At 32.7% G+C, this 57671-nt stretch carries 48 protein-coding genes, 1 pseudogene, 1 riboswitch and 1 other annotated feature (1 of these 51 only partly in view); of the genes and pseudogenes, 19 read left to right on the forward strand and 30 right to left on the reverse strand.

Annotated features, from left to right (window positions below):
• On the forward strand, positions 1–138 hold the end of the coding sequence (locus COI44_RS12265) for a class I SAM-dependent methyltransferase (RefSeq protein ID WP_098428205.1). 639 nt of this gene lie to the left of the window's left edge; only the last 138 of its 777 coding nucleotides appear in the window; the start codon falls outside the window, past its left edge; it ends in the stop codon at positions 136–138.
• A 111-nt stretch (positions 139–249) separates the two neighbouring features.
• Here the strand turns inward: COI44_RS12265 and COI44_RS12270 are convergent, their stop codons facing one another.
• Positions 250–1524 (reverse strand): ATP-binding protein, encoded by a 1275-nt coding sequence (locus tag COI44_RS12270; RefSeq protein WP_098428206.1) that lies wholly within the window; start codon positions 1522–1524, stop codon positions 250–252.
• 232 nt (positions 1525–1756) lie between these two features.
• On the opposite strand from COI44_RS12270, the gene COI44_RS12275 reads away from it, so the two are divergent.
• Positions 1757–2902: a metallophosphoesterase gene (locus tag COI44_RS12275; protein ID WP_179887102.1), complete on the forward strand. Its 1146-nt coding sequence runs from the start codon at positions 1757–1759 to the stop codon at positions 2900–2902.
• Positions 2903–3188: 286 nt separating this feature from the next.
• Complete coding sequence (locus COI44_RS12280) at positions 3189–4415, forward strand: sensor histidine kinase (RefSeq protein WP_098428208.1); 1227 nt, start codon at positions 3189–3191, stop codon at positions 4413–4415.
• Between the two features lie 67 nt (positions 4416–4482).
• On the opposite strand, the gene COI44_RS12285 is transcribed toward COI44_RS12280, so the two are convergent.
• The 3 genes from COI44_RS12285 to COI44_RS12295 all read right to left on the reverse strand — a co-directional run bounded on the left by COI44_RS12285 (position 4483) and on the right by COI44_RS12295 (position 6910).
• Positions 4483–5118 (reverse strand): FMN-dependent NADH-azoreductase, encoded by a 636-nt coding sequence (locus tag COI44_RS12285; RefSeq protein WP_098428209.1) that lies wholly within the window; start codon positions 5116–5118, stop codon positions 4483–4485.
• Positions 5119–5280: 162 nt separating this feature from the next.
• The gene (locus tag COI44_RS12290) at positions 5281–5895 is read right to left on the reverse strand and encodes an acetate uptake transporter (RefSeq protein ID WP_056476328.1); all 615 of its coding nucleotides are present in this window, start codon (positions 5893–5895) and stop codon (positions 5281–5283) included.
• Positions 5896–6028: 133 nt separating this feature from the next.
• The gene (locus COI44_RS12295; RefSeq protein ID WP_098428210.1) at positions 6029–6910 is read right to left on the reverse strand and encodes a radical SAM/SPASM domain-containing protein; all 882 of its coding nucleotides are present in this window, start codon (positions 6908–6910) and stop codon (positions 6029–6031) included.
• 293 nt (positions 6911–7203) lie between these two features.
• Between COI44_RS12295 and COI44_RS24955 the strand changes: the two genes are divergently transcribed.
• From COI44_RS24955 to COI44_RS12315, 5 genes are all read left to right on the forward strand, one after another.
• The gene (locus COI44_RS24955) at positions 7204–7308 is read left to right on the forward strand and encodes a putative holin-like toxin (RefSeq protein WP_483295410.1); all 105 of its coding nucleotides are present in this window, start codon (positions 7204–7206) and stop codon (positions 7306–7308) included.
• Positions 7309–7949: 641 nt separating this feature from the next.
• Positions 7950–8209: a binding site (T-box leader), on the forward strand.
• 66 nt (positions 8210–8275) lie between these two features.
• A complete protein-coding gene (locus COI44_RS12300) occupies positions 8276–9052 on the forward strand; it encodes an amino acid ABC transporter substrate-binding protein (protein WP_098428211.1) in 777 nt (258 codons plus the stop codon).
• Between the two features lie 16 nt (positions 9053–9068).
• Positions 9069–9710, forward strand: coding sequence for an amino acid ABC transporter permease (locus tag COI44_RS12305; RefSeq protein ID WP_098428212.1), 642 nt, complete (start codon positions 9069–9071; stop codon positions 9708–9710).
• A 13-nt stretch (positions 9711–9723) separates the two neighbouring features.
• Positions 9724–10377 (forward strand): amino acid ABC transporter ATP-binding protein, encoded by a 654-nt coding sequence (locus tag COI44_RS12310; RefSeq protein ID WP_098428213.1) that lies wholly within the window; start codon positions 9724–9726, stop codon positions 10375–10377.
• A gap of 100 nt (positions 10378–10477) precedes the next feature.
• Positions 10478–10663, forward strand: coding sequence for a hypothetical protein (locus COI44_RS12315; RefSeq protein WP_098428214.1), 186 nt, complete (start codon positions 10478–10480; stop codon positions 10661–10663).
• 137 nt (positions 10664–10800) lie between these two features.
• On the opposite strand, the gene COI44_RS12320 is transcribed toward COI44_RS12315, so the two are convergent.
• From COI44_RS12320 to COI44_RS12340, 5 genes are all read right to left on the reverse strand, one after another.
• A complete protein-coding gene (locus COI44_RS12320) occupies positions 10801–11817 on the reverse strand; it encodes a cytochrome d ubiquinol oxidase subunit II (RefSeq protein ID WP_098428215.1) in 1017 nt (338 codons plus the stop codon).
• A gap of 115 nt (positions 11818–11932) precedes the next feature.
• Complete coding sequence (locus COI44_RS12325) at positions 11933–13264, reverse strand: cytochrome ubiquinol oxidase subunit I (RefSeq protein WP_098428216.1); 1332 nt, start codon at positions 13262–13264, stop codon at positions 11933–11935.
• A 227-nt stretch (positions 13265–13491) separates the two neighbouring features.
• Positions 13492–14820, reverse strand: a complete 1329-nt coding sequence (locus tag COI44_RS12330) for an MATE family efflux transporter (RefSeq protein WP_142329255.1) — start codon at positions 14818–14820, stop codon at positions 13492–13494.
• Between the two features lie 59 nt (positions 14821–14879).
• Positions 14880–15248 (reverse strand): GIY-YIG nuclease family protein, encoded by a 369-nt coding sequence (locus COI44_RS12335; RefSeq protein WP_098428217.1) that lies wholly within the window; start codon positions 15246–15248, stop codon positions 14880–14882.
• A gap of 19 nt (positions 15249–15267) precedes the next feature.
• A complete protein-coding gene (locus tag COI44_RS12340; protein ID WP_098428218.1) occupies positions 15268–16023 on the reverse strand; it encodes a DUF2087 domain-containing protein in 756 nt (251 codons plus the stop codon).
• Between the two features lie 572 nt (positions 16024–16595).
• Here COI44_RS12340 and COI44_RS12345 point away from each other — a divergent pair.
• Entirely contained in the window at positions 16596–17894 is a 1299-nt protein-coding gene (locus COI44_RS12345; RefSeq protein WP_098428219.1) for a polysaccharide deacetylase family protein, read from the forward strand.
• Between the two features lie 120 nt (positions 17895–18014).
• Here COI44_RS12345 and COI44_RS12350 read toward each other — a convergent pair whose 3' ends face one another.
• Positions 18015–18578, reverse strand: a complete 564-nt coding sequence (locus COI44_RS12350) for a GNAT family N-acetyltransferase (RefSeq protein ID WP_098428220.1) — start codon at positions 18576–18578, stop codon at positions 18015–18017.
• A gap of 492 nt (positions 18579–19070) precedes the next feature.
• Between COI44_RS12350 and COI44_RS12355 the strand changes: the two genes are divergently transcribed.
• The 3 genes from COI44_RS12355 to COI44_RS12365 all read left to right on the forward strand — a co-directional run bounded on the left by COI44_RS12355 (position 19071) and on the right by COI44_RS12365 (position 22709).
• The gene (locus COI44_RS12355; protein ID WP_029715399.1) at positions 19071–19556 is read left to right on the forward strand and encodes an RNA polymerase sigma factor SigV; all 486 of its coding nucleotides are present in this window, start codon (positions 19071–19073) and stop codon (positions 19554–19556) included.
• Between the two features lie 24 nt (positions 19557–19580).
• Complete coding sequence (gene rsiV / locus COI44_RS12360) at positions 19581–20453, forward strand: anti-sigma-V factor RsiV (protein WP_218926922.1); 873 nt, start codon at positions 19581–19583, stop codon at positions 20451–20453.
• Between the two features lie 240 nt (positions 20454–20693).
• Positions 20694–22709 carry an acyltransferase family protein gene (locus COI44_RS12365; protein ID WP_098428221.1) on the forward strand — a complete coding sequence of 672 codons (2016 nt, stop codon included), beginning with the start codon at positions 20694–20696 and terminating at the stop codon, positions 22707–22709.
• 34 nt (positions 22710–22743) lie between these two features.
• On the opposite strand, the gene COI44_RS12370 is transcribed toward COI44_RS12365, so the two are convergent.
• On the reverse strand, positions 22744–26913 hold the full coding sequence (locus COI44_RS12370; protein ID WP_179887103.1) for a S8 family serine peptidase: 4170 nt from the start codon (positions 26911–26913) through the stop codon (positions 22744–22746).
• Positions 26914–27371: 458 nt separating this feature from the next.
• On the opposite strand from COI44_RS12370, the gene COI44_RS12375 reads away from it, so the two are divergent.
• The gene (locus COI44_RS12375) at positions 27372–28592 is read left to right on the forward strand and encodes a helix-turn-helix domain-containing protein (protein WP_098428223.1); all 1221 of its coding nucleotides are present in this window, start codon (positions 27372–27374) and stop codon (positions 28590–28592) included.
• Positions 28593–28700: 108 nt separating this feature from the next.
• On the opposite strand, the gene COI44_RS12380 is transcribed toward COI44_RS12375, so the two are convergent.
• The 6 genes from COI44_RS12380 to COI44_RS12405 form a co-directional block, all read right to left on the reverse strand.
• Entirely contained in the window at positions 28701–29507 is an 807-nt protein-coding gene (locus COI44_RS12380) for a M15 family metallopeptidase (protein WP_286163898.1), read from the reverse strand.
• 668 nt (positions 29508–30175) lie between these two features.
• Positions 30176–31750, reverse strand: a complete 1575-nt coding sequence (locus COI44_RS12385; RefSeq protein ID WP_098428224.1) for a SagB family peptide dehydrogenase — start codon at positions 31748–31750, stop codon at positions 30176–30178.
• Between the two features lie 23 nt (positions 31751–31773).
• Positions 31774–33717: a TOMM precursor leader peptide-binding protein gene (locus COI44_RS12390; protein WP_098428225.1), complete on the reverse strand. Its 1944-nt coding sequence runs from the start codon at positions 33715–33717 to the stop codon at positions 31774–31776.
• Complete coding sequence (locus COI44_RS12395; RefSeq protein ID WP_098428226.1) at positions 33714–35657, reverse strand: putative thiazole-containing bacteriocin maturation protein; 1944 nt, start codon at positions 35655–35657, stop codon at positions 33714–33716. Before COI44_RS12395 ends, COI44_RS12390 begins: the two co-directional genes overlap by 4 nt.
• A gap of 175 nt (positions 35658–35832) precedes the next feature.
• A complete protein-coding gene (locus COI44_RS12400; RefSeq protein ID WP_098428227.1) occupies positions 35833–36066 on the reverse strand; it encodes a heterocycloanthracin/sonorensin family bacteriocin in 234 nt (77 codons plus the stop codon).
• Between the two features lie 279 nt (positions 36067–36345).
• Entirely contained in the window at positions 36346–36828 is a 483-nt protein-coding gene (locus COI44_RS12405; RefSeq protein ID WP_098428228.1) for a hypothetical protein, read from the reverse strand.
• Positions 36829–37219: 391 nt separating this feature from the next.
• Between COI44_RS12405 and COI44_RS12410 the strand changes: the two genes are divergently transcribed.
• The 3 genes from COI44_RS12410 (at position 37220) to COI44_RS12420 (ending at position 40108) form a co-directional block, all read left to right on the forward strand.
• Positions 37220–38653, forward strand: a complete 1434-nt coding sequence (locus COI44_RS12410) for a BglG family transcription antiterminator (RefSeq protein ID WP_098428229.1) — start codon at positions 37220–37222, stop codon at positions 38651–38653.
• Between the two features lie 22 nt (positions 38654–38675).
• Positions 38676–39242 carry an HD-GYP domain-containing protein gene (locus COI44_RS12415; protein ID WP_098428230.1) on the forward strand — a complete coding sequence of 189 codons (567 nt, stop codon included), beginning with the start codon at positions 38676–38678 and terminating at the stop codon, positions 39240–39242.
• Positions 39243–39315: 73 nt separating this feature from the next.
• Positions 39316–39417, forward strand: a riboswitch (purine riboswitch).
• Positions 39418–39520: 103 nt separating this feature from the next.
• Positions 39521–40108, forward strand: a complete 588-nt coding sequence (locus COI44_RS12420; RefSeq protein WP_098428231.1) for a xanthine phosphoribosyltransferase — start codon at positions 39521–39523, stop codon at positions 40106–40108.
• A 60-nt stretch (positions 40109–40168) separates the two neighbouring features.
• On the opposite strand, the gene COI44_RS12425 is transcribed toward COI44_RS12420, so the two are convergent.
• The gene (locus COI44_RS12425; RefSeq protein ID WP_098428232.1) at positions 40169–41179 is read right to left on the reverse strand and encodes a FecCD family ABC transporter permease; all 1011 of its coding nucleotides are present in this window, start codon (positions 41177–41179) and stop codon (positions 40169–40171) included.
• Positions 41176–41943 (reverse strand): annotated as a pseudogene (locus COI44_RS12430) (FecCD family ABC transporter permease); the annotation flags it as partial. The gene COI44_RS12425 and the pseudogene COI44_RS12430, both read right to left, overlap by 4 nt.
• A 108-nt stretch (positions 41944–42051) precedes the next feature.
• Between COI44_RS12430 and COI44_RS12435 the strand changes: the two are divergent.
• Positions 42052–43101 (forward strand): NAD(P)/FAD-dependent oxidoreductase, encoded by a 1050-nt coding sequence (locus tag COI44_RS12435; protein ID WP_098428233.1) that lies wholly within the window; start codon positions 42052–42054, stop codon positions 43099–43101.
• A gap of 151 nt (positions 43102–43252) precedes the next feature.
• Here the strand turns inward: COI44_RS12435 and COI44_RS12440 are convergent, their stop codons facing one another.
• Positions 43253–43798, reverse strand: a complete 546-nt coding sequence (locus COI44_RS12440; RefSeq protein ID WP_098428234.1) for a hypothetical protein — start codon at positions 43796–43798, stop codon at positions 43253–43255.
• A gap of 299 nt (positions 43799–44097) precedes the next feature.
• Between COI44_RS12440 and COI44_RS12445 the strand changes: the two genes are divergently transcribed.
• Positions 44098–44448 (forward strand): PH domain-containing protein, encoded by a 351-nt coding sequence (locus COI44_RS12445; protein WP_098428235.1) that lies wholly within the window; start codon positions 44098–44100, stop codon positions 44446–44448.
• A gap of 62 nt (positions 44449–44510) precedes the next feature.
• Here COI44_RS12445 and COI44_RS12450 read toward each other — a convergent pair whose 3' ends face one another.
• From COI44_RS12450 to COI44_RS12475, 6 genes are all read right to left on the reverse strand, one after another.
• Entirely contained in the window at positions 44511–45728 is a 1218-nt protein-coding gene (locus COI44_RS12450) for an acyl-CoA dehydrogenase family protein (protein WP_098428236.1), read from the reverse strand.
• A gap of 13 nt (positions 45729–45741) precedes the next feature.
• Entirely contained in the window at positions 45742–46926 is a 1185-nt protein-coding gene (locus COI44_RS12455) for a CaiB/BaiF CoA transferase family protein (protein ID WP_098428237.1), read from the reverse strand.
• Between the two features lie 111 nt (positions 46927–47037).
• Positions 47038–48495, reverse strand: coding sequence for an NAD-dependent succinate-semialdehyde dehydrogenase (locus COI44_RS12460; RefSeq protein WP_098428238.1), 1458 nt, complete (start codon positions 48493–48495; stop codon positions 47038–47040).
• Positions 48492–49862 carry a 4-aminobutyrate--2-oxoglutarate transaminase gene (gene gabT / locus COI44_RS12465; RefSeq protein ID WP_098428239.1) on the reverse strand — a complete coding sequence of 457 codons (1371 nt, stop codon included), beginning with the start codon at positions 49860–49862 and terminating at the stop codon, positions 48492–48494. Before gabT ends, COI44_RS12460 begins: the two co-directional genes overlap by 4 nt.
• A 101-nt stretch (positions 49863–49963) precedes the next feature.
• Positions 49964–51334, reverse strand: coding sequence for a putrescine aminotransferase (locus COI44_RS12470; RefSeq protein ID WP_098428240.1), 1371 nt, complete (start codon positions 51332–51334; stop codon positions 49964–49966).
• Positions 51335–51405: 71 nt separating this feature from the next.
• A complete protein-coding gene (locus COI44_RS12475) occupies positions 51406–52899 on the reverse strand; it encodes an aldehyde dehydrogenase family protein (protein WP_098428241.1) in 1494 nt (497 codons plus the stop codon).
• Positions 52900–53162: 263 nt separating this feature from the next.
• Here COI44_RS12475 and COI44_RS24620 point away from each other — a divergent pair, with 263 nt between their 5' ends.
• Positions 53163–53297 (forward strand): hypothetical protein, encoded by a 135-nt coding sequence (locus tag COI44_RS24620; protein ID WP_286131749.1) that lies wholly within the window; start codon positions 53163–53165, stop codon positions 53295–53297.
• Between the two features lie 24 nt (positions 53298–53321).
• Here COI44_RS24620 and COI44_RS12480 read toward each other — a convergent pair whose 3' ends face one another.
• The 4 genes from COI44_RS12480 to COI44_RS12495 all read right to left on the reverse strand — a co-directional run bounded on the left by COI44_RS12480 (position 53322) and on the right by COI44_RS12495 (position 57645).
• Positions 53322–55454 carry a sigma 54-interacting transcriptional regulator gene (locus tag COI44_RS12480; RefSeq protein ID WP_098428242.1) on the reverse strand — a complete coding sequence of 711 codons (2133 nt, stop codon included), beginning with the start codon at positions 55452–55454 and terminating at the stop codon, positions 53322–53324.
• A 232-nt stretch (positions 55455–55686) separates the two neighbouring features.
• Complete coding sequence (locus COI44_RS12485; RefSeq protein ID WP_098428243.1) at positions 55687–55935, reverse strand: biotin/lipoyl attachment domain-containing protein; 249 nt, start codon at positions 55933–55935, stop codon at positions 55687–55689.
• Positions 55936–56041: 106 nt separating this feature from the next.
• Complete coding sequence (locus COI44_RS12490; protein WP_098428244.1) at positions 56042–56326, reverse strand: SAV0927 family protein; 285 nt, start codon at positions 56324–56326, stop codon at positions 56042–56044.
• A gap of 20 nt (positions 56327–56346) precedes the next feature.
• Positions 56347–57645, reverse strand: coding sequence for a Glu/Leu/Phe/Val family dehydrogenase (locus COI44_RS12495; protein ID WP_098428245.1), 1299 nt, complete (start codon positions 57643–57645; stop codon positions 56347–56349).
• Positions 57646–57671 lie beyond the last annotated feature (26 nt).

The following is a 57671-nucleotide window of genomic DNA, read 5'->3' on the forward strand; positions in this document are numbered from 1 at the left end:
ACAGGTCGATCAATTCTTCATGAACTCACTGATGAAGAGCTAAATCAATTAGTAAAATTCATCGATAATAAGCTTCAGCATCAATCTACTATTATTGAAAAAGACTGTTGGACAGTTTGGTTTGCTAGAAAGAAATAATATTATGGAGACTAATTATATTAATAGAAACGCTTAGTCTAAATTCTAAGCGTTTTTACATTTCTCATTAAAGTGCAACCTATCGTGTAACCATTTATAAAATATAATCAATTATCCACTCACTTCATGATCTTTAGGCTCAACTTTTGGTAGTTTAATTGTTACTTTTGTTCCTTCATAAACGCTACTCTCGAAGGTGATTGTTCCACTCATTGCTTCTATGATTCGAACAGAAACTGTTGTTCCTACGCCAGTGCCCTTTTCTTTAGTTGAATAGAATAGAGTACCAATACGTGAAAGCTGATCTTTAGTCATCCCTTTTCCATTATCTCTAATCGTAATGACCGTTTTATCTTTTTCTTCGTGTAGCTTCGTATGTACAAATCCACCCGAGCTAGTTGCCTCAATTGCGTTTTTAATTAGGTTTATTAATGCTTGTTTAAATTGATTTTTATCTGTATTTATAAATGTTTCGACTTCTGTATCGCCTTTTAATTTTACATTTTGCTTTAATGCTAATGGAACTAATAAGGTGACTACATCTGAAACGCATTGCTTTAAATTAAACGTTTCTACTTTTTCAAATTGTGGTTTGGCAAAATTTAAATAATCATTAATGATTCCTTCTGCTCTACCTAATTCACTCAATACTAGCGGTAAATATTCCATAGACTGATTGTCTTTGCTTTCTTGCATTAATTGTAAGAAACCTTTAACAACTGTAAGTGGATTCCTAACTTCATGAGCAATAGAAGCTGCCATTTCACTTAACGTATTAAGTTTCTCAGCTCTTTGGATTTCTTTATGCAGTATTTTATTTTCAATTAGTGTTTCAATCAGTTTTGCTCCTAAAGTAATTGCGACTAACTCTATTACAATGAAGATAAGAATTAACCCAAATAGTCTGTAATCGCTTTTAAAACTAATCTTATTTACGAATAAAAAAGTAAATAAGATTCCTAGTTGAACTAAAGCAGGCCATAAACTAATAAGAGCTGTTGCAAGTATTCTCTGTTTAGGTTTAAATGTCCAAAACCATTTAAATAAAATTAAAGACCCTAGTGAGGATAAGGTAATACTGATCATACCAAATATGATAGCGTCTCCACCTAAAATTATTCTAGCTAATAAGATCGCTAAAAAAGTCACGATTCCCCAGCGATAGCCGCAATAAAGAAACGCAATCGTTAGTGGTATATATCTTAAATCCCAAAATAACCCATATGCTGGATATGGAAAGGCCATGCAAAAAAAACCTGCTACAGCCTGAAACATGCCAAAAAGATAAATTTTATCTTTATAGCCATGCCTTTCATAAATAATACTGTATATTAATATTGGACTTAATATGATTAAAACATGTAGCAAAAGTTTTTCGATTAACACGTTTTTATCCTCACTAGATTCGAAATTTTCGAAATAAATTCAACATACATATAATACGACAAAACTTCCAAAAATCCTTTATTTTTCCCTATTAACTCACACTATTTTTCATATTCTGTCGATTAATATTTTTATGCTTTTTTTCAATTTATAGAAAGTGAAATAGGTGCGTTTATAAGTTTAAACATTTATACTAGAAGTACCTTACCACTATCGTATGAAAGGGATAAATATGAATAAAAGAATCGTATTAAATATTATTTTGGTTATGATATTCTTTTTCCTAATTAATTTTTATATAGGTCTTAATGGATGGATTTATATTAATGCTTTGCTAAGTAAATGGGTGAATCCAACAATAAAAATAATCTATTGGATCGTATTTCTGTTAATAACTTTTGCGTACATACTTTCAAGAGTTTTAAAGAGTAAGCTTCCTACTTCATTCTTTAAACCAATCCATAAAATTGGAGCATACTGGTTAGCCATCTTTTATTATTTAATTTTCTTTGTCATCGTTGCTGATTTAATTGGACTGATTTTAAGAGGATTTACATCTTTCAAAACAAGTAGTATAACTGTGATACTTGGAACAATTGTCATAATATGTGTCGCAAACCTCATCATAAAAGGTAGAAAAAGTGCACTAGAAACACAGATTGTTCATTATGACATCAATGTTGATAAACCAAATGAAAAGTATAAAGAACTATCAATTGTACTAGTTTCGGATTTACATTTAAGCACATTAGTCACGAATAAAAGATTAGAGTTTCTTGTTGACAAGATTAATAAGCTTGCTCCTGATTTGGTCTTAATTGCTGGAGATATTATTGATGAAGATATCACTCCATTTGTTGAGGAAAATATGATTCAAACGTTGAAAAAGTTAAAGCCAAAGATTGGTATATATGCAGTCCCTGGTAATCATGATTATTACGGTGGACATTTAGATTTACTTGCCCGGCATTTAAAGGATGCTGGTATCCATATTTTATTAGATGAGAAAGAACTAGTTGATCACAATTTCTATATCGTTGGTCGTAAAGATCTTGCAAGTAAAAAGCGCTTAGATTTACATGAACTACTTGAAGGAATCGATCATACAAAACCAATTATCTTACTTGATCATCAGCCCTATCATTTAGAAATTCCAACTCAATTAGGCGTAGATTTACAAGTGTCCGGACATACACATCGCGGCCAGTTTATGCCAAATCACTTAATTACCCGTCGACTTTATGAAGTTGATTGGGGCTATTTACAAAAAGAACGTTCACACTTTGTCGTTTCATCAGGATTTGGAACTTGGGGACCTCCAATTAGAACAGGTAACCCTTCTGAGATTGTAACGATCACTGTTTCATTTTCTAATTAATTCAGGCTGCCCGCCAAACGCTCGCTTTCTTCGTTGCTTCGACTGCCCGCGCGGGTGCTCATTACCCGTCTAGGGTAACTCCATTCCTCACCAGGCTTCGCGCCTTGAAAGACAAGCGCTTGCAATCCAGTCTGAAACTCAAGGACTTTGTCTACATATTGAAGAGACCAAAAAAATATACTTTTTGGTCTCTTTTATATTAATTTTGTCATAATTTATCTATAAATAGTTTTCTGAAAAGTGTAAAATATTATTGAAAGTTTCTTTTCAGAACGGAGATTGAAGCATGAAAAATACAGAGTACTACAACAAAAGGAGCCGTCGAATTTATATTTTTTTTATGGCTTCACTCACTTCCTTATTGCTAGTAGGAATTACACTCTCTCCTTTAACTTTTAAGGATCATCCAATTGAACTTATTACTCAAGTAATCTTAATGTTCATTGTTATTTTTGCTTTATTCAATTTTGTAAAAAAAGATAACACATTTTCAAAAGTATTATTTACGACCATTTCTTCACTATATGTGTATATTAAATTTTGGACATACCCTGACACATCAACAATGTATAGTTTTGTAGCAATCATCCCAATTTTTACGATCTTTTTATATAATCGCATAGCATTTTATATCGGTTGGGCATTAAATATACTAATTGGGCCTACTTTTGTATTACTAATCTCGTTCACCGATCTAAAAGAAAAATATTCTTATATAGCATTAGACCCTGTAGGCAATATATTAGAATTCCTATCGATTCAATTAATACTCTTATTTGTATTTTTACAAACTGAGACGAAGGTCATAGCTTTAGAAGCCAATTACAAGGAAATACAACAGGCGAAACAATTAAATTCAATTGGTCAACTAGCCGCAACGATTGCACATGAAATTCGCAATCCAATTACTGTCGTAAAAGGTTTTGCACAACTTTTTCAAAAATCAACAACAATGAACCCAGACGAAAAATACTATGTCGATGCAATGCTAAAAGAATTAGAATACGCTCAAATCATTATTAATGACTATTTATCACTAGCAAAGCCCCAAACTGAAACGCTACAAGTCGTAGAAGTAAATAAAGAAATAATGAATGTAACTGATTTGCTTGCCTCGATGGCAAATAGTCAAAGCATCGGTTTCCATTTAAACTTAAATCAAATACTTTATACAAAAATAAATCCGATTGAATTTAAACAAGTTCTCGTTAACTTGATGAAAAATGCAATCGAATCAATGCACGATGCAGGTTTTATAACAATCAATCTATTACAAGAAAATGAATATGCACTTATTGAAATCATAGACACAGGAATTGGAATGTCTCAAGAAACAATTGAAAAGCTCGGCACCCCCTTCTACTCACTAAAAGAAAGAGGCACAGGGATTGGATTAACCGTCTGCTTTAATATAATCGAAAAATTTAAAGGCAAGATTAAAGTAAGTAGTAAGGAAAACGAAGGAACCATATTCCGGATTTATTTACCGATTTGGCAATGTGAAAATGAATGAACAAAAACCACAAACTACTATTTTCCACAACAAAAAAACTCACAAAAGTGTGAGTTTTTTTTGCAAATTAAAAATCCTTTGCAGTTTCCTTAGCTTTTTGAATTGCTTGTTCTTTAATTTCTTGTGCTCGGTCTGGGAATTGGTTTTGACCTTCTACAAAAATTCCATTAAAGTCTTGAACACCTAAGAAGCCCATTATCACGCCAATATAGCGATGTCCCATTTCAAGGCCTGCAGCTGGACCTTCTGAATAAACCCCACCACGTGCTTGGATATGCAATGCTTTTTTACCACCTAATAATCCTTGAGGCCCATTAGGAGTATATTTGAAAGTTTTACCAGCAACGCAAATCGCATCAATATAGTTTTTCATAATTGGAGGGAATAAAAAGTTCCATAAAGGTGTAACAAATACATATTTATCTGCTTCAGCAAATTGAGTTACAATCTCGTTTAATCTTCCTACTTTTGATTGCTCACCTGAAGAAAGTGTATCAAAAGATCCTCCAGATTGAAGTTTCCCCCAACCTGCAAACACTTCAGCATCAATATGAGGAATCGTTTCATTATAAAGGTCAATATGTACTACTTGGTCATTAGGATGTGCAGCTTTATAACTCTCGATAAATGCATCACCAACCGCCATACTGTATGAAGTAGACTTATCGTGCGGATGTGCTGTGATATACAATAGTGTCGTCAAACGAATTTCCACCTTTCATTCTTTAACTAATTAAAAGCACAATATTATCATCTGTCATTTCCGATTAAACAATACAAATATTTATAAAAAAAACCTTTACTCCAATGGTAAAGGTTTTTGTGTATAGACAAAGTCCAAAAAGTTAATTTTATGACTGAATTATTATTTCGCTTTAAAAATCCCAAAAGGTTTCCCTACAGGTAAGAATTCTCTTCCAAAGTGACTATTTAAGACAGCTGCAGCCGATCCATAAAATGACATAATTGCAATTCCTAATTCACTGTATGCTGCAAAAGTATGTGTAGCTTCTTCCATAAAGCCTAATGTGCTTAATGATAATCCAATAAATAAACAATCAATTAATACAAAAATAATAAATAATACTTTATGAGTTTCCATTGCACCGATTGTCATAAAAATTGAAAAGATTAAATATCCTACAAAAGCAAAACCAAGTTGTTTAACATCAGCAGCTTTCATTAATGCTTCTCCAAAAACACCTAATTGGATTAACCAAGTAGTACCAACAGCTAACCAAAAGAAAGCATATGCTCCAAATGCTGTTGCTCCAAATACATTATTATGTTTAAAATCCTGGATACTCGCAAATAATTGTGCAATAGCGCCTAAAAAAATCGCCCACGGTAATATTAATGAAACACCATCAGTAATCCCTAATTTTTGTGTTGAGGCAACAAGCGTTACCATCGCTAAACCGAATAAACCAATTGCAGATGGATCTGCAGTAGTTATTTTAATTTGTTGTACGTCTTTCATTGATGTAAATCCTCCTAAAATTTTAAACAGACTAAATTATACTACTATAAAATCCCAGGGATTAATATAGCTTTTTTTCGCTTTTAAATAAGAAAGCACTTTCTTTTAAAAAGAAAGCGCTTTTTACCAAAATTTACTTTTTATGTCGTTTTGCATAACCGCATCTTTTACATAATTCTTCCACTGCACATCGTCTTGAGAAACCATCATAAATTGCTCTTGCACGCTCAGAATTTAAAATATCTTCTAATGAGGTCTCATAAATATTCCCTAACGGAATCTTCCCTTCGCTATCTAAACAACATGGTACTACTGTTCCATCAACTAATACACCGATCTGATCTCTTAATCCATAGCAGAATACATTTTCATCGATGATATCATTACCCATGTCTGGCCATTGGAACTTTTCTGCCATATTTAAATAAATTTTATCGCGCAGTTTAATATTATGTGTTTCCTGAAGTCTTTCACGTAAAGAAAAATCTAAGTTTAGTTTTTCCTGAAGTAAATTTAATATATCAATATTCAGTGAGTTACTTGCTCTTAACTCTTCACTATCCATATTCCAAAGCCTAATTGCACAAATCATATCACTTTTTTCATTCGCTTCATTAATGAAGTTTGTAATATTTTCAACGTAATCATGCAAATCCTTCGTTAAATCATTCGCCTCAAAACTATGAAGTGAAAAATTGATTTGCCTTAAACCTTTGGATTCAATTAATAAATCCTTTACTTTATTAATTAATGTACCATTCGTTGTTATGTTAACCTTCAAACCATTTTCATGACTAATATCCAAAAATCTACCGAGCTTTGTATTTAAAAATGGCTCACCCATCAAATGAAAATAAATATGATCCGTATAAGGTTTAACCGAATTTACAACATGAGTAAATGCTTTCTCGTCCAAAAACTTCAACGGTCTTTCTAACGTTGGGCTCGGACAAAAATTACACTTCAAATTACATATATTTGTAATTTCTATATAAACTTTCTTAAATTTTCTCATTCTACTCTCCTACTTTACATTATCTATATCCATATTTTTCGCTCTAAAAAAACTATAATCCTATCATACAATAATTTTTAAGATATTAATATTTCAACACTCTGTTCAATTTTTACCAACCGAACAGAATTGTAATCATTCTAAAACTTCAAGAAATTGTTTAAATTTTATCATTACACCTACAGTTTGATTACAATTATTTTATTATAATAAAAATAGGCAATTGAATAGCATAGGGGAATTGGTTTTATCTTCTTTTCTACGTATTTTTTTGTAGAAAGGTGGTGATGCCAATGCAAACACTTGAAATACTTACTCTAATCTTCATTGCAATGACCTTTGTCGTTGCATTGATTCAATTAGTAGTTAGTATTATTAACGCAACAAAAAAGAAATAGCCCCTATGCTTTAGCGTGGCATGGGCTACTTCTTTGATTTACTTAGATAAAACCATCTCAGCTTATTTAGTTGCCTAGAACGAGTGTTAGCGCACTCGTTCTTTTTTAATATATGTTTATTATATCATACGATTCTTTAGAAATACTTTAAGCGCTTGAATTTTTTGTTAAATATAAAGAAATTATCATCACAATGACTTTTGTCATTGCATTAATCCAATTAGTAGTTAGTATTATCAACGCAACAAAAAAGAAATAGCCCCTATGCTTCACTAGGTATGGGCTTCTTCTTTGAATTACTTAGATAAAACCATCTCGGCTTATTTAGTTGCCTAGAACGAGTGTTACTGCACTCGTTCTTAATGATAATTTATCATATTTTTTAATCGAAATTTATAAAGTATATGTTATTTTTGTGAATTGATAATATTTGACAATCCCAATCAGTTCTATCAGTATTCAATCGACAATTTTCCATATTTCCCGAGAAATTTCCTACCCAAGTTTTGACAAAATCAAAGTTTTTTCAAATAAAATTTGTTGACAGTTGTTTGTAATCTGTAATATTATTTGTTCATCGCAAAACAAACTAGTTTGATTTTATAAAAACTGCAGTATTGAACATATTTGAAAATTTAATTTTAAAAGCATTGATGAGAAATAGTAAAAGTATTAAGTTCTTAAACAGAGAGTTCCCGGTTGGTGCGAGGGGCGTAAGACGATATTTTGAACACATCTCTGAGCTGAGCACCGAACCCTTTTTGGTAGTAGACTGTTTCCGGATTCCCTGCACCCGTTATCGTGCTAGAGTATAGCTTAATTGCTGCACTTGAAGAGGTTGGTATCGTGAGGTATCAATAAATAGAGGTGGAACCACGTGAGTAATACTCCCGTCCTCTAGCTATTCCATATAGCTAGAGGTCGGGAGTTTTTTGTTTTTCAAGAATATTTTAAGGGAGAGAGTAAAATGAATAAAAAATTAATGTCAGCAATGATTATTTGTATGATTTCAATATTAGTTGTAACTGGTTGTGGAAAAGAAAAACGAAATGCAAACGAAGTAGTCGTTGGATTAGATGATACTTTTGTACCAATGGGTTTTAAAGATGATAAAGGTAAGGTTGTAGGTTTTGATATTGATTTAGCAAAAGAAGTATTTAAACGTGAAAATATGAAAGTAACTTTCCAACCAATTGATTGGTCAATGAAAGAGACTGAATTAAAATCAGGAAATATTGATGCAATTTGGAACGGCTATTCAATTACAGATGAGCGTAAGAAAAAAGTAAATTTCTCAGATGCATATTTAAAAAATAGACAAGTTATTATCACCCTAGCAAATTCAAAAATAAAAACAAAATCAGATTTAAAAGGTAAAAATGTTGGAATTCAAGAAGGATCAAGTTCTTTAGATGCAGTTAATAAAGATAAAAACTTAGTAACATCATTTAACGGTAGTAAACCTGTGTTATATGAAAATAACAACCAAGCTTTAATGGACTTAGAATCAAAACGTGTAGATGTGGTTGTAGCGGATGAAACATTAGCTAGATATTACATGAACAAAAGAGGCCAAAACAAATACAAAATTTTAGAAGACAACTTTGGTGAAGAAGAGTATGGAATTGGCGTTAGAAAAGATGATTCTGTTTTACTTAAAAAAATTAACAAAGAAATTGGTGCTATGAAAAAAGATGGTACTTACGACAAAATTTATAAAAAATGGTTCGGTACATTGAAATAAAAAGGAGCTTATAATCATGGAACAAATTACATCTTTATTACCTTCCATGCTTGATGGATTAAAAATTACGCTAGAGGTTTTCTTAATTACTCTAGCGTTAGCAATTCCACTTGGAATCATCATTGCACTTGGAAGACTTTCGAATATTACAGCAATCAAATCAATTATTAGTTCTTATATTTTATTAATGCGTGGTACACCTCTACTTTTACAATTAATCTTTATCTTTTTTGGTTTACCATTAGTCGGAATTGTCTTTGACCGTTTTACAACAGTTATTATCGCATTTGTACTTAATTATGCAGCTTATTTTGGAGAAATATTCAGAGCAGGTATTCAATCAGTTGATAAAGGTCAATATGAAGCAGCAGAGGTTTTAGGATTGAGTCGCAGTCAAACTTTTAAAAGAATTATTCTGCCTCAAATGACTAAAAAAGTATTACCACCTGTTTCAAACGAAGTAATTACGCTAGTAAAAGATTCAGCTCTTGTCTATGTAGTTGGACTTGATGATATGCTTCGAGTAGCTAAAATCGCATCTAATACAAGCGCATCACTACTGCCCCTTGTTTTCGTTGGTATTATTTATCTACTACTAACAGCAATATTAACGAATTTATTTAAACGATTAGAAAATCGATATTCATATTATAAATAAGGAGAGACTAAAAATGTTAAAAGTAAATAACTTAACAAAACAGTTTAATAAACAAACCGTATTAAATGAAGTCTCTTTTGAAGTTAATAAAGGAGAAATCGTTACTCTACTAGGACAATCAGGAGCCGGTAAAACGACAATACTTCGTTGTATTAATGGTTTAGAAAGCTTCGATGGCGGATCAATTGAAATAGATGGCCAAATGATAAAATCTAAAAAAGATCTTTTAAAAGTAAGAAAAAACGTTGGACTCGTTTTTCAAAACTATAATTTATTCCCACATAAAACAGTAATTGAAAATATTATTGAAGCCCCTACTCTTGTACTAGGTATGAATAAAGAAGAAGCTACAAAAAGAGCAATAGATTTATTAAAACAAGTTGGTCTTAGTGATAAAGCAAATTCATTACCAAACGAGTTATCTGGTGGCCAGCAGCAACGTGTAGCAATCGCTAGAGCATGTGCACTACAGCCAAAAATTCTTTGCTTTGATGAACCTACTTCAGCACTGGATCCTGAACTAACGAATGGAATTGCTGAGATTATGAAAAAATTAGCAAATGACGGAATGAGCATTCTAGTCATTACTCACGACATGGAATTCGCAAGTAATGTTTCGACTCGTACGCTACTTGTAAAAGAAGGAAAAGTTTTAGAAAGTGCATGAATGTAACGGAAACTAAGTTGTAGTTTAAAATATTTGCTAAGATTTTACCCTTTATTCTATTTATCTAAATAATATGAACGTAATTTCAGGTGAATTTAGCATGTTAATTGCAGATTCACCTTTTTTATTTGCAGTTTTGACCTTTTTAATTGCAGATTCACTTAATTTATTTGCAGTTTTGCCTTTTTTATTTGCAGTTCCATCAGTTTATTTGCAGTTCCAACCGATTTATTTGCATCTCTCCCCTACTTCATCCTTTATTCAAAAAAAAGACGCCTCAATATAACTAGGCGCCTCTCCACTCATTATTCAATGAAAAAATTTACTAATAAAAGATAATCCCATTATAAAAGCTACAATAAAACATAGAAGCACAAGCCGCTTTTCATGTTTATTTGAAGAGTGCATTCCATCTCCCCCACTTTACTTTTTGCCTTGAACATACTCAGCATCAAATAAAAAAAGTTTAAATAAGAACAATAGCGATGGAACTAACAGTAGTAATCCTAAGACAAATACAGTTACTAGCATGGTACCGGATGTTTGATTGGTGTATCCATTGTATATCGTAATATATGGATCTAATATATATGGTAAGTGCGCTGCTCCATACCCGAAAAAAGCAAAGAAGAATTGGAGCATAACAAATATAAAGGCTGTTCCGTAATTTCGTTTTAGTAAAATTAATGATGATGCGATTAAAAAACAGACTAACGATAATAAAAACATCCACCAATAATGATTAACTATATTTTCATAAAATCTAACATTATTATCTCTTAATCCTACAAATATAAGAAAGCTTGATAGGATCGTTGGAACGGTCCAAAATAAAGCATATTGTCTTAATATTGCTAACGCACTTTCATCTTTTGCTTTACTTGCGTAATAGGTTAAAAATGTTGCACTAATATATAAGACTGAAATGATTGCAATGATTACAACACTCCAAGAGTAGATACTTGTTAATAAGTTTTTAGCTAAAAATTGAACGACTCCATTTTTTTCAACTATATACCCTCCTCCGGAAATGGTCAGAACTGTACAAAGTGAAGCTGGAATCAATAGGCCAGTCGCTCCATATAAGAATAAATAAACTTTGTTTTCCTTGGATCCATAATTAGAAAAGGCATAAAACGAGCCTCTAATTGCCAATAGGACTAGCGAAATACTTCCTGGGATTAAAAGGGCCGTTCCATAGTAAAATGCAACACTTGGAAAGAAACCTATAATGCCAACAAAGAAAAATACAAAAAATACATTCGTTATCTCCCAAACAGGTGATAAATATCTACTAATCAAATTATTTATTAAGTGATCCTTTTTTGTTACTTTTCCAAAATAAGCAAAGAATCCAGCACCGAAGTCAATTGATGCAATAATGATATATCCATATAGAAATATCCATAAAACGATTATTCCTAATAACTCAATATTCAATGTTCACCCTCCTATTCATTGGCTTTGTCTCAAATTCCAATACTACTCTTTCAAGCTACAACATTTACTTATTCGTAACTTACCGAGAGTTTTTTGATTGAATTTTTAACAGAGCCTATTTTTTTAAACGATATTGAAGTTCATCTTCGGGTGGATTATGAATGAACATTTTTCGAATAACGATTGTACAAAAGACTCCTAAAAATACATACAATACAAAAAATAACCAAAACATACCGCCTAGTCCTTTGGCAGTTGTGGCTCCCTCTGAAACCTTCATATATCCTCTTAATATCCATGGTTGGCGGCCAATTTCGGCAATCATCCATCCAAGTTCGATATTAATCATCGCTAATGGGCCAGTCAGCGCTAGTCCACGTAAAAGCCATTTATTATGCATCCAATTTTTCTTCTTAATAGAAAACACAACAAATATGAAGGTCATCGATATAATTAAGCCTACAAATGTCATCTTAATATCAAATAAATAATGTATGAACAAAGGTGGTGTCTCATCTTTTGGAAATTCATTTAATCCAGTTACTGGTGCATTAAAATCTGAGAAAGATAAAAAGCTTAGCAGTTTAGGAATTCGAATTTCATATTTCACTTCATGTGTTTTATCATCTAGCGTTCCGAATAAGACAAAATCTGCCCCTCTTTCTGTCTCAAAATGCCATTCAATTGCGGCTAGTTTTTCGGGTTGATATTTAGCAAGGAATTTTGCTGAAACATCTCCTGTGACACCTGTTAAAACGGCAAAAATTAATCCTAGTGTTGCTGCTAATCGAAGCCCTTTTCGTGTGTACTCCGTATTCTTTCCTCTTAATAATTGAATTGCAGCGATCGACGTTAATATAAGAGCGGATGCAACATATGCAGTAACAATTACATGTAAAGTTTTAGAAGGAGCAGCTGGATTAAACATTGCAGCGATTGGATCGACGGTTTTAATTACTCCATTTTTCAAAGTAAAACCTTGTGGAGTATTCATGAACGCGTTTACTGTAGTGATAAAAAATGCTGACAAAGTTGAACCTAATATAACAGGTAAAATGATTAACCAATGATAAATAGGTTTTTTAAATCGGTCCCAAGTATATAAATAGATCCCAAGGAATATCGCTTCAAAAAAGAAAGCGAATGTTTCCATAAACAATGGGAAACTAATTGCTTGACCCGCGATTCGCATAAAGCTCGGCCATAATAAAGATAGTTGTAGACCAATACAAGTACCAGTCACCACTCCAACTGCAACGGTAATTGTGTAACCTCTGGCCCACCTTCTTGCCATTAACGTGTAATGTGGATCCTTTTTTAAGATTCCTAACCCTTCTGCAATTGCGATCATTAAGGGTATTCCTACACCAATTGTTGCAAAAATAATGTGAAATACTAGTGTCATACTTGTTAGTAATCTACTGAGTGTGACATTATCCAACTCCATCACGAAATCCCCCCTATAATGTAATATCTTATTGTCCAATGTAATTAATTATTCTAATCAAATGACCGATCATGTTACGATTTTATGAACATAATCAGTAAAATTGCATTTTAATTTGTATCTATAAAAGTATGTTCCTATAACAATAAAGGTATACGGTATTTCTAAAGGGAAAACAAATAACCACAAGGAATTCCCTTGTGGTTTTATTTCTTATAAAGAATAAATTAATTAACTAAACGGACTATACGTTTCTTTCTCCATGAAAATTTATAATATAAAAAGTTCAATCCAAGTCCAACTATAAAAGCTGCCGGGTATCCGAACCAAATTCCTTTCATTCCAAGACTTGTGTAATGAGATAAAAAATAGGCTACAGGTACTTCAATACACCATATTACGAATATACTAATAAGCGTTGGCCACAGTACTGCTCCACTAGCTCGCATTGTAGACGATAAAATAAACGAATGTCCGAGTATTAAATATCCCCATAATGTAATCATCAATAAACTATTTGCTATTTGTACAGTACTATCATTCGTTAGAAATAAATTTAAAATAGGCTTTGAGAAAAAATAAGTGAGTAATACTACTATGCCACCTAGCACATAGTTAAGTAATAAGCCTATTTTAATAACTTGGTTTAATCGATCAACCTGATTTGCTCCTATTGACTGAGCAGCAAAAATTGATACTGCGATTCCAATACAAATTGATGGCATTTGAACATAACTTACTAACTGATTTACAACCCCATAGGATGCAGTAGCCTCTGATCCATATTGATTAACAAAAGTAATAACGGCAATCTCAGAAATCGAAAGAAATACCATATTAATACTCGTTGGAATACCTAGTTTTAAAATTAGTTTTAAAAGTTCAGGATCCATCTTCAAATAGTTTCTTAACGAAGTATCAAGACGAAGTGGATGATTCGTTTTGTGTAAGTATATGAATAGAACTATACATGTCAAAATCGTTGAACCTACTGAGGCATAAGCTGCCCCATATATTCCTAGCTTCGGTATGCCTACCCATCCAAATACAAATGGTGGTAATAATGCAACATTTAAAACGGTACTTAATATAAGAAAATAAAACGGTGTTTTTGAATCCCCAATACCTCTCATTAGAGTTGTATATACCATATAGATAAATAGCACGGGAATCGACCAAAATAAAATGGAAGCATAATGTGTGCTTACATGAAGTATATTTTCAGGTGTTCCTATTAATCTCAATAGTTTTTCAATAAAAATATTGCCGATTATCGCAAGCACTACTGAAAGAAAAAGAGTAAAAGTAAGAGTCGTTCCAACAATAGCTTTTACTCTTCCTTCAAGCTTTGCACCATGTGCCTGACCGATTAAAATTGAACTACCAGAGCCAATTCCAATAATAAATGATACTAAAAAGAAAAATATTGGAAAGAAAGCTGAAATTGCTGCTAAAGCATTTTCCCCTAACCAATTCCCTACTATAATCATGCTAAAAACCTGACCAATAGACTGCATAATATTACTTAAAAGTAATGGAATTAGAAACATAATCATTGGACGTAATAAAGTAAATTTTACTTGTTTTTGCTCCTGAGGATTAATCTCAGATGTAATCAAGTCTGATCACCCTTACTATTGTATGTGTTATATCCTCTTTCACCAAAAGGTTGGAGTTTTTCTAACCATTTTTCCTCGAGTCTTTTTAGATCTCCCTTGATACCTAGTGGACTAATGTCTTCTTCCTTTAAAATTTCTAATTCCTCAAATACAAATGACTCTTTTCCATATTCATTCCATTCTTGTTGAAGAGTTTTATTTGTACAAGACCCTGCCTCTAATTCAAATTTCTTTCCATTAATTGTTTTTAAATTTTTAGTACTTACTATGAATATTTTTTGATTTTTTATGTTTTTAATTTGATAAATACCTGCTTGAACTTTTGTTTCTTTATATTGCATTTTTAATTCTTTTTTTCTACTCATTTTTAACACCCTTTCTCTTCTAAGCTTTTAACCAATAACTACTGCCATCCGACTTTCGATCAATAAAGCCATATTCAATTAAGTATCTTCTTAACACGACATAATCAGGATAAATAGCTGTCAGTACTTCATTTATCTCTTTTTCTGTATATTTCTTAATTGGTGAAAATCTTTTAACGATTTCTCTTAGAACAACAAGCTTTTGTTTTTCCTTTAATGGAAATTTTTTCAGTGGTCCATCTATGCCTTCCGGAAAGTATTTTTTTAAGGTTTTTTCCATTTCATCTTCCGTAATGTTATAACGCTCATCGACCATTTTTGCTGTTTTATGAAGTGGTAAAAAACTTGGCGCATGCTGATCTTTTTCTTTTAAAAGCTCCATCATGACAAGAAATAATTTTGCTTGTCTTTCTTTTTCCTTTAAAACAAAGCGATGATTCCTGATCGTAGAAGCGCTACCGATACCGGTTTCTTTTTGAATATCTGTATCACTCTTCCCTTGATAAAAAAGACGTAAAAGATGGTTTTGATGTTCTGTTAATCCTGTTAGTTTTTTATCCAGTTGGATCAAATAATCGAAAACAGAGTCATGACTTTGTTCTATATGAACTTTCATGTATTTTTCGGCTTCATATAAAATTCCTGAATCTTGATAAATAATTCCTTTTTCAACTTTTTTACTACAGAGTAAACATAAATAATGATTTTCCTCTTCGATATACCCTTGTTTTAATTCTTCTATATCGGCATTCCAAAAAACGTCTAAATTTTCCACTTAACAAACACAACCCTTTTTTGTTTATTATTAACCAAACAGATTCTTAAAATGTTTATTTATTTACAAACATAATATGTTATTGTTTACAAAATGTCAATTTTACTTTTTTATAACAGGTTGTTTTATTCATTCTTATTTATAGAAAGGATGCCTCAAAAGACCTCTTAAAATGTTGGAACTCTTAATTTACACAAAAAAAGCGTCTCAAAGGTACTTTTTTCCTAATGAGATGCCATTTCAATCGATTAAAAATTTTTAAATGGTACTTTCTATACTTTTCAACTTAATTCTCTTGTTCCAAAGGGACTAATTTCAAATCTTCAATTGACAATTTCTTACAGTACTTTACAATTAAATTGTAAGGTAAATTTAATATTCGACATATTTTAAAGTATTTAAAAAACCTGTTCTCAATAGGGAAAATCTTTACATATTATTTTCCTTATAGACTAATATATTTAAAGAAAAACAGTAGAAAAAAGTATGACAAAAGATATAATTTTAGGTCAGTCTTTACTGTCTATGAATAAACGAAAATTAATGCTTTCTTTACAAGATAGGAGGAAGTTATGTCAATTAACAATGAAAAACATATTGAGCTTTTATCAATCGAACAAAAATTCGATAAATCCTTTTTGCATATAAAACTATTATTTAATCAAGAAATAGAACTTCATTGGGAAATTGACAACGAAACGGCCAATCTTATGAAATCAAAAATTATTTTTGATGAAAACTATAAGTTTAGCCTTTCTTTATGTAGTACTTGGGATGAGGATAAAGACCAGTTTACTAGTTTTGTAACTAAAGCAAACAATAATGAGAGTGAAAAAATCTACTTTACTTGTTCAGAAGAGTTTCATCTTCAACTTCACTCCATAAAAAATATGAAGGATCTTAGGATTTTAATTGATCTACCTTATTTATCAATTAGTCGATCCAGTTCAAAAAAAGAAAAGAGTATTTCGAAACGATATAAACTTTATGGTTGGCTTACTGTTGCTGCTATTAGTATTCTATCGATTAGTTTAATAGCTTATAAGAGTCAAACTTGTAAATCAGAATCTTTATTTTGCGGAAAAAAACCAGCAAAAGCTGAAAGTGTTTCAAAGGCACAAAATATAAAATCTCCAAAGAAACCAATTAAAACAAATCAGGATAAACAGGATCCAAAGAAAACTGATATTAAAAACGTTTCTCAACCGAATGTGCACACAAATGAGCCGGATGTTAGATATGCAATAAAGCAAGAACCAATCAATAAACCTGTCCAATCAATCTATCCGACTGTAAAATTAAACAATGTAGTTAACTATAGTATCCCACCAGGTAGCGTAGCCCTTACTTTTGATGATGGTCCCTCGAAATATTCAAAGGAAATTGTAAATGTTTTAAAAAAATACAAAGTTGGCGGTACTTTTTTCTACATCGGAGATAACGTTCAAAGATATCCTGATTGTGTACAATACGCATATTCTAACGGTTACTCAGTTGGAAGCCACTCCATGCACCACAATGACTACTTAAAACTATCTTATAAAAATCAAGAAGATGATCTGGTTAGAACAAGTAACTTAATAACAAATATTACAAAGCAAGACACAACTCTCTTCAGACCACCATACGGTGCAAAAAACCAAGCAACTATTGAATTAATGCAAAAACATCAATTTAAAATGGTTTTATGGGATAAAGATACTGAAGATTGGAAGAACCGCAATACAAATACAATTATAAATTACGTTAAAAGCCACACTGAATCTGGAAGTATCATTCTACTTCACGAAACTAAACCTTCTTTAGATGCTTTACCACAAATTATTGACTATCTTCAATCAAAAAATTTAAAAATTGTTAGTTTAAATTAAAAAAGTAGTCGCTATTAGCTTAGCGACTACTTTTTTATTCAAACGTTTGTTTAAACTTTCAAATCCTTACTATGTGAAAAAGTAGAAAGCTATTCGATTCTCTATTTTTCAAGTCATTATTTATGAATAATACCTTTCATTCGTTAACTCAAAAATGCATGAATGTATGTCTTCTTCATCCGTCGATTTCTTATTTACCAGGCCTTTATTAATAAATTTATTTCTCTCTAAAATTTGGATTGATTTTTGATTATTTGACTGAACAATGCCTTCAATGACTTGTAATTCTAGCGTACTAAATCCATATGCTAACACTGCTTTTAATGCCTCTTGCATGATTCCTTTTCCTTGAAGCTCTGGTGAAAGTTCATATCCAACTTCCCCTTTCGATTGCTCGACCGAAAAATTCCACAAGCAAATTGTACCGATTAATTGATCACTTTCTTTAAGAGTAATTGCCCAAAGAACCCAATCATTATTTTCAATTCCTTCATTAATCATCATTATATATTGAAGTGCTTCAACAACTTCTTTTGCAATCAGTCTGTTTATATATTGAGACACCTTTTTATTTGATCGTAAAGCAAATATTTCATTTTGATCTTCATTATTCATTTGTCTTAAAACTAATCGATCCGTGACTATTTTTGGAAATGGGTCAAAATTATAGTGCTCTTTAATCATATATCCTCCAACTTAATTAGTAAGATTAGTACAGTTTGCAGACTCTTATTCCTATTATCTATAATCTCAATATGTAAATAAATAGCTATGATAAAAAAGCTCATCTAAAAATAATGAATCCGAGTGTAGACAAAGTCCTAAAACTTGTTTTTCAGACCGATGGCAAATTCAAATAGAACAACTATAAAAGAGCAAGATTTTAGATTCTTGCTTTTTTTGTTTTGGCTCTTTTTATACTTTAAAAAGCCAGTTGATTGGGACAGAAGCACTCCTTAGCTCTTTTTTTAATTAATTGTCTATCGTTTGTTTACGAATTGGTATGCCATCTGTATACTACTAATTTAGGCCAAATTACCATTAAACAGGTAGGTTAATTTTTAGTAAAAATTTCCTAAAATATTTTTTACTTTTTATAAAACTTTTTCGAATAGGTATACGTCTTTTATAATGTGTACCTTCTCAGATACGTATCTCAAAAAAGGAGCTCTTTAAATGAAGGGGAAATCTAACTTAGAAAAGGAACTTGTAGATTTTATTATTAATAATAAAGATGATTTTTATCGGTTAGCTTATAGCTACGTTAAAAATTCAGAAGATGCGGTGGATATATTACAAGATTCTATTCATAAAGCCATTTCCTCAAAAGATAAATTAAAAAATGAACAATCTTTAAAAAGTTGGTTTTATAGAATTGTAGTAAATACATCATTAGATTTTTTAAGAAAACAAAAAAAAGTAACTGTAATGGATGAAGAAACGATTGAGTTATATTCTTCAGGACAGGACGATAATTATACGGATATTGATTTAGAAAGATCATTAGAATCTTTACCAACTAAATATCGGGCTGTAATTGTCCTCAGGTATTTCGAAGACTTAAAGATTGAAGAAGTTGCTGAAATTTTACAAGAGAGTCCAAATACAATAAAAACTCGTTTATATAAAGCTTTAGAAATACTCCGGATTAAAATGAAATGAATTTATTTTTGGGAGGCCAATTAGTTGGATAAAAAATTAGAAAAGTTAAGATCGGACTATAAAAATGTCCCTATCCCTGATAATTTAGACATGATTGTTAAAAAAGCAATTAAACGTTCAATACAAAAAAGATTCCCTCTAAAATCAATTACAGGTTTTTTTACTGCTGCACTATTTGTTTTATCAATAAATACTAGTTCGACTTTTGCAAAGACATTATCGAATGTTCCAATACTTGGAAATGTTGTTAATGTACTAACTTTTACTGAATATACTGTAGATGAGCCAACCTATAAGGCAGATTTAAAAGTCCCTGCGGTTAATAATTTAAAAAATAAAGATTTAGAGCAAAGCTTGAACAAAAAATACTTAGAAGAAAATAAGAAGCTATATGATCAATTTATGAAAGAAACAGAATCTGTAAAAAAAGATTCTGGTGCACACTTAGGAATTGATAGTGGTTATGAAGTTAAAACAGATAATGAGGACATCTTGTCGATTGAAAGATATGTTGTTAATACTGCTGCTTCCTCCTCAACGACTATGAGATTCGACACAATTGACAAGAAAAAGGAAATTTTATTGTCATTACCTATTCTTTTTAAAGATAATTCATATGTAAAAATAATTAGCGAAAACATTAAAGAACAAATGAAAGAGCAGATGAAAAAAGATGAAAGTAAGGTATACTGGATACCGCAGGCAAATCTTGACTATTCAATTGATCCTTTCGTAACCATTAAAGACAATCAAAATTTTTATATAAATAAAGATCATAAGCTTGTTATTTCATTTGATAAATATGAAGTTGCCCCTGGTTATATGGGTGTTGTTGAATTCACGATTCCAACTGACGTTCTTTCAAAAGTTTTAGTTGGACATTATTATATTAGATAAAAACGAATAAAGGAGTCACTCTTAATTGATTAGGCTTGGCTCTCTTTTAAGAAAAACAAATAAATTAAACAAAAAGCCAGATATATAAAGAAGGCTGACATAAATAGTTAAATTAGGGGAAGGGGAAATTAGTAATGAACTTCGCGGTTCTGGCGGTTAAGAAATTAAATTTTATAAGAGCTCAACATTTGTTCGAAAAAGAAATCGTTTATGAGGTGTTTAAACAAAGAGGTTCTGCTTATGTCTAATACAAATAAACAGTTTCGTTATATGGCTGGATTAGACGGGCTTAGAGCATTAGCAGTTTTATCGGTCATTCTATATCACTTAAATTTTTCTTGGGCTTCTGGTGGTTTCCTAGGAGTAACCGTATTCTTTGTACTTTCAGGTTATTTGATTACTGATTTATTAATTGCCGAGTGGAGTACAAATCAAAGGATTGACTTAAAAAGTTTTTGGTACCGCCGCGCAAAAAGACTTTTACCAGGAATGTTCACCTTATTACTAATCGTCATTGCATTTGTTTCATTATTCAAATCATCAATGATCGGAAATTTAAAACAAGATTCAATAGCTGCAATATTTTATTACAGTAATTGGTGGTATATTTTCCATCATCTTTCATATTTTGAGTCTTTTGCAAATCCTTCAATATTAAATCATTTTTGGTCGTTAGCAGTTGAAGAGCAATTTTATATTATTTGGCCAATCCTTACTTTATTAGGCTTAAAATATATTAAAAATAAAGATCGCCTATTTTTGTATACATTAGTTGGTGCAATCGTTTCTGCATTACTGATGGCTATATTATTCCATCCGGGTAGTGATCCTAGTAGGGTCTATTACGGTACTGATACGAGAGCTTTTTCATTATTAATCGGAGCTTCATTAGCATTAGTATGGCCTAGCCGAAAACTTACAAATAACGTTACAACCTCTGGAAAGATTTTAATTGATCTAGTTGGGATTACTGGTTTACTTATTTTTCTACTTATGGTCGGTAAAACAAATCAATATGATAGTTTCCTTTATCGCGGAGGAATGTTCCTATTGTCTATTTCCGCTGCAATGCTAATTGCAGCACTCGCTCACCCCACAAGTAAGATTGGTAGATTCCTAGCAATGAGACCATTGAAATGGATCGGATTACGTTCATATGGAATCTATTTATGGCAGTATCCTGTAATTATTTTATTTTCCCCTAAGGTTAACACTGGCGATATTTCACTTTTTAGAGCAATTTGTCAAATTACTTTAATATTTGTTCTTGCAGCACTATCCTATCACTATATTGAAGACCCAATTAGAAAAGGTAAACTAGGTATACTTTGGAAGAACTTCCTTGCAGGAAATATTAATTTAAAAGAATTCTTTTATAAACATATTGTGATCATTAGCACGTTTATTTTACTATCTGGTATCGCAAGCTTTGGACTATCTGTGCTCCCTGATGCTAAAGGTGTAAAAGCAAGCTCAGAAATTGAATCGGTTCAATCCGTATCAAAGCAATCTTCTGAAACTGTTGTTGAAAATAATATTAAAGAACCTCCTTCAACAGCTATAGTTGATCACGATAAACAGGTAACTAAGCCAATTCAGCAAAAGGGTGACAAAAAAACAGTAAATAAAGATGAAAAGCCAGTTACTGACAATACAAATAAGCAAAGCAATAATGGTCAAACAAATGAAGATTCAAAGCCAGTTGTAAATAACAATCAAACTCCAAATCATAATAATAATGTTAATACTAATAAACCTGCTGAAACGAATAAGCCGGTTGTTTCAAACAATAGTGTATTTATCATAGGGGATTCTGTCGTTATTAATTCAATTCCTGAACTCAAAAAAACATATTCATCTCTTTCGGTGAATGCTAAAATTGGAAGACAATTTACCGAAGCATCTGCAATTATTCAACAAGCAAAAAATACAAATTCGCTTGGTAATATTGTTGTCATAGAGCTAGGTACAAACGGTCCGTTTACCGTAAAACAAATGTCTTCTCTCATAGAGTTAATTGGAAAAGATCGAAAAATTTTATTTGTTAACACACGTGTACCAAGACCTTGGGAATCGATTGTTAATAAAACATTAAGAGAAGTTTCAAGTAAATATTCAAATACTAGAGTTGTAGACTGGCATAGTGCTAGCGCAAATCATAATTCATATTTTTCTCCAGATGGTGTTCATTTAAAACCAGATGGTGCAAAAGTATTTGCGTCATTACTAATAAATGCAATTGAATCTTGGAAATAAGCAAGGGTGCCTTGAAATAAGGCACCCTCTTGTATTAATTAAAACTTTTTTTCAATTCTGATAACGTTAATTTACTAGTTTTTTCAACTGGTTTAATTGAAGTTGGGAAATATGGATTGATTGACATAAAATTCTTTTCAACATAGTTGAAGTCTACAATATCCACAACACCATCTTTATTAAGATCTGCTTTTAGTTTTTCTCCCGTTTCCCCTGCACTATCTGCAACAAGTTTCGCATCATAAATATCAATTACATTATCTCCATTTACATCTCCAGCAGCAGCAGTATCAGGATACAAGTCGTAGTACATCCCTTGTACTTGGCCATCAATTGTTTTGCTTAATTTGATTTTTTTAGTGTAAAGGAAATGACCTGGAATATTAATGACTAATGAATAATCATCTGTAGTTGCAGGAATATCAGTAATTGTCATCCATCCATTCTCCTGAATTGATGCATTATATTTTTTACCTTTTTTATCAACAACATAAGCCTTTGTACCAATCTTTGAATAATCCAGATCATAATTATCTAAATTTACAGCTTCACCATGGTAATAACCTTCTAGCATTGAGTGTTGAGAGATGAATTTAAAATGATCAGCATAGGTAGGTAAAGTAAACTTAGTTCCATCATTTGTTTGATAAGATGATTCTTGAGAATAGAATCCACTTTCTACAAAATAATTTAGATCATCAATGACTTTTAAATTAATATCCAGTAAATCCATATCGCCATTAATTGAAACTGGTAATTTCGTCTTTTTGTCTGTAATGTCTAAAGCAAATGTAATAATATCTGACCAATAATCTTCTTTTATACTTGGTTTAGCAACACGAATCGTCCAATCATTTTTCTTCGCTAAGTCCTCTAACTGTTTTGATGCTTTAACGCTATCAACTTTATAATAATGTGGAAGATCGATTGTAATATTAGCACTTGTTAAATCTTTCGCGTTATTCACCTTAAATGTATTAACAAACTCAGAACCAAGACTTACCCCATTTGTATTTGTATTTACAGTTGCATACTTATCCCCTTTGTTAATAATCGTAAATTCTGGGAAAGTCGGATTTCCAGCAGTTCCGTGATCATACGTATAAATTCTTATATTCGTCGGATAATTTGCATATTCCTCTGGCAATACACCAAATTTGAAGTCTCCATTAGCTGTAGGGAAAAACTGTGCAGTTGGCCAAAAAGAATCTTGATACGCATAAACTGTATTTGCTTCTTGCGTAATGTCATGTCCTCTACTCTTTAAATAATCAACCGTATCATCATAAACATTACCATGAACCCAATATGCGTTATAATCCTTGCCATCCATTTGGTTATTTTCCGTAGTTAAATCTGTACTAGAGATTTCATTTACACCTGTTTTCTTATCAAACACTACTTTCGGAGGTGTATTATCGATAACCATATCATTATCAACTTTGTACGTTTTACCATCTACTCCTGTACCAATATATGAAACAATATACTTACCTTCTTTTAAGTCTTCATATTCGCGAGATAAAGGATTATTCGGATCACCTGTAAAAAGCTTTACTGAACCGGTGAAACCGAATAAGATAAAGTATTCAGTATCAAGACTAAGATCTTCCATACCAGTATACGTTCCATATAATCCAATTGGTTTACCGTTTAAGTCACTAACGATTACATCCATCGATTTCATTCCACTATTCATTTTAAATGAAACAGGTACAAACGGCTCTATATATGGATGAAAGTTACTTAAATCGTTCGTTACAGCATGTTTATAAAATGTCACATTTTCGAAACCACTGGTTGAGTAGCGTACGTGGAAAGGAATTTGGTATTCCTCAGTCTTCGATTCATTTTCAATGTGAATATAACCTTCATAAATACCAAAACCGGCATTTTTTGGAATCATTAAGTTTGCATCAATATTTTTACTTTCATTTCCATTTACTTCAATTGTAGATGGTAATTCCAATTTAACACCATTTTCACTAGCATCATTTGATACACCATCTATAGTTAAAAATTCTACATTTGTATGATACGTTTCTAGTTTTTTACCTAAATTTTTAATATTAATCGAAGTTGTTCTAGTTTGATCCTCGCTTGATTGTGCAATACTTCCAAACGGTAGTGATCCAGATATATCATCGATTTGTTTTTTAAAGCCATCTTGATCAAGTGTAATTGTTTTGTTTTGTACTTCAATCAATGTAGTATTATGAACTGCTTCATAAGCATCCACGCGTCCTGCTCCAACTTCATTTACGTTGTATGTTCTTCCTTTTAATGGATCAGCCGTATTCATAAGAGCTGCTTTAACATCAGCTACTGTATAATCTGGATGTGATTGTAGTAATAAGGCTGCAACTCCAGCAACATGTGGTGTTGCCATCGATGTTCCACTTAAACTTGCATAGCTATGAGAATAATCTACTCCATCTCCAGGGCTATTAATATATTCAGGTACCGTCGAAAGTGTTGATACACCTGGTGCAACCACATCTGGCTTAATATCAAAATTATTACTCACCGGTCCACGAGAACTAAAATCAGCCAATACGTCGCCACTAGTCATATTTGAATGGAAATCTGATAGTTTAATAGTTTCCGTTGGATTTGCTTTTAAACGATCTACAAGTTTCCCTCCATCTGCTTGCAACATTTTAAATGTCGGAACATAGCCATAGTTTTCACCTAAGAAATATGGAATTTCACCGTCTTCGTTATTGTAAATTAAGACTGCTACTGCACCTTTTTCATTAGCACGTCTAATTTTTTCATCAAACGATATATCTCCACGGGCAATTAAAGCCACTTTTCCATTTAAATCTTTCCCAACATAATCTTCCTCGTAACCGTTTCCAAGATAAATAACATTATAATCCTTATCGAGCACATTTAAGTAATCCTTACCTAATCCATGTCCCATTAATGTATTTTGGACTGAAACATCACCTAAACTTGTTTTTACTGTTGGAATATCAGTAGGTACGTCGCTTGCACCTACAGTGATTGCTAGGGGAGACGCCCCAGGTGATCCTAGTGTTCCAGGATTTGGACCAGCGTTTCCTCCAGCAACTACTGGTACTACACCTTGCAATGCTGCATTGTTTATCGCAACGGAAGTAGCACTTAAGGAATTATTACTATTATTACCCAAAGATAGATTAATAACATCCATTCCGTCCTCTACAGCTCTCTCTATCCCTGCAATAACACTTGAATCTGAACCTGATCCATAAGGACCTAATACTCGATAAGCATATAAGTCTACCTTTGGAGCTACACCTGTCATCGCATATTCCACGTTATTATTTGGATTGGATGCAATTGTACCTGCAACATGTGTACCATGTTCAGTTACAAATGGGTTACCATCTATAGATTCAGGCTCCCCAGACGCTTTTTGATCTGCAGGCGTTGATTCCATTGGATCAGCGTCATTGTCTACAAAATCATATCCACCTTTATATGAATCTTTTAAATCAGGATGATTATAGTCTATGCCCGTATCAAGAACACCTACTTTTATGCCCTGTCCTTTTAGTCCTTCACTATGTAATCGATCAACGCCAATATGCGGAAGAGCTGGTGGTATTGCTTTTCCTGCTGATTGATCTAATGTAGATAACTCATTTTTTGGCAAACGGACCTCATTATCTTTCCAAATTCGCTTAACTACACCTGTTTGTAGAAGTGTATTAATTTGATTCGTAGGAATTATCATTGCCATCCCATTAAATACATTCTCATATGTTTGTTTAATATCAAATTGGAAGGCTTGTTGGTTGAATGTTCGGCTTGATGCTTGGCTTGATTTTTGTTTGGATGCCTTTTCATCGAAAATTTCAGTTAATCGTTGTTTAAAAAATGCTTGTTCGCCTCTTACTTTTTGTTTTTTTTCTTTTGGTGACACTTTTGATTTTGATTGTTTGGTCTCTTCTAGTGGCGATGTTTTTAGTTCAACGATTACGTGTGCAGTCTTATCCTTTAATGATAGTAAGCTTGGATCAATAATAAAGCCTTCTTGTGGAGTCAATCGCTTAATAGACTGTTTTTGTTCTTCAGTTAATTCTTTTAAAATTGATTCTGCGGAATTCGAAATAGCATACGTTTTATGGTGGGGTATTAAATAAGATGCAAGAAAACTTGAAGCTAATACACCGGTGACCATGACATTTAGTATTTTTTTCTTTCTACTCTTCATGAAAAACGCTCCTTCTATTGTTTTAATTAGGCTAAAATAATGACAGATCATTAGGAAACTTTAATGAATAGGAATATGATCTACTAGAAACTCTATCAAAATGATTAAATATATCTCATCCGATTACTTTCCTCTCTGTAAATAAATAGTGTAAAATATAAAGTATGAATAATTAGAATACTTTAATAACAATTTTACTTGAGTTCTAGCACATGGTAAATTGGGGGAATTATTTTCAAGTTGTTCAAGAGTAGATGTATTATTCTACAAACTTTTCGCAAAAATTGTCAGAATTACTAAAAAAATCTGTTATTTCACAACGTTTTTCTACAATATATTACAAGAATATGGCATTTAGTATACTTTTAAGCGAATTTGTATTTTGAACTTGGGGGAATTATAGTTTTCATTTACTCAAACTATAAAATAAAGTTTTACTAAAAGGAGTAACTAATAGTATGTACGAGGGGAAAATAATTAGATATTATCGTGAAAAATATCAAATGACTCAAGAACAATTAGGTAAAGGAATTTGTTCTGGGACACATATTAGTAAAATTGAGCGATTACAAACAGAATATGCACCTGAAATTATTACCCTTTTATCGGAACGACTGGGAATAAATATTGAACAAGAAGATATTAAATTGAAAAATTTAAAAAAACGCCTAGATCATTGGCACGAAGTAATTATTATGCAATTATTTGAAGAAATGGATTTAATTAACTTTGAGCTAGAGCAAGAAGAGTTAATTAAAATTTCAAATTATATTAATCAATATAAATTACTTCGCATCAGGTATTTATTAATGCGTAATTTTATTGATGAATCAAACGAGCTTATTGATGAAATAAAAAAAATAAAACATAAATTATCACCTTATGAAGTGAATCTGTTTAGACATGTGTTAGGTATATACCATTTAACAAACAATGATCCTTTACAGGCCATTCAAGTATTAAAGGAAATTAATCATGAAGAGTATACCAATGAGGAGTGTTATTATCATTTAGCAACAGCTTATCACTCTAATGAATTACCTGTATTGGCCTATTTTTATGCTGATAAAGCTCGTCAATTTTTTAAAAGTATTAATTCCTATCTTCGTGTAATTGACTCCGAAATGCTTATGCTGATACAAGTTAAAGATAATGAAGAATTTTCAGAGACGATTAAAAAATTTGAAAAATTGATCCAGAGCTGTGAAATTTGTAGATCATCAGAAAGAAAAGCTAGGGTATTCCATAATTTAGCATTTGAATACTATAGAAGGAAAAATTATATATTAGCGAAAAAATATTATTTTGAGTCTATTAAATTGAAGGATAAAAAGTCTATACCATATTTACTTTCTTTAGTAGGGTATATAGAAAGTTCATATTTTGGAAGATTATTGTCGAACGATGAAATATTACCGCTTATTAAAGAAGGTTTAGAAATAGCCTCCAAGAGAAACGACAAACTCTATATCAATTTATTTACCTTATTAGACTATTTAATTTTAGATAAAGAACAAGAATATCATCAATATTTGGAAGATTATTCATTACCATTGTTTAAAAAACTAGGTTTTGTTTATTTGATTAATCGTTCAGAAAAAGAATTATTTAACTACTATTTTAAATGCAAACAAACCCATAAAGCGCTAAATATGGCGAATACATTAATTAATCAATAAATATAAAAAGGCATATCACTAAAACTACTAGGACATGCCTTTTTATATTTTTTTATAACAAATAACAAAATAGTTACTTATTTGTTCCCCTCAAATTACTGCCCCTAATTACTTCTTAGCTGGCATCGCTTCTTCAAGTGCAAGATGATTCGTATATAAATAAGTTGCGTATTCTTTTCCAACGTATCGAATATGCCATGGTTCATAGTGATATTTGGTTATATCTACTTTATCTTTTGGGTAACGAATAATAAAGCCGTATTCATGTGCGTGCTCTGCTAACCATGCTCCTTCAGGCGTTTTGGCAAAACCTACTTCTAACGCATTACCAAATGCCGGTGATGAAACATCTATGGCTAGTCCAGTTTGATGTTCACTCGTTCCGGGATATGCACTGTATGCCTTAGTCCATGCCTCACCGTGTACAGAAATATAATTATTGTATAAAGCAACTTGTCGATCATACGAACGGTATCCTGAAATTGCTGTTAATGTATAACCATCCGCAGCTGCACCAGCAAATAACTTCTCTAATGCATGTCCAGCTTCACTTCTCATTCTAGTTTTTTCTTTTACTGCCCCATTTAATGGTATTGATGGATAGATAAGATCGTTAGGTTCATAACCATCTGGTAACTTTCGATCTTTATTAATTAAGACTAAATTTGAATCAACGTTTAACACTTCTAATAATCCAGATTCATCTTCTTTTGTAGTTTTATAATAATCTGGAAAATTTAGTACATTATCATTTTTTACAATGTCATTTTTAACCTTATCATTCTTTTTAATAACAATCGTTTTAGGTTCTTTGTTTTGTTCATAAAGAGTACCTGCAACTCCAGCTACTAAAACTAAGGAAATTGCAATCCCTATAATTGGTTTCTTTCTACGATTTTTCATAACTCTGGACAATTTGTTTTCTCCTCCTATAATTTTTATCGTTTTTTTAATTAGTTGTTGTCGTAAGTATTTGATGATTAATAAAGGTTATTTTTATTCTAGTATCGTCACGAATTCTTTTAATCAAACTACTAATAATCAACGTTTAAGATTAAACAAAAGCTAACAAGAAAAATAGTTAAATTTGTTTTACTAAAATTAGACGATTTAATTATACAAAAAGTTTTATAATCTGACATTTTTTTTAATTATATGTTATGTTAATTAAAAGTATTTATAACAATTTTAAAATTGTTTTAATATAATTTTATCGGTAATCAAAAAACATAATTTTTCAAAAGAATTTTCATTAAAATGCTAATTCATATAAGATTCTATATGCTGGAGAATAAAATAAAAAAACCTTCTTTTCGGAAGGTTTTTTTATATTTAAATAATAACTAAATTAATTATACTATATAATTTTAATTCAAAAGAACTATTCATTCTAATTTCCGAGACTTTTGTATGTCGAATATATGTCGATTGAGTATTTAACCCACACCACCATTGGGTTTAGTGGATTCAATTTTCTTAATTAATCCGTCAAATACTCATATGTTAGAAACTGGAACAAAAAAACAAGAATACCCAAAAAGTATTCTTGTTTTTAGTTCTTAACTTTTTAAGTTTTATTAATATTAACTATGCAAATTTCCTTTTAACCAAGGTCGATTCCGATAATGACCTATTGGAATTTGAATTAAACTTGTTTTTCCTAGTTCGTCTAATTGGTATAGCTCATCGCATAATTTTACATTATATCCGAGTAGTGGATGCCCCCCTAATCCTAATGCTGATGCGGCTATTAGTAAACGATGAACCATTATGCCAGCTTCCATCTGTTGGATTCGATAGCCTCTGTAACTATGTGTCGATTTTATATGCTCCATATTCCCCACTACGTGTATACAAATTGGCACTTGGAATAAATTAACGGTAGGGGCACTCATTCCATATTGGAGTTGCATACGATGATCGCCTAATTTAGTTTGTACTAGCGTATGGGTATGATCATCATAATAATAAGCACCATTGTTAATGCCTTCAACGTTATACAAACATAAAAATAATTTTGGCCGGTTCTTATTATTTTTAAAGGTTCCATCTAAATCATTTATATACGAGAAGGATGCTGTTGCCTCTTTGAGTAGTGTCGCTAGGTTTATTTGACTAATAGGGCGTAAAACAAAGTCAAGTTCAGGTGAAAACCGTTCTTTACATATAGTGGCTAAATCATAAGTTAGACGCTCCACTTTAGGTAATATTATTCGATGTCGTCCATCTAAAGTATCAACAGTTTCATCAACTTTTCTAAATGTTTGAGTCGATTCGATCATCGATACTTTATTCAGTTTAATTAGCATTGGAAACTCTTTAATTTTTTTCGATTTTACTAAATATTTATGTGAAACCGTTTGTAACTCTTTACTTAGATCGATCGAATTGAAATTTTTACTGTTTACATTATCTTTTGAAATTAAGGTAGATTCTTCAATAGAGAGTGGAATGACTCCGTATACACTTTCATCACGTCCATTTAAGCCGATTAAATGGTTGATCGCTTGATCTAGAAACTGGTAATATACTCCCGCTTTAAACCCAAAGCGTTTAGCCATCTCTAAAATCTGTCCAATTAGCACACCGCAATCTAACCCTTGAAGGCGATATGAAAAATTATTGTATTTAAAGAAATTTTTCCAAAACATTGTTGAAATAAAAATAGTACCAAAACACTTTGGAAGATCACATCTATTTCCTAAAGCTCTTGATACATAAGAATCAAAATTTCCTTCTCTTAATAAAACTAAGCAATGTCTAGCAACATCATAATGATAAATTCCTGAAGAGACTTGATCAGACTTAAGATATAAATACAATTCATTTGGATACAATCCTCCACCAGAAGGGATGAATCTTCGGTTTGAAGACATCATATTAACCATTTCGTTGGAACCGGCAGTTATTGCTGTTTGAGCAACTTGTGCTAATCCATATACATACCATAGAAAGTAGCCTATTTCGTCTAAATTTGGCTCAATTGAATCCCTTTTTTCTTTTAAGGATAATGGAACGTTAAGAGAAAGTGGAATAGTAGGTAAATCTTTATAAAGCTTATAAGTTAGAGGGGCATCCTCCCAATCAACTTCCCAATCCGATTGATTTGCCTTATCAATATCAAAATGAAGATTGTGTAGAAATGTTTGTAAACTCATCCAATGACCTCCTAGAACACCACTTATGGGAACGGGTGCGGATATGGATTGAGCTGCTCCGGCTTTAGTGGCTTCTTCGTATAGCCCAATATAACAGGAACTTTTAACACTCGATCAAGTCCATTCAATCGTTTTAAGTGATTGCCGAATGTCATAGGCAACATTCCTGGAATTAAGACTTTTACACAAGATAATCCATTTCTTTTGATTTCAGGTGTAGTTTGATCGACTACAATCACATCAAGATTTAATTTTTTAAATACTTGTAGAATATCCTTTAGATCATTCGTCAAATCCAAATGGTTTGTATCCCATTTAAATTCTTCCTCAAAGGTCTTTAACGGACGGTTATCATCTAATAAAAACTTCAGACGCTCCTCTGCTTGACGTAACCCATATAACATTCCATGATCATCCATTTGTTTAACGAGATTATTATCTAAAAGCATTTTCATATTTTTAGCGTAATTTTCTTCAAACTTTTTATCCAATGTTAACATCATTCCAGCTAACTCATGTACTGCGCTTTTAACCGCCCGAACCGGATCAAGATGAGCACCTGCTGCACAAATGAGATTTAAACCATGTTCTTTACGGTTTTTTGCAATGGCAACAATACTCGGAATTCCATTCTCCATCGTCGAATTAAATAAGTGAAGATCGTATCCGCCAACCAAACGCATGCGTTCAATCATTAAATCGAGTTCTTGATCCTTTGCCGATTTTGGATCAAGTCGAGGAAGAGGCAACTGAGCATACCAAGTCATTAAAAATGAATCCCGTTCAACAATTTCCAAAATACCGTAGAATATAGCTTCTTCTAGGCTGCCCCCTAATGCACATCCATTGGAAGTTTCATACACATAACCGTGACCGCATCCTAGACTATAGTATGAAAGCAACTCTGGTACAAGAATCGGCTCTTCCTTCATAAATGAATAGCCCCATACCCAATCAATCTTACGTTTAGGATTAAACCTCTTAAATGGAAAACGTGGCAGAGCATATTGCTCTTTCGAATGAGTGCCAACAATTTCGGGATTCATTGCATAATCTTTTACATTATTATAACTATCATGTACTACCGTTCTTTTTCCTCGTGGAGTGAGGCCACAATACCTTTCTAACCCTTCCAAAATGGCCGTTAATTCACTAGATTCATAGGATAGTGTACGCCCCGCTGTTCCTTCATCCCCTTGGAGTAACGGTAAGTTTACGACTACATCTGCAAATGGCGTGGTTAGATCATATGCCTTTCCATTTAAAAAACCTGTCTTTTGACCTAAATAGTCATTAACTAACACTTTCTTTAATTCATCCATTGAGCGACTACGATAGCTAGTTGGAGAAACTTTCATACTAGGCTCGAGTGAAATAATAGCAGAATCAGAAGTATCATCTTCTAATTCACCACAAATTGGACATAAAGGATTTGGTAAAAAAAAGTGATTAGAGCTTTTGAATGTTTTCATATTTAGTAAAAAAATACGTTCCTCTAGACGAGTTTCTTTACCGTTCATAAATTTTTCTACTTCAGCTGCAATTAAGTAAGCCATTTGTAAAAGTCCCGTTCTTGTACCCCATACATCATCCGATACTCCATCACCTTCTAATAACTGATGATCTATTTCTATCATTTCTCTTCGCTCTCTACCAGCCATTAAACGTCTAAAATCGGCACACTTTATACATCCTTTTTGCCCTGGATGTACTAAAGGCCCGATTACACCCTCCCCAAATGATACACAAGCGCGTAGCCATGGAACTGTTCCTACCCTTAAAATTTCATCTGCTTTTTCATAAAGCTTAGGGTTCCATGCATCATCCAAAATAAGTATTAAACTAATATCCTCGGAAACCGAAGACTCTAAACCTTTCTGTTGAACTATTTTATATTTATTTAAAAGAATATCGGATGTGTACTTACTTAATAATCCCTCTCCAAAAATGGTAACCGTTGAATTCAAGTCGAGCTCACCTCTCTTAACAAGACACCATAAACTCCCGCAAGTTCATCTACATTAATCGATTCAAGCATGAACTCCAATGTTAGTAATTCCATATTATTCTGTTTTAAAATGCCCATAGCCGAGACTAATAAATCAGAATGTACAGCACGATTAGATTCAGGGATAATAATTTCAGATACTTGCTGTTCTTCCACTAAAACTGATGAACTTTGGATAGCTGTTGATGCATCTAGTTGTGTTTTATTTTGTGATTCCTTAAGTACTTGTTTTAGTGCATCTTGTAAGGCCATTGTTATATTTAATCCAACACTTCTATACCAGCCTTTTTCTGTACCAATCCAGACTACTGGAAATCCACATATCTCTTTTCCTAATGCTATTTTTGGAGATTCATGTATTGTATTTAATGTTTGTAAATAAAATTGAGCACAATCATCTTCAACTTTTATCGCTTTAATTTCTTGAATATGATTTTGATCACCCGTTTGTTTATTAAGCTCTTGGGACAAATATTTTTGTAGAGCCCTACAAATACTTTCTGAAAAAGTTTGACCAGTAGCTATCGCGATGTATTCCCCAGGTTCAATACACTCAACAACATCGGACTCTGAATTCATAATAAGTTGACTGGCTATTTGAGATACATACATTTCAACTCCAGTAAGCCCTGCCTCTATTCGTGCTTCTTCATGAGTTAATTCAGTACAAATCGTACTTGTTAATAGTTTTACTGGACCTTCTGTCAGAGGATCTACTACTTGTATCCGACATTGAGCTAATGGAAGTTGATTTAATTCGCCCTCATCCCAAACGTGAAATAATCCAGTTTCTTGTGAATTGAACTGCCCTAAGAAAGTTAATAACTTACTTTGATCTCCTCTAGGTTTGTTTTCCTCTAACTTTTCATCAAAATTATGAACTATTTTAGCTTTCGCCTTTCCAGTCACTAGTGGATGAGGCGAGAATGAGTGCCAACTGCCTTCTAGCGTCTCTTGGTTAATAATATAAACCTGATTATTCTTTTCTGTTTCGCGTGAATTTGTAATTTCCTTAAATAACTCAAACACCATTATATTTGCCAACATTGCTGATGTAATCGAAGACAATGACTGGTTGGTTCCTTCTTCACAAAGTATATTTTGATGAACACTTCTCCACGCCGACTCAAAGCAAGCTTCAGAATTTGAAGTCACCAGTGGCCCAGCCATACAAATCTTTTGCGAAGAAATTGCAGGGATAAATCTCTTTTTCTCTCTTTTACAAATCTCATTGAGCATTTTCAACTCATAAACACGATCATCTTCTGAAACGTACAAAATCGAATCAAAAGTAGAAACAATTTCTTGTAACGAAAGCTTCTTTCTCTTAATTAATTCAACTTCTACTTCACGATCAGTCTTCCTTGCGTTGTCTACAATTTCTTTTATTCGTTTTTTATCTGTACTTTCAGTATTCGTTATTAAAAGATGGAATTTCGCTAACCCCGACTCTAATAATGCTGAAACTAGTGAAGTGACAATTGTTCCAGAACCAATTGCCAATATCTTGGATTGGCGATACGTTTGAAAACGATATGAACCAGAATCTCCAAAACAATTTAAAAACTCAATTTGACTTGCATACTTATTTAAAATATCTTTAGATAATTGATGTGGATGATCCTTACTTACATCCCGTGCAAAGCCATTTTTATATAAAATCTCACCTATTTCATATACTCTTTCCCTGTATTGGTCAGGCAAACCATTTGTTAAATTATCTAATGAGTGTTCACCGTTAAACATTGGAAGTAACTTTTCAATCCACTGGTAAACAGATGCACCTTCCATTCGAAATGAACTTAAGTTATTCCTAAAATAGACACCTCCATTCGAATCAGGTACAAAAAAAGTATCTCGGTTAACCTTTAAACATGTCGATGGATTCAATTTTGACATCCTTTTCAACCCCTTCGATACAGTGAGTTGTTCATTGAAAAGCATAAATACTTTCTTCATAATCCTATGTATTTTATGTATTCCTTATGTCATCACATAACTTGATAGCCCCTACAAAGATTAATGTAGGGGCTGATTGTCTAAAGAGACAAATAGTTTTTATGAAACATTACAATTAACGGTGACAGCGACCGCAGCCTCCACAACGGAAACCTCCGCAACGGAAGCAGCCTCCACAGCCTCCACAACCTCCGCAGCCTCCACAACCAAAACAACTAAAAAATGGAAAGAAACCAAAGCACATTCTAACATCGTAATTTTCATACTGATTATAATCCCATGGAACTACTTGACTAGCTTGAAACTGATCAACGTTTAATTGTTGAAGCTCTCTTTGAAAATCATACATTTTTATAACCTCCGACATAAAATTTGAAAGCGAATAAAAACATAACGTACTTATAAAAAATAAATACGATTAACTCATTTGAATCTACTAAAACGCAGACTCTCAACAACAAAATATGTTGAGGACTTGGGCATTGTTACCGATTCACATGCCCAATTTATTACTTCATAGTAAAATTATGAACTGATTGAAAGTGCAAAAAAACCCCACTTAAAAAGTGAGGTTTATCGTACGACATTCATTTTTTTCTATACTCTTTCATCTTTAAAATCATATTCCTTAATCTTCATTAAGTTTAATGTTATTAAGGGGTGAATATGAATATACATTCTTTTTAATTGCTCTTTTATTTCTCCTGATTTCTTTTCCAAAAATTAATTGCGCTGGCTTTATTTTAAGTACTTTGAATGGTATGAGATATAGTAATAATAGAAAATCAAATATGAAAAGTAAGTCCCCTATCATAAAAAACGAGAATATTGTGTTGGAGATTTCTTCTGTATGATCAAGAGTAGAAAATACAAAAACAGCATATCTTTCATAAACAATACAGATTAACAATATAGTTCCAACTACTAATGAAGTAAAGCTATAACCAATAGATCGTTCTCTTTTATTGAATTCTAAAAAAATTGGAAGTAAATATAGCAAAAAAACAATAAAAATACTAAGTAATAATCCAAACAAAGTAATACGGCTATGTAACATAGACTGAACTAGCAAAAGTTTTCCTAGGATAAAAAAGAGCAACACTATACCCATCATTTTCCTCCCCATTTCTCCTTTTAGAGCACCACTCGTGATCACATCCGAATACAATCACAAATTAAACGAGTTCCTTTTCAAAATAAATTATAGCCTTGCTTATTAAAGTTTCAAATGCTCTTTTTTACCGTTTTGATAGGTAAAAACAGTTAATAAATAAATTTTCATTAAATGATGTATGCCCTTCGTTATATAAAAGGTGATATTTGATTAAAAAATATTTATTACCGTTTTTAACGGTAAAAATAGTCATATCCTTATTCATCATCTAAGTTTAAAATTATTTTGAAACATTATCTCAACAACATTTTTTGTGATTGTTATCACAAAAATAGTTAGTTTATTTATGTTAGTAAAAATATTATTCTAGATTAAAGTAGGAGATGAGATGGATAAGGCTAGTTTAAGAAGATTACACTTAATTGATATTTTAAGTAGTCAAGAAAAATGGTTTAAAACGGAGGAGCTTGCTAAAAATTTAAATTGTACTGAGAAAACAATTCGAACTGATATACAAATTATCAATGCAACATTCCCAGAAGGATGGCATATTGAAACGATAAAAGGAAAAGGTATTTATATAAATAATCCAATTAACTCCTCGCTTGACCAAGTTCGTTCACTTTTTGTTAAGAACTCTTTATCGCTTCAGGTAATCATGTTTATTCTAATAAAAGAGATTGAACATATTAGTGATTTAGGAAAAGTATTATATACGCATCACAATACTGTTTATAAAATTCTCGAACGAGTAGACACCTTATTGAAGTCATATAATTTAAGTTTGAAGCGTGCACCACTTGAAATTGTAGGTAATGAGTTTCAAAAAAGAATCTTATGCTGTGACGTATTGTATGGTCTATATTCCCATACAAATAAATGGCCTTATGATTCTCTATCGTTTTCTATTATAAAAAAAGTAGTTATAGAGTCATCTGAAAAAAACAATTTACTTTTATTTCCACCTACTATTTATAAATATATTTATTATGTTGGTACGATGCTTCAAAGAATCGATCGAGATATACAATTGGATTTAAATCCTTCTAACAATATTAAAGACTCAAAGTTTTTTTCAGTTGCAACTGATATATGCGTACAGCTAGAAAACATTTATAAAGTATCAATTCCATTAAATGAACTAAACGCTCTTTCTATAATGTTATCTGCATCCCCTTATTTTTCTAGCGATAATGAACCTCAAGATGAAATTATAAATAGTTACCATAATAAATCAGAAAAACAATATATAGAAATACACGAGCTCGTTACGATGCTCGAAAAAAATCTTAGTATAAAATTACATGATCATAATGATTTTATTCTCACTCTTCAAAAACAATTTAAAGCCTTTTCCCTAGTTCTTTTTTTAAACAGTAGAATTGATCGTTCTTGTCTAATTTCCGAATACGTTAAAAAGCGTTATCCGGAGTTATTTAATAAAGTAAAAGCTGTATTTCGCAATTGGTGCAATTACTTTTCATACCCAGAAATAAATAATGAAGTAATTGCTAAAATCACATTAAATATTCAAGCAATCATCATTAAATTATCATTAGTAAAAAAAAGGGTACTACTGTTAAGTAGTGAAGGTTATGGTGTAAGACAGTATATAACAACTAAACTAATAAAAGAATTTGGAGATAAAATACAATTTGTTGAACTCCAAAACGGAGAACTGAGGCCTGAAACGATTAGTGAATTACGTTTAGACTTTATCATTGCTGATTTTCCAATTGATATAGAAATAGTTCCAATTGCGGTAATTAGTTCTACTCTTTCACAGCGCGATATTAATCATATCGCCCATTTATTAAAATGAATAAGCATTCAAAGGTGATTTTATGATAAAAGAAAGGTCAACATTAGTCACAAATGAGTTAGTTGAACTATTAAGGCAACTTGATCATGATACTTTTTTACACGGGATGCGTGTAGGTGAAATGTCGTATAAATTCGGTAGATATTTAGATCTCCCTTTGCATCAATCCAATCAATTACATTTTATTGGTTATGTACATGATATTGGTAAGCTTAAAATACCAAATTCAATCGTTACAAAAAGAGGTCCTCTTACCGATTTCGAGTGGAATCTAATGAAGAATCACACAATCTATGGGTATGATTTATTAAAAAATTTTTCATATCATAATGATATTATAAATGCTGTACGCTATCATCATGAAAATATTGATGGGACTGGCTATGAAGGTTTATATAGTAACGAAATTGATTTTAATTCGAAAGTAATTAGAATAATTGATAGTTTCGATGCACTAACCCATGATCGTTCTTATAGAAAAAAATGTTCAAGTGAAATATCGTTAAAAAAAATTCAAAAACAAAGTGGTACTGTTTATGACCAGGATTTAATAAAGGAATTCACTAAGTTTATTTGTAAACTGTATTAAGTAGTATTCAATAATGCTAATTATTTACACCTATTAATTGCTAGACCAGAACCTATTAACATGTTATAGTTTCATTAAAATTATAAATTTCACTCGTATAATAGTGAGGATATGGCTCACAAGTTTCTACCGGTTAACCGTAAATTTACCGACTATGAGTGGTAACACATCTGACATTTTAGCTCTAGCGAATCAAAGACTCAAAATGTGTTACTTCACTCATTTTATACAGTGAAGTACATGTTTTGAGTTTTTTGTTTAGATTAAGGGGGATCATTATGGAATTATTACTAAAAAAAATAGAACAAGAAGGAATCGTTTTAGCAAATGATGTATTAAAAGTGGATGCTTTCTTAAATCATCAAATGGATCCTGTTTTAATGAAAGAAATTGGGGAAGAATTTGCGCGTTTATTTTCTGAAGAAAAAATAACTAAGGTAGTTACTATAGAATCTTCAGGTATCGGACCTGGGCTAATGACAGCACTTGCATTAAATGTCCCTCTAGTTTTTGCTCGTAAGAAAAAGTCAATCACAATGCAGCAAGATGTTTATACTGCCAAAGTATATTCATTTACAAAAAAAGAAGAAAATGAAATTTCAATTTCTCATAAATGGTTAGACGAAGGCGATAAAGTTTTAATAATAGATGACTTCTTAGCAAATGGACAGGCAGCTCTTGGATTACTTTCAATCATGGAACAAGCGAAAGCAGAAACAGTTGGCTTTGGAATCGTAATTGAAAAATCATTCCAAGATGGCGGAAAGATTCTGCGTGATCGTGGTTATCGAGTTGAATCTCTTGCTCGTATTCAATCTTTAAAAGATGGACAAATTAAATACTTCAATGAAGAATTAACTGTTTAAAAATAAAAAAAGACATTGCTTGAACGATTCGTGTTGTTCACAATGTCTTTTTTCTATTAATTAAGCCTTTTTTAGGATTAAATATACAAAGTAAGGTCCACCGATTAAGGCTACTATAATCCCTGCTGGTATTCCTTCTGGATCGACTAAGTTTCTTCCGATTGTGTCAGCAACTAATAGTAATAATCCACCAATTAAAATTGCGATGGGTATGAATAATTGATTTCTTGGGCCAACTAAACTTTTGGCAATATGTGGTGCCATTAATCCGATAAATGCAATTCCTCCTGTTACTGAAACAGCAGATGCTGCTAATGCAACTGCTGCTAACATTAAAACAATTCTTTCCTTTTCTAATGAGACCCCTACCCCGATTGCAACAGGCTCATTTAAATTAAGAAGGTTTAATGTATTTGCTTTATATAAAGTAAAAGGAATTAATACAATTAGCCAAGGTAAGAATGCCCAAATAAACGGCCAATCTGTCCCCCATATATTACCTGCTAACCATTTTGCTATAAAATCTACTTTAGCACGTTCCGCAGATGAAATTAATACAATCATGATTCCTGAAAGAGCCATCGAGAAACCAATACCTACTAAAACTAGTCTTATAGGTTGTAAACCCGAATTTTTCTTATAAGAAAATAAGTATATAATAATTGCTGTAACAACAGCACCACAAAATCCAACGATTGGGATTAAATAAACAAACGATCCTGCTTCAATTGGAAAGTATAAAAAGAATACTGTAATAGCTACACCAGCACCAGCATTAAAACCTAGTATTCCAGGCTCAGCCATATCATTTCGTGTTACCCCTTGCAAAATTGCACCAGATAGTGCAAGTGCCATTCCCGCCATAAAAGTTATAATCATTCTAGGTAATCGAATTGAAAAGATGACAAGCTCTTCTTTAAATGTACCATCACCTAAAAATGTTGGAAGTAATCTACTATATGGTATTGCTGAAAATCCCAAACTCATTCCAAGAAACATTATTAATAGAATAAGTATAGAGAGTATCAACAGAATAAACCTTTGTTTTCTAATAATAGCAGGTTGTATCATGAGAATTCTTTGCCTCCTTTATGTACGATAAATAGAATGAAAGGAAGGCCAATCATTGCAACAATCGCTGCAACAGGTGTTTCATAAGGTATATTAATTGTTCGCCCAAGTGTATCTGCCAAAAGTAAGAATGTAGCACCAAAAATAGCAGACATGGGTATAATAAATCGGTAATCAGTTCCGACGAATCCACGTACCATATGAGGTACCATTAACCCAAGAAATGCCATATTTCCTACTAGAGCAACTGCCGCTCCAGCTAGTAAAACGATTACTACAAATAAGATTGCTTTGATTCTTGGGATATTTTGACCTAAACCTACAGCAACCTCTTCATTTAAACTAAGAATTGTTAATTGACGCGCCAAGAAAATTGCTACTAGAATACCAACTACAATAAAAGGCGTAATCGTTTTTACTTGCCCCCATGAAGTACCAACTAATCCACCTGAAGCCCACATTGAAATATTTTGAGATATTTTAAAGTAAATCCCTACCCCTTCAGAAATAGCAGTTAAAAAACCTTAAACAGCCGCCCCTGCTAAAACAATACGAAATGGAGAAAAGCCGCCTTTTTTCACTGTAGCAATACCAAAAACGATTAATGAACCAACCGCTGCACCAATAAAACAAGCTATCATAATCCCAAAATAATTTACTTTTGGTAGGAAAGCCATTGTTACTGCTAAAGCTGCATTTGCACCTGCCGTTAACCCAAGCAAACCCGGATCTGCAAGTGGATTTCTTGTTATTCCTTGCATGATATATTGTCAATATTAATTTTTAGTGAAATCATTGAATAATTCTCAAAAATGGTTTATATTTTATTGAGAATGATAATCAATGACAGAATATTCTGGAGTGAGAACATAATGAACATGAATGATCTTTATGATGTAACAGTAATCGGAGGAGGTCCTGCTGGACTTTACTCTGCCTTTTATAGTGGTTTACGAGAAATGAAAACAAAAATTATAGAATTTCAATCTGAATTAGGCGGTAAAGTTCATTGTTATCCTGAAAAGGTGATTTGGGATGTTGGAGGACAACCACCAATCCCTGGCGAGAGATTTATCGGACAAATTGTTCAGCAAGGATTAACGTTTGATCCGACTGTTGTGTTAAATGAAAAAGTCGACACAATCACTCGTGACGATAATGGAATTTTTGTTTTACATACAGCTTCAGGTCAAAAACATTATTCTAAAACAGTTATTGTGGCAGTTGGAAGTGGTATATTAAATCCAACAAAGCTTCAAATAGATGGTGCAGAAAGATTCGAAGTTTCAAATTTAAACTATACAGTAAAATCACTTAAACATTTCCAAAATAAAACTGTAATCGTTTCCGGTGGTGGTAACTCTGCAATTGATTGGGCAAATGAGCTAGAGCCAATTGCTAAGAAAGTTTATTTAACTTACCGAAAAGATGCTCTAAAGGGTCATGAAGCACAAGTCTCTCAATTAATGAATAGTTCAGTTGAATGTCTTTTCAATACATCTATTACGAAACTAATTGCTGGTGAAAACCATGAAGAAATAGAAAAAGTTGAACTAACAAATAATGAAACTGGTGAAATATCTCATTTGGCAATTGATGAAGTAATCATAAACCACGGTTATGAACAAGATACTTCTTTATTAAATAACAGTGAAATAAAAGTAGAAATGATTCAAGATTTCTATATTAAAGGGAATACAACGAGTGAAACTTCGATTGAAGGGATTTACGCAGCTGGAGATATTTTAATGCATGAAGGAAAGTTACAATTAATTGCTGGCGCATTTCAAGATGCCGCTAATGCCGTTAATAAAGCGAAGCAATATATCCAACCAGATGCTAGTGGATCAGCAATGGTTTCTTCTCATAATGAGGTATTTAAAAAACGAAATCGTGAATTAATTAAACAGATGATGAACTAATTTTAGTAAGTAGTTTTTACTTGGCTAATAAAAAAAACGAATTCCATTTGAATTCGTTTTTTATTTCTTAAGCGTTAAGCCTTTAATTACTTCCCCTTACTTCTTTTAGTATAAAAAATAGAAATCCCTAATGGACTTCTATTTTTCTTGCTCATTTCCACACCGTCATATACTTTTTTCGATATTTCAGATCCTCTTCAGTTTCAATCAATTCTAAAGCCTTTTGTTTAATCTCTTCATTCTTAACCGCATCATACAGATTTCTCATACATTGAATGATATCGTAACGAATCAATGTATAGTTCTTCTCTTCTTTGCAATTTAAATAACGATTTTCTAGATGATCAAGGACGATTGCTCTTTGTTCTGGACTAGCTAATCCTACTCTCCATATTGATTGTAAGGTATGTCTTGCGGTAACAAATTTTGGATCATATGTAACTTTCCAAATTTTAGGAAAATCATTTAGCATTCTCTTTTCTGGATCACTGATCGCTAAATTTGAGAGAAATTGTGCTGCTCTTGACCTTTTGTGATTTCCTTTATGCGTTAGATCCGATTTTAATCGATCCCATACTTCATATGACCAATCCACTTTCTCTTTTGTAACGGAAATAATGTAGTTAAAGGCTTCGAATTGCAAATTCTTGTCATTTGATTCAAGGTTTTCAAAATAAGTTTGTACTTGTTGATCCATTTCACATACCTCTCCTGAGAATAGTAAATAATTCTTTTATCTAGATGATATCATTCCCTAGCATTTACTAGCTATGAAAAAAATTTATCTTATCGTTCAATTTTTTTCGATTTTTACTAATACTAAGCATACTTATTCCAGTCAATATACTATAAAATCGTTGCATTAATTAATTAAACGTTTGTTTAGTTTTAAAATAAGTGGTTTCAGTAAAAAGTATACCTATGTATTAATAATTAAATTAAAATAAATGAACGATTTTCAGTCCCGAGTCGTATAAGAAGTAAGGAGGGATTTTTATGAAAACAATTTTATTTGAAGAAAATAAATTAATCATTACACTTTCTAGTCTTGAAACAATATTAGGATTAAAACATACAATAGAGGTTCCCTATAGTGATATCAGTGATGTTTCTATTGAGGATATACATGAATTTCTTTGGAAAATTTACGGTACACACTTAGGTGCATCTAAATATGGCCATTTCAAAAAAGACGGAGTGAATTATTTTGTTGCTACAAATACTAATAAGGGAAATTTAGTTTTAACGTTAAATAACCACAAATACGATAAAATCATTTTAGAACTAGATCACGTTGATGATATTTTCAAACAGATACAAGTTAGGTTACGTTCTTATACTAAATAACTTAAATAAGACTGTCTTTAACGGACAGTCTTATTACTAGTATTTAAATCAAAAATTCTATTTTAAGATTTCACTGCTTCAACCGTAACCTCTTCAAATGGCCAAGCTGGAAGCATTTTTCTTAACACTTTATCTTCTCTATAACCAAGGTCATATTCAGCTTGCATAATTGTGTGAACTTCCCTTGTTCCTTCGTAGATAACAGGCGCTTTTGAGTTTCTTAAATAGCGCTCTACTGGGAATTCGTTTGAGAATCCGTATGCACCGTGAATTTGAACTGCATCATTTGCTGCCTCGTTTGCGGCGTTACAAGAAATCCATTTTGCTAGTGATGTTTCTCTTGTATTTCTCTTTCCGTTATTTTTTAACCAACCAGCCTTATAAACTAATAGACGTGAGATTTCAAGGTTTGATGACATTTTCGCAATCATTTGTTGTACTAATTGATGTTTACCAATTTCTTTACCAAATGTTTTTCGCTCATTACAGTATTTTACGCTCGCTTCAAGTGATGCCTGGATTAATCCGCAAGCACCAGCTGCAACTGTGAATCGTCCATTATCAAGCGCAGACATTGCAATTTTAAACCCTTCACCTTCGAAACCTAGTAAGTTTTCAGCTGGGACTCTTACATCATCTAAAAATACTTCACCAGTATTACCTGCTCTAATTCCCATTTTTCCTTTGATCGCTTTTGTGGAAACGCCTTCAAAAGTTCGTTCTACGATAAAGCAAGAAATTCCATGGTGCTTTAGGTCATGATTTGTTTTTGCAAAAATTAAGAAATGATCAGCTACATCACATAAAGAAATCCATGTTTTTGATCCGTTTAAGATGTAACTATCTCCATCTTTTACAGCTGTTGTTGCCATTGCTACTACATCTGATCCAGCATTTGGCTCTGTTAATCCAAACGCACCAATTTTCTTCCCTTCCGCTTGAGAAACAAGATACTTTTTCTTTTGTTCTTCAGTTCCCCATTGCAGTAATGTCATACTATTTAAACCAGTATGTACTGAAACAGCAGTACGAAAAGCAGTGTCTCCTCGCTCTAATTCCTCACATACAATCGCTAATGTGTTATAATCCATTCCTACTCCGCCGTATTGTTCTGGAATACATACACCCATTAGTTGTAAATCTGCAAGTCGTTTTAGAATATTAGCTTCAAAATGTCCTTTTTCATCCCATTCTTTTATAAAAGGGATAATTTCTCTGTCTACAAATGACCTGACTACTTTCCTTACACTAACTTGTTCCTCTGATAATGAAAAATCCATTTTTATTTCCTCCTTAAATTATTTTATTTCGTTTCATTTCTTCTATTTCAATTTGGGAATAGCCTAGTTTACTTACTATTTCATCTGTGTGCTCACCATGTAAGGGTGGGTGTCTTAATACTTCAATTGGTGTTTTTGATAATTTCAACGGTGATCCGACTAATTTTAGATCCTTTATAAAAGGATGGTTTACATCCAACACCATTTCTCTCGATTTAGCTTGTTCAGACTTTAGAGCTTCACTCACATTATTTATTGGACCGTTTGGAATCCCTATTTGATCTAATAATTGTTTCCACTCATTTTTACTTTTCAACTTCAACTTATTTTGAATTAATTGCTCTATTTGTTTTCTATGCTGTAAACGGCCAGTATTTGTCTTAAATTTTTCATCCAATAAAATTGGTTCATCAATTAGTAAAGTAAACCTTTTAAATTGTTCGTCATTACCTACCGCTATTACTAATTCACCGTTACTTGCAGTAAAGACTTGATATGGAACGATATTTGGGTGTTGATTCCCCATTCGTTCAGGAACAATTCCACTACATAAATAATTACTAGCTACATTTACTAAAGCAGCTAGCTGAGAGTCAAACAATGAAATATCGATTTCCTGACCTTCTCCTGTACGATCTCGATTCTGCAGTGAGGCAAGAATCCCAATACATGTAAATAGACCAGTTAAAACATCCGAAATGGCTACACCTACTTTTGTTGGCTCAGCCTCTTTCTCACCAGTAATGCTCATTAATCCAGACATCGCTTGGATGATATAATCATATCCTGGTAAACTTGAATTCGGTCCTTCACTACCAAACCCACTAATGGACGCTAGTATTATGTCTTCTTTTATTTTTTTCAAATTCTCATACCCAAAACCTAATTTTGTCATCGTTCCGGGTTTGAAATTTTGAACAACTACATCAGCCTCTGAAACTAGCTTTTTTAAAATTTCTTTACCTTGCTCACTTTTTAAGTTTAGTGTTATACCTTTTTTATTGCGATTCGCACATAAATAATAAGCGCTTTCACCTTCAACGAAAGGTGGCCCCCATCCCCTAGTTTCATCGCCATTATTTATACTTTCTACTTTTATAATTTCAGCTCCTAAATCCCCAAGAATCATCGTACAAAAGGGTCCGGCTAGTACTCTTGTTAAATCAATGATTTTTATTCCATGTAATGCACCTGGCAATTTTTCCACCTCTATTAATCTAGTTAATAAGCCAGTAAAACGATCAATTTCAATAGTTGAATTGAATGTTTAACTGGCTTACAACTGCGCTTTTTATTAACAGTAGATTTATTAGATATCTAACCCAATTGAAATATATTTAACTTCTAAAAATTCTTCAAGTCCAAAATGACCGCCTTCTCTTCCAAGACCGCTCTCTTTATATCCACCAAATGGAACTTGTACAGCAGAAGGTGTGCCATCGTTTAGTCCGATAATTCCGTACTCAAGTGCTTCTGTAACGCGGAAAGAACGACTTAAGTTTTCCGTATACACATATGCAGCTAGACCGTAGTTTGAATTATTTGCTCTCTCAATTACTTCTTCTTCGGTTTTAAATGTAGTAATTGGTGCAAGTGGACCAAATATTTCTTCCTTCATACATGCCATTTCATCCGTAATTCCCGTTAAAATAGTTGGTGCATAATAATATCCATTTTCTTCTGAAGGTTTATTACCACTATATACGATTTTTCCACCATTATTAGTAGCGTCTTCAACTAGCGTTTTTACCTTTTCTAAAGCAGCATGATCAATAAGTGGACCAACATCAATTCCTTCTTCTAAACCGTTACCCACTTTTAATTTTTCTAGCTCTTTTGTAAATAACGCTGTAAATTCTTCCGCTACACTTTCCTGTACATAAATACGATTTGTACATATGCAAGTTTGACCTGCATTGCGGAATTTTGACTGAACTAAGCCAACCGCTGCTTTTGATAAATCAGCATCATCCATGACAATAAATGGTGCATTTCCACCAAGCTCTAGCGAAACCTTTTTGACATTCTCTGCTGCTCCTACCATTAGCGTTTTTCCAACTTCAGTAGAGCCAGTGAATGTAATCTTTGTTACTCTTGGATCTTTTAGCCATACATCGCCAATTTCAGCAGACTTACCAGTAACAACATTAATTACACCTTTTGGAATTCCCGCTTCATGAGCAAGCTCCGCAAGTTTTAATGCTGTTAAAGGTGTTTGAGTAGCTGGTTTAATAACCGTTGTACAGCCAGCTGCAAGTGCAGGAGCAACTTTTCGTGTAATCATAGCTGCAGGGAAATTCCAAGGAGTAATTGCTGCGACAACTCCTACAGGTTCTTTCCTAATTAGAATTCGTTTATTAGGTTGTGATGCAGGAATTGTTTCTCCATATACACGTTTGCCTTCTTCTGCATACCACGAAATAAAACCATTTGCATAAACCGTCTCACCTAAGGCTTCTTTTAATGGTTTACCTTGCTCAATTGTCATTAATTTAGCAATTTCTTCTTTCTTTTCGTCAATGAGACGATACCAATTCATTAATAAATGGTATCTTTCTTCTGCTGTCTTTTTTGACCAAGTTTTAAATGCTGTATGAGCAGCATCAACAGCTAATTTAGCTTCATATGTACCACCCGTTGGAATTGCCCCTACAACTGCACCGGTTGCAGGATTTGTAACCTTCGTATAATATTCATGATCGTTCCCAACCCATGTACCATCTATATACATTGGGTAGACTTCATACTTCTCTTTAATTTGGCTCATGAGTTTACCTCCAATTGTAATTCTGGTACTAATACAACTTCAATTGACTCCCTTAAAATATCTAGTCCTTCTTCAAGCTGTTCATCTGTAATCGTTAGTGGCATTAACAAACGAATAACATTGCCAAAGATACCTGCGCTTAACAACATTAACCCTCTATTGTTAGCTTCTTTTACAATCTTTCCAACTGTCACTTTATCTGGTGTTTTATCTATCTTATTTGTTACAATCTCCATTGCACACATTGCACCAATTCCGCGAATATCACCTATTTGTTCAAACTGTTCAGCCCATTTGTGCATTTTCTCGTTAACTTTTTCGCCAATTTCAACAGCTCGATCATTTAATTCTTCTTCTTCAATAATATCGAGCACGGCTAATGCTGCACGGCATCCAAGTGGACTACCAGAGTATGTTCCACCTATTTCTCCAGCATCAGAAGCTTCCATAATTTCTTTTCTACCGATAACGCCACTAATAGGTACTCCTGCACCCATTGATTTTGAAATTGTAATTAAATCAGGCTCAACTCCAAAGTGCTCAATTGCAAAATATTTACCTGTTCTAGCAAAACCAGTTTGAATCTCATCTGCTACAAATAATATTCCATATTGCGTACAGATTTCTCTAACTCTTTTTACAAAATCAAGATCAGGAACAATAAAGCCACCTTCACCTTGGATTGGTTCCATCACGACTGCAGCAATCGTTTCTGGTGCAACCTCTGCAATCAAAAACTGTTCAAATTGTTCAATGATAAATTTACTATATTCTTTTTCATCCATTTGATCTGGACGACGGTAAACATATGGATATGGTGCTTTATATACTTCAGGAGCAAATGGTCCAAAACCATATTTGTATGGCTTAACTTTACTTGTCATCGTCATTGTCATTAATGTTCGACCATGGAATCCTCTAGTAAAAGAAATGATTCCTTGACGCTTTGTATACTTTCTTGCAATTTTCACTGCATTTTCAACAGCTTCTGCGCCACTATTAAAAAATGCTACTTGTTTTTCAAAACTTCCAGGTGAAAGATCTGCTAATCTTTCTGCAAGCTGAATATAAGATTCATACATCATGACATTAAAGCCTGTATGAATATAATCGCCGGCCTGAGCTTGAAGCGCTCTTACTACTCTAGGATGAGAATGGCCCACATTTATCGTTCCAATTGCACCTGCAAAGTCAATAAACGTATTACCATCAACATCCTCAACAAGCGCACCCTTTGCTTTTTTTACAAATGCTTCACTATTATTACTAATTGCTTTTGGAACCAACTTATTTCTACGAGCAAGTAACTCTTGTGATTTTGGTCCTGGAATTGACGTTTGGATTTTAACAAATTTCCGATCTGCCATCATTACACCATCCTATCTATAGCGTTTTTAGAAATGTTCATTTTTTCGACTGTAATGAAAGCATGTCATGATTATTTGTCATGACATGCTGGATGAATAAATTAAGCTTGAATAGTAGATAAAATTTCTTTAAATGCACTTACTACAGTATCAACTTCTTCATAGCTAATTTTTAAAGAAGGCTCGATACGAATTGTTTTTGAGTTAATCAATGTACCAGCAACTAGGATTCCTTTATCAAACATTCCTTTAGAAACTTCATAGCCAATTTCATCTTGATGGAACTCAATTCCAATCATTAAACCTTGACCACGAATTTCTAAAACTTTATCTTCATGTCCTTTTGCAGCTTCTTTTAACTGTTCTAAGAAGTAAGCTCCAACTACTTCTGCTCTTTCAGGTAATTTTTCTTCAAGTAGCACGCTGATTGTAGCAATAGCAGCAGCACATGCTAATGGATTTCCACCAAATGTTGTTGTATGCATAAATGGATTTGGGAACCAGCTTTTAAATACTTCTTCTTTTGCAACTACTGCTCCAGCAGGCATAACTCCTCCTCCGAAAGCTTTAGCAAGACAAATAATATCTGGAACTACTTCATATAAATCAGCAGCAAACATTTTACCAGTACGGCCCATACCTGTTTGAACTTCATCAAAAATTAATAATGATCCATATTCGTCACAAAGTTCACGAACTTCTTTTAAATAATTTGGAGGAGGAAGAATAATTCCACCTTCACCTTGAATAGGCTCAAGTATAACTGCAGCAACATCTTCGCCTACTAAAGAGCAAGTTTCAAATGTTTTTCTCATCATATCAATGTCACCAAATGGAACATGACGGAATCCAGGAATTAGCGGTAAAAATGGTTTACGGAACATGCCCTTTGCAGTACCTGATAAAGAACCTAAACTTTTTCCGTGGAATGCACGTGTAGTTGAAATAAACGTACTGCGCTCGCTATACATTTTTGCAAGCTTTAATGCTGCTTCTACACTTTCAGTACCACTATTTGTAAAGAATGAGAATTTTAAATCACCAGGTGTAATCTCTGCTAAAATTTTTGCAAGCATTGCACGTAATGGATCTAATAAATCTTGGCTATGAAGTGCCTGTCTTTTTAACTGATCCGTAACAGCCTTTACAACTTTTGGATGACGATGTCCAACATTATAAATTCCAAATCCACCTAAACAGTCAATATATTCTTTACCATTTACATCTTTAAAGCATGAACCGCTATCTGACCATTCAACAGATGCAAATTGACCGCCTTCAGTAACAGTTTTACGGTAAGCAAGGAAACCTGGATTTACATGCTCTCTAAAACCATCAACTGTTTCTTTTGTGATCCAAGCAGCGTCTTCTTCTGTAACATTCTCTTTCTCTATTAAACTTAAAACTTTATTAATGTACTCGGTTACATTTTTTTCTTCACTTTTTAATTCGTTTTTTAAATTGATACTCATTTTGTTCACTCCTATAGTCGTTTTATCTATTTTTTTCTTTCCTATATGTCTCTTCTTATAACTGCCTAAAATTATTCTGCAAACCATCCAATTGGTTCAACTTGTAAGTTAATGTTAATTTGCTTAATTTCTTGGAATTCTTCTAGCCCAAATGTACCTAAGCTACGTCCTACACCGCTTTGTTTGTAGCCACCCCAAGGTGCTTCATTGTAAGTTGGGTGATATGAGTTAATCCAAGTAATTCCTGAACGTAACTTTTTGATCACTCTTAAAGCTTTCGCTCCATCTTTACTAAATACTGCACCTGCTAAACCATAAACAGTTCCATTTCCTAGTTTTATTGCTTCTTCTTCAGTTTTAAACTTTTGAATACATACAACAGGGCCAAAAATTTCTTCTTGAACGATACGCATATTTTGTTCAACATCTACAAAAACAGTCGGTTCAACAAAGTAACCTTTTTCTAAACCATTTTTTTCAATGCGATTTCCACCACAAGCAACTCTTGCGCCTTCTTCTTTGCCTATTTGTATATAGCTTAAAACTTTTTCTAAATGCTCTTTACTTACAAGTGGACCCATTTCTGTTTCAGGTGCATCTCCAGGACCGACTTTAATTTTCCCAGCACGCTCTACAAATCGCTCAACAAAGCGGTCATAAATTGATTCTTCAACTAAAATTCTTGATCCAGATGAGCAAACCTGGCCTGAACCCGCATAAATTCCGAATAGAGCATAATCTACAGCCGTTTCAAAATCTGCATCTGCAAAAATGATATTTGGAGATTTCCCGCCAAGCTCCAGCGATACTTTTTTCATCGTATCGGCCGCTGTTTTCATGATATGTTTACCTGTTTTTGTTCCACCTGTGAATGAAACCATATCTACATCAGGATTTGAAGCGATTTCATTTCCAACTACTGGACCTGCACCCATGACCATGTTTGCTACCCCGTGTGGAAGACCAACCTCTTCAAAAATCTCAAATAATTTCTTCGGAGTAACTGGTGTAACTTCTGATGGTTTGTAAACAACTGTATTACCTGCCGCTAGTGCCGGAGCAAGCTTCCAAACACTCATTAGTAATGGGTAGTTCCATGGAACAATTAATCCACATACACCAATTGGTTCACGAACAACCATCGCTTGCATAGGATCTGCTACATGATAAGTAAACCCATCCGGCTTTGTAATTAACCCCGCATAATAACGGAAGCATGCTGCTGCATCAGCTACGTCGAAGCCAGCTTCACGGTTCGGTTTCCCATTATCTAACGTTTCAAGTTTCGTTAATTCTTCTTGGTACTCTTCTATTTTGTCCGCAATTTTAAATAAGTAAGTTGCTCTTTCTTGAGCAGATAAATCAGACCATCTTCCATCATTGAATGCTTTACGAGCAACATCAATTGCCTCTTTCGCATCTTCAACCGTTCCTTCAGGAGCATATGCAATGATTTCTCCATTTGCTGGGTTAATAACAGGGCGTTTCTCATGATTGCTAGAATCTTTCCATTCGCCATTAATAAACATCTTTAAATCAATTGTTTTAAATTGAACATCGACCATTGTATATAAACCCTCCTTAAATTCTTAACAATTTATTAGATTGCAAGAACTGTGCCAACTTTAATACACCTATTTATAAGGGTTTTCCTTCAATCCCCTGTAGATTATTATTCAATTTCGCATAACACTATTACGATTTGCATAATCTTTGAAACTCTTTAAAATTCTGCGATCATTAAACGTTTTTAAAACTATTTCTGTAATCCGACATATTAAGAAAATTCATTGCATAGGCTAGAACACCATGAAAGGAGGAAGATATTGTGTTGCTTGCAGGAACATGCATTGCGGTGGGACTCATCATCATATTCATGGCATTTAGTCTCTCGAGGGATCAAGTTAGTATGACTGAAGTAATTGATAGTAATGTTGAAAATATAGGGGATTTAGAGAAATAAAAAAACGCACTCAGTGCGTTTTTTCTAATTAAATGACATAAAATCACTATTCATATTCTTTTCATTCATTATTTTTTGATACTTACGACTAACCGAGGACTGACTAATTCCTAACACTTGAGCAGCCTTCGTTGTTGTTTTATATTGCTTCATCGCAAGCATAATAAGTTGCTCCTCAACATAATCAATTGCTTCTTGTAGAGGAATTACTTTATTAATGACTGGTTTAGATTTATTAAAGTCATAGCTATTTGGTAAGAATTGATTAACATCCTCTGCATTAATAATTTGATCTTCAGCAGAGACGACTAATCTTTCTATGATGTTTTGAAGTTCTCTGACATTACCTGGCCAAGAATAAAATTCTAATACGTTAATTGCATCTGGTGTAAGATGAAAACCCTTATTATATTTTTCATTTAATTGCTGTAAGAAATGGAAAGCTAATAATGAGATATCTTCAACTCTTTCTCTTAATGGTGGAATATTTAAAGGTATAACATTTAAGCGATAATACAAATCCTCCCTAAATGTACGTTCTTCAACCATTTTTTCTAATCTTTTATTTGTAGCTGCAATAATTTGCACATTTACTTTAATTGGCTTTGTACTTCCAACTGGAATTACTTCTTGCTCTTGAAGGACTCTAAGCAGTTTTACTTGTAAATGCAATGGCATTTCACCAATTTCATCTAAAAATAAAACGCCTTCATCTGCTTGCTTAAAATAGCCTTCCTTATTTTGATCTGCTCCTGTAAACGCTCCTTTAATATAGCCAAAAAGCTCACTTTCAAGAAGATTTTCAGGTATTGCACCGCAATTTAATTTTAAAAACGGTTTTGCAGAACGATTTCCTAATTGATGGATAGCCTGTGCAATTACTTCCTTCCCTACACCAGACTCTCCATGCAGTAACACAGTGGAAGAAAAACCAGCAATTTTTTTCGCTTGATTGATGATTTGCTCCATTTTTGGACTACAGTAAATCAGTTTTTTGACAAAGCGATCCTTACTCTTTATATCTTCAAGCTCCTTTTTATATTGCTCAGAAATCTTCTTCATTTCTTTTAATTCCGTTTTAAGGCGTGAAGTTTCTGTAATATCTCTAGAAGCAATAATAATACGTTCAATTTCCATATTCTCATCAAAAACGGGATTTCCTACCGCAAGAACTTTACGTCCATTAATAGTTTCTTGAACAATTGATACCTTCTTCTTTTTCTCTAAAACTAGTTTTGTAACTGATGGAGTAAAAAGTCCCTGGTTTCCAAATTCTAAAATACTCTTCCCAAGTAATTCCTTTAAATCTACGTTCCAAAATCCAGGAATAATATTCTCACTGTAACGTATAAGCTCACCCTTGCGATTTACTACAAGTATTTCATCATAAATACTCGATAAAATGGCATTCAAATCTTTATTTAAATCTTTTACATATTCAATTTCAGAGGCCATTTCTTCAACCATTGGGAGATCTTGTACAACAATGACAACTCCTTCAACCTCGTTATCAACAAAAATTGGGCTATAATCAACAAGAACACCCATATCGTCACTTATTTGAATCTGATTAAGAATTGTTTTACCTGTAGCAAATACATTATCGACTTGTTCTCCGCTGAAAATAGTTTCTGCTTTTGTATTAATTACTTTTTCTGATGTTGATTTAATCATTTTCAACCCAGCATCATTGCAATTTACAATTACTTTATTTTTATCTACTACAAATGTTCCCATTGGTATCGATGTTAAAATGCTCTTTAATAAATCCACACTTTTATTTTCTTGTTTGAAAAGCTCCGCTAATATATCTTCACGAAGTATGTAACCAATTGGCATCTCTTCCTCTTCTTTTACAATCGAGATCGGTTCACCAATAATTTGAAATAGAGTAGTTAATGAAATTTGCTCACTTAAGCGACTAACACTATTTATCGATTGAGAAGAACTAGTAATCTTTGAGATTGCTATATTTTTCTTTTTATTACTACTTTGAGTAATATTATTTAATTGAACATAACCAACAATCTGATTTTGCTTTCGTAAGAATAAAAAGGGTTCATTTATATTGGATAAATCGATTTCATCAGTTTCTTTAAATTGATCGATATCTATTGTGATGACTGGTCTTATTTGTTTCTCATTTATTGATAACATTACTTTCCCCCCTTATGTCTAAACCATTATACATTCCTATTTTAGCAGAATTTTTAAATTTATCATAAAAATCTAAAATTATAATTTACTAATCTATTTAACATAAACAAAAAGAAAGGGCAGTCTCTTAAGTCTATTCGACCAGAGACACCCTTTATTTGTTAGAAAAGAGAACGCGTTAATTGAATCAAGATTGTTATTTGTAATCTTAGAAATCTTAATCACACTTTACTCAATCGCTAGCGGTCACAAACAAATCCTCTTTAACATACGCAAGAACCATTCCAGGAACTATCTTGTCTCCAATTGAGACCTCCAATGAAACAACTTCACCACTAATTCCTTGATGAATAACTTTTGTAAATCCATCTGTAGTTTTAATAAAGAATAAAGGCTCCCATTCATAAATTCTCGAATCTTTCTGAATAGCAGTCTCTTCAACTGTTCCATGGTAGTCACTGACAATGACTCCATAATACATAAAGCTCACTCCTTTTTTGCACATTAAGAATATTTTAAATTTCTCCGACTCAGTCTCGCCTTAAAGTTCACTAAATAGCGAGTTTTCTTTTTAAAAATTCCTGGTATTATAACTCGCAAATGTGTTTTGATGGTAAAACCATGCTAAAGAAATTTTGGATTTCTGAAATATCCTCCTCAGCAATACCTAACTTAGGAGCCCAATAATGTTCAGAGTGAATATCCTCTAAACATAATAATGACATTTTACTAGATTGAATTGATGTTACCATTGATTTTCCATAAAAGTGACTTGAAAAGGCAATCGATAAATCATATCTATTATTTTGAGTTAATAAACAATAGTGGTGTACAAGCTGTCTTTCCGTTGATTCAGAAATAATATCGATCATTCTAGATCTCTCCTTTTGTTTTAGTATTTTATCCAACCTCTCAAGCGACAAGCTTCAGCAATTTTACGAATGCCTTCGATATAAGCTGCTATTTTCATGTTTACATTATATTTTTGCGATGTTTTATAAACTTTTAAAAAGCTATCTGTCATTTTTTCTTTTAATCTCTCGTCTACAGTACTCTCAGACCAATAATAACCTTGCATATTTTGACACCATTCAAAATACGAAACAACTACTCCACCTGAGTTAGCTAAAATATCGGGAACGACTAAAATCTCTTTTTGATCAAGGATTTCTAGAGCTTCTTTAGTAGTCGGTCCATTCGCTGCTTCAACAACAATCTTGCATTTCAATTTATCCGCATTACGGTTGTTAATAACCCCACTTATTGCTGCTGGAATTAAGACATCACATTCTTTTTCTAATAGCTCTTGATTAGAAATTGCATTTTTAAATAAGTTAGAAACAACTCCAAATGAATCTCTATTGTCTAATAAATATGGAATGTCTAAACCTTTTGGATCATAAATTCCTCCAAGTACATCTGAAACTCCAACAACCTTTGCTCCAGCTTCATGTAAGTATTGCGCTAAGTAACTACCAACATTTCCAAAGCCTTGAATAATGACTTTCATATTTTTAATCTCGATTTTCTGTATTTCACTAATTAGCTCGAGAGCATAAAATACTCCTTTTGATGTTGCCGTCTCCCGACCTACGGAACCTCCTAAAGTTAGAGGTTTACCAGTAATAAAACTTGGTGAATCAAACTCTCTAATATGGTCGTATTCATCTAGCATCCAAGCCATAACTTGCGCGTTTGTATACATATCAGGTGCTGGAATATCTTTAGTAGGTCCTACAATTTGGCTTACAGCTCTTACATAACCTCTACTTAATTTTTCTAGCTCATTCATACTTAATAGTCTTGGGTCACAAACAACCCCACCTTTTGCTCCCCCATAAGGTAAATCAGTAATACTACACTTTAAACTCATCCAGCCAGCTAATGCTTTTACTTCCTCTGGCGTTACATCAGGATGAAATCTGATTCCCCCTTTTGTAGGTCCTAATGCATCATTATGTTGAGCTCGATATCCTTGAAATACTTTTGTCTCACAATTATCCATTTGAACGGGAATACTAAATTCTAAAAATCGCATTGGTGTTTTAAGGAAATCAAATACTTGGCTCGGATAGTTCATTATGCCGATCGCTTCATTTAACGTTTCTCTAAACTCTTGAAGGGAATCATCTATTTCTACCTGTTCACTCCTCTTTTCATTTTGTTCTACCTCAGTTAAATTTGAGCTCATTTTCTACACCTCATTAGTTATTTTAA

The organism is Bacillus sp. AFS088145, from assembly GCF_002564465.1.
Classification (GTDB): Bacteria; Bacillota; Bacilli; order Bacillales; family Bacillaceae_G; genus Gottfriedia.

What these genes read in the sequence shown, in the direction of transcription:
- COI44_RS12275 (WP_179887102.1), top strand. Translation starts at nt 1,757, where the DNA reads ATGAATAAAAGAATCGTATTAAATATTATTTTGGTTATGATATTCTTT.
- COI44_RS12280 (WP_098428208.1), top strand. Translation starts at nt 3,189, where the DNA reads ATGAAAAATACAGAGTACTACAACAAAAGGAGCCGTCGAATTTATATT.
- COI44_RS12290 (WP_056476328.1), bottom strand. Translation starts at nt 5,895, where the DNA reads ATGAAAGACGTACAACAAATTAAAATAACTACTGCAGATCCATCTGCA.
- COI44_RS12295 (WP_098428210.1), bottom strand. Translation starts at nt 6,910, where the DNA reads ATGAGAAAATTTAAGAAAGTTTATATAGAAATTACAAATATATGTAAT.
- COI44_RS24955 (WP_483295410.1), top strand. Translation starts at nt 7,204, where the DNA reads ATGCAAACACTTGAAATACTTACTCTAATCTTCATTGCAATGACCTTT.
- COI44_RS12300 (WP_098428211.1), top strand. Translation starts at nt 8,276, where the DNA reads ATGAATAAAAAATTAATGTCAGCAATGATTATTTGTATGATTTCAATA.
- COI44_RS12305 (WP_098428212.1), top strand. Translation starts at nt 9,069, where the DNA reads ATGGAACAAATTACATCTTTATTACCTTCCATGCTTGATGGATTAAAA.
- COI44_RS12310 (WP_098428213.1), top strand. Translation starts at nt 9,724, where the DNA reads ATGTTAAAAGTAAATAACTTAACAAAACAGTTTAATAAACAAACCGTA.
- COI44_RS12315 (WP_098428214.1), top strand. Translation starts at nt 10,478, where the DNA reads ATGTTAATTGCAGATTCACCTTTTTTATTTGCAGTTTTGACCTTTTTA.
- COI44_RS12325 (WP_098428216.1), bottom strand. Translation starts at nt 13,264, where the DNA reads ATGGAGTTGGATAATGTCACACTCAGTAGATTACTAACAAGTATGACA.
- COI44_RS12330 (WP_142329255.1), bottom strand. Translation starts at nt 14,820, where the DNA reads ATGATTATGTTTCTAATTCCATTACTTTTAAGTAATATTATGCAGTCT.
- COI44_RS12335 (WP_098428217.1), bottom strand. Translation starts at nt 15,248, where the DNA reads ATGAGTAGAAAAAAAGAATTAAAAATGCAATATAAAGAAACAAAAGTT.
- COI44_RS12345 (WP_098428219.1), top strand. Translation starts at nt 16,596, where the DNA reads ATGTCAATTAACAATGAAAAACATATTGAGCTTTTATCAATCGAACAA.
- COI44_RS12350 (WP_098428220.1), bottom strand. Translation starts at nt 18,578, where the DNA reads ATGATTAAAGAGCACTATAATTTTGACCCATTTCCAAAAATAGTCACG.
- COI44_RS12355 (WP_029715399.1), top strand. Translation starts at nt 19,071, where the DNA reads ATGAAGGGGAAATCTAACTTAGAAAAGGAACTTGTAGATTTTATTATT.
- COI44_RS12365 (WP_098428221.1), top strand. Translation starts at nt 20,694, where the DNA reads ATGTCTAATACAAATAAACAGTTTCGTTATATGGCTGGATTAGACGGG.
- COI44_RS12370 (WP_179887103.1), bottom strand. Translation starts at nt 26,913, where the DNA reads ATGAAGAGTAGAAAGAAAAAAATACTAAATGTCATGGTCACCGGTGTA.
- COI44_RS12375 (WP_098428223.1), top strand. Translation starts at nt 27,372, where the DNA reads ATGTACGAGGGGAAAATAATTAGATATTATCGTGAAAAATATCAAATG.
- COI44_RS12385 (WP_098428224.1), bottom strand. Translation starts at nt 31,750, where the DNA reads ATGAGTTTACAAACATTTCTACACAATCTTCATTTTGATATTGATAAG.
- COI44_RS12395 (WP_098428226.1), bottom strand. Translation starts at nt 35,657, where the DNA reads ATGTCAAAATTGAATCCATCGACATGTTTAAAGGTTAACCGAGATACT.
- COI44_RS12400 (WP_098428227.1), bottom strand. Translation starts at nt 36,066, where the DNA reads ATGTATGATTTTCAAAGAGAGCTTCAACAATTAAACGTTGATCAGTTT.
- COI44_RS12405 (WP_098428228.1), bottom strand. Translation starts at nt 36,828, where the DNA reads ATGGGTATAGTGTTGCTCTTTTTTATCCTAGGAAAACTTTTGCTAGTT.
- COI44_RS12410 (WP_098428229.1), top strand. Translation starts at nt 37,220, where the DNA reads ATGGATAAGGCTAGTTTAAGAAGATTACACTTAATTGATATTTTAAGT.
- COI44_RS12415 (WP_098428230.1), top strand. Translation starts at nt 38,676, where the DNA reads ATGATAAAAGAAAGGTCAACATTAGTCACAAATGAGTTAGTTGAACTA.
- COI44_RS12420 (WP_098428231.1), top strand. Translation starts at nt 39,521, where the DNA reads ATGGAATTATTACTAAAAAAAATAGAACAAGAAGGAATCGTTTTAGCA.
- COI44_RS12425 (WP_098428232.1), bottom strand. Translation starts at nt 41,179, where the DNA reads ATGATACAACCTGCTATTATTAGAAAACAAAGGTTTATTCTGTTGATA.
- COI44_RS12435 (WP_098428233.1), top strand. Translation starts at nt 42,052, where the DNA reads ATGAACATGAATGATCTTTATGATGTAACAGTAATCGGAGGAGGTCCT.
- COI44_RS12440 (WP_098428234.1), bottom strand. Translation starts at nt 43,798, where the DNA reads ATGGATCAACAAGTACAAACTTATTTTGAAAACCTTGAATCAAATGAC.
- COI44_RS12445 (WP_098428235.1), top strand. Translation starts at nt 44,098, where the DNA reads ATGAAAACAATTTTATTTGAAGAAAATAAATTAATCATTACACTTTCT.
- COI44_RS12450 (WP_098428236.1), bottom strand. Translation starts at nt 45,728, where the DNA reads ATGGATTTTTCATTATCAGAGGAACAAGTTAGTGTAAGGAAAGTAGTC.
- COI44_RS12460 (WP_098428238.1), bottom strand. Translation starts at nt 48,495, where the DNA reads ATGAGCCAAATTAAAGAGAAGTATGAAGTCTACCCAATGTATATAGAT.
- gabT (WP_098428239.1), bottom strand. Translation starts at nt 49,862, where the DNA reads ATGGCAGATCGGAAATTTGTTAAAATCCAAACGTCAATTCCAGGACCA.
- COI44_RS12470 (WP_098428240.1), bottom strand. Translation starts at nt 51,334, where the DNA reads ATGAGTATCAATTTAAAAAACGAATTAAAAAGTGAAGAAAAAAATGTA.
- COI44_RS12475 (WP_098428241.1), bottom strand. Translation starts at nt 52,899, where the DNA reads ATGGTCGATGTTCAATTTAAAACAATTGATTTAAAGATGTTTATTAAT.
- COI44_RS12480 (WP_098428242.1), bottom strand. Translation starts at nt 55,454, where the DNA reads ATGTTATCAATAAATGAGAAACAAATAAGACCAGTCATCACAATAGAT.
- COI44_RS12485 (WP_098428243.1), bottom strand. Translation starts at nt 55,935, where the DNA reads ATGTATTATGGAGTCATTGTCAGTGACTACCATGGAACAGTTGAAGAG.
- COI44_RS12490 (WP_098428244.1), bottom strand. Translation starts at nt 56,326, where the DNA reads ATGATCGATATTATTTCTGAATCAACGGAAAGACAGCTTGTACACCAC.
- COI44_RS12495 (WP_098428245.1), bottom strand. Translation starts at nt 57,645, where the DNA reads ATGAGCTCAAATTTAACTGAGGTAGAACAAAATGAAAAGAGGAGTGAA.